This is a genomic window from Streptomyces sp. NPDC018000 (genome assembly GCF_044328025.1).
Taxonomy (GTDB): domain Bacteria; phylum Actinomycetota; class Actinomycetes; order Streptomycetales; family Streptomycetaceae; genus Streptomyces.
On record NZ_JBIRGM010000009.1, the window covers coordinates 113,980 to 170,410 of the forward strand.

Here is a 56,431-nt window from a genome sequence, read left to right on the forward strand (position 1 = left end):
CCTGGGACCGGAAGTAGCGTCGATTCGATCGCAGGCGGCCTCGGGAACCGCTGTCGTATCGATCTGCGTGGGCGCCTTCCTGGTCGCTGAATCCGGGCTGCTCGGCGGGCACGAAGCGACTACGTCCTGGTTGTTCGCGGACAGGTTCGCCGACCGGTACGCCGACGTGCGCCTCCGCCCGGAGAAGCTGGTTGTGACCGATCGGGGGGTGACCACCACAGCGGCCTTCAGCGCCATGTACGACTTCGCGCTGCAGTTCATACGCGAGCACGACGGTCCTCGCGTCGCCCGCAGCACCGCGCGTATCGCGCTTGTCGATGATGCACGTTCCACGCAGGCTTCCTATGTCGACTCGGGGCTCATACCCGCTGTGGGCAGGGAGTTTTCGCTCGGCGTCAAGCGGTGGCTCGACCAGAACCTCAGTGCCCGCTATGACCTGCCCACCCTCGCCCAGGAGTTCCACGTAAGCACGAGAACCATGCTCCGTCGCTTCGGCGACGAAACCGGCGAGACGCCACTCGCGTACCTGCAGACGGTCCGGGTGCGTCGAGCCAAACACTTGCTGGAGACGACCGACAGGACCGTCGCAACCATCGCCGCTGACGTCGGGTACCGCGATTCCGGGACGTTCAGCGGCATCTTTGCCAGACACACGGGCCGGCGTCCGAGGGAGTACCGCGCGATATTCCATCGCTGCTGCGACCACCACGGGTCAACCCGGCGAACGGAGGCGTGAGATCCGCCCGAGACAGCAGGAGACCGCGCCGAAACCGGGCCAGGCGCAGGCCTCCGGGGGGCGACCGAAATCCGATCTGACGCTACGTCAGCAACAGTCTTCACAACTGCTGGGCGCTGCGTTATACATGGGAGTCATCGGCTAGAACGCGTTCTAGAACGAGCGTGACGGCCGGTCCCCGCACGACCTCGGTGCGGCCGACGGTGCGGACGGCCGCACCGAGGTCTTCCCACCATCAAGGAGCAGCTTTCCCATGCCCATTGATGCCGAAAAGGCTGTCGCCGCCGAACCCCGGTCCACCCGGATCAGCTGGGGCCACAAGGACGTCCAGCTCTACCATCTGGGCATCGGCGCGGGCGCCGATCCCGACCGGGCCGACCCGGCCACCGACCCCGGCGAGCTCCGCTACACCCTGGAGTCCCGGCTACAGGTGCTGCCCTCCTTCGCCACCGTCGCGGGAGCCGGCATGGGCGTCGTCGGCGGACTCTCCTCGCCCGGCATCGACATCGACCTTGCCGCCGTCCTGCACGGCGGGCAGAGCGTACGGGTGCACCGGCCGATCCCCGTGAAGGGCAGCGCCGTGCAGACCTCGAAGGTCGCCGCCGTGTACGACAAGGGCAAGGCGGCCGTGCTGGTGCTGCGCACCGAGGCCGCCGACGACGAGGGCCCGCTGTGGACCAACGACGCCCAGATCTTCGTCCGGGGCGAGGGCGGCTTCGGTGGGGAACGCGGCCCCTCCGAGCGGATCGCCTACCCCGCCGACGCCCCCGACCACGTGGTGGAGCGGCCGATCCGCCCGGACCAGGCACTGCTGTACCGCCTCTCCGGGGACTGGAACCCGCTCCACGCCGACCCCGAGTTCGCCCGGCTGGCCGGCTTCGACCGGCCGATCCTGCACGGGCTGTGCACCTATGGCATGACACTCAAGGCCGTCACCGACACGGTGCTCGGCGGCGATGTGACCCGTATCCGCTCCTACCGCACCCGTTTCGTCGGCGTCGTCTTCCCCGGCGAAACCCTCCGTATCCAGATGTGGACCGGCGAGAACCAGGTCCGGGTCGAGGTGCGAGCCGTCGAGCGGGACGACGCCCCGGTCCTCGGCGACACCTTCGTCGAACACTCCTGAAGCAGTGATGTGAATCAACTCCGAGAGGTCCACGGGCCCATGAGGGGAGCCGCACCATGCGCGCAGCCGTTCTGCACGAGATAGGCCAGGACAAACTGGAAGTCCTCGACGACGTCGAGGCGGTGGGCTTCGGCCCCGGCAAGGTCAGGCTCCGCATCCGGGCCACCGGACTGTGCCACTCCGATGTCTCCGCGATGAGCGGCGTGCTGCCGCAGCCCGCCCCCTTCATCCCGGGCCATGAAGGCGCGGGCGAGGTCATCGACATCGGCGACGGCGTCACCGGGCTGAACGCGGGGGACCGGGTGCTGGTCTGCTGGCTGCCCGCATGCGGGGCGTGTCCGTCCTGCAAACGCGGCCAGACCCAGCTCTGCCTGGCAGGCTTCATGAACGCGGGAACGCCCAACTTCAAACGCCCCGGGGGAGATGTCTTCGGCTTCGCGGGCACCGGCACCTTCGCCGAGGAGGTCGTCGTCGGCGCGGGCTGCGCGGTACCGATCCCCGACGACGTACCGTTCGAGATCGCGGCGCTGATCGGCTGCGGGGTGACCACCGGGCTGGGCGCGGCCGTCAACACCGCACAGGTGGAGGCCGGTTCATCGGTCGCCGTGATCGGATGCGGCGGAGTCGGCATCTCCACGATCCAGGGCGCCAGGGTGCAGGGCGCCGCCCAGATCGTGGCTGTGGACCCGGTCGCCTCCCGGCGCGAGGCGGCACTGCGCTTCGGCGCGACCGAGGCGGTGTCCCCGGACGAATTCACCGACGCCAAGCAGCGGATCACCGCGGGTGAGGGCTTCGACTACGTCTTCGAGGTCGTCGGCAAGTCGGCCACCGCCCGTACGGCTTACGAGAACACCCGGCGCGGCGGCACCCTCTGCATCGTCGGCGCGGGTGCGATGGATGACAACTTCCAGGTCAACATGTTCGAGCTGTTCTTCGACGAGAAGCGGATCCTGCCCTCCATGTACGGCGGAGGCGATGTGCTCCGGTCGTACGAACGGGCCATCGCACTCTGGCGGGCCGGCCGGATCGACCTCGAATCGATGATCACCCACCGGGTGCGGCTCGACGGCATCAACGACGCCCTCGACCAGATGAGGACAGGCGAGTCGCTGCGCACCTGCGTCGAACTCTGACCCTCACCCTGCTCCCGCCCTGCTCCCACCTTGCCCCCCCTTGCCCCCACTTGAGAGGACTGCGAGATTCCGATGTCACTTCCCCTGGACGGCATGTCCGCGATCGTCACGGGCGCGGGCCGCGGCCTCGGACGCGCCGAAGCGCTGGAACTGGCGCGGCTCGGCGCCTGCGTTGTCGTCAACGACTACGGGCAGCCGGGCCGCGACGGCTCCGGCGAGGCGTCCGCGACCCCGGCCGAGGAGGTCGCCGAGGAGATCCGGGCGGCGGGCGGCCGGGCGGTCGCCCACCTCGGTGACGTCTCCGACCACGAGCAGGCCCGCGCCCTGGTGGAACTGGCCGTCGACACGTACGGGAAGCTCGACATCCTGGTCAACAACGCGGGCATTCTGCGCGACCGGATGGTCTTCTCGATGACCGAGGACGAGTGGGACTCCGTCATCAGGGTTCACCTCAAGGGCCACTTCAACACCACGCATTTCGCCGCATCCCACTGGCGCACCCGCTCCAAGGAGTCCGGCGGCCCGGTGTACGGCCGGATCGTCAACACCTCGTCGGAGGCGTTCCTGGCCGGTTCGGCGGGCCAGCCGAACTACGCGGCGGCCAAGGGCGGCATCGTCGGCCTCACCACCTCCACGGCCCTGGCCCTGGCCAAGTACGGCGTCACCGCCAACGCCATCTGCCCGCGGGCCCGCACCCGGATGACCGAGGACGTCTTCGCGGGCTTCCAGGAACCGACGGACGGCCGGCTCGACGCGCTTGCTCCCGAGCATGTCTCGCCGCTGGTCGGCTATCTGGCCTCCCCGGCGGCGGCCAAGGTCAACGGGCAGCTGCTCGTCGTGCACGGCGGGATGGTCGCGATCGTCGAACGCCCCAGGGTGGCGGCGAAGTTCGACTCGTCGAAGGAGACGTTCTCCTTCGACGAGCTGGACGAGCTGATCTCCCCGTACTACGAGGGCCGCCCGGCGGGCGAGACCTTCGCCGCGGCGGAGGTGCTCGGTCTGAAGCGCGGCTGACCGCAACGGAAACGGTTGGGCCCCGGCAGCCCGAAGACCGGCAGCCGGGGCCCAACCGTCCCTCGTTGACGTTCCGCGCGGTCAGGCCGCCCGGCTGTCCCCCTCGGAGGGGCGGCGGTGGCGGCCGTGCGGCTGTGCCGCCGTGTCGTCCGTCGACACACCCCCTCGGTGCTTTCCGGCGCCGTCGGCTTCGGCCCGTTCCGCGTCCGCCCCTGCCGGACGTGTCTGGGTCGTATCGGTTCGTGCTTCAGACATGTGGGAAGTCCCCCGTTGTGATCGCTTGCGTGTGTGTCACCAGGGCCGATCACGCCACCGCGACACGGCACGGTCACCGTCGGCGACCGCGCGATGACGGCTGCGCAGCCCAGGCCAGGAAATTTAACCAGGCGCCGTGCGCCGCACGAGAGGCGCCTGCCCCAGTGGAATCGGCTTGCACACAGCAAGAGGCGCAGCGGCAGCGGACGGTTGCATACCGCTTCCCGCAGCCGTTTCCGGACCCGCTTCCGCCGCCGCTCCCGCGCCGTGTTCCCCGTCCACCGGCGCCTCCAGCAGCGCCACCCCGCACGCCACGTTCTCGTTGGCATACGGAAGTCTGAGTACGCCGCCCCGGGTCCACACCCCGCATCCGGCCTGCCACCCCTGGGGGGCGGCGAGTTGATGCAGTCGGCGTCCCGCCGGGCGCCACACCCCGAGCCAGCTGCCCGCCGCCCCGTCGATCCGCAGGGCCACCGCGCAGCTCTCCGGCATCAGCATCTGTCCCGGCTGTACGGCGAACGGCGTCACCGCCACATCGGCCGGGTGCAGGCACTCGGGGAATCGCACCGGCAGGCAGCTGCCCAGCACCCCCCACCCGAGCCGGTCGTGCCCCGGCGCGTTCGAGCGGATCAGCAGCAGTCCGCTGTCCGCGTCGGCGAGCAGCAGCCGGTCGTCGCTCTCCGGCGCGATCTGCAGCAGCGGTGTCACCTCACCGCCCCGCTGTAGATCCACGGCGACCGCCTTGACCGGCCCGCCGCCCGGCATCTCCCGGTCCAGGGCCAGCATCCGCCCCGCCCGGTCCAGCCAGACCCCGCCGAAGCAGCGCCCCGGCACCTGGGCGACCAGTTCGGGGCCGTAGGCGCCGCCCGCCACCAGCCAGATGGCGGTGGAGCGCGCACCGACCGACAGGGCGTACGCGCTCGCACCGTCCGGTGACGGCGGCAGCAGGGTCGGATTCGCGCATCGGACGGCGCCGAGCGGCAGTTCACCGGTGCCGGGGCCGGTCGGATAGAGCAGCGAGAACGCGTGCCGGTCCGCGACCTGGCGCCGGATCAGTACACGTCCGTCGGTCAGCGGCAGCACCTGGGAGTCCGGCTCCTCCGGCTGATCGAGGGGGAGCGGCACGGCGTACGGCTCGTGTCCGTCGAGCGTCCAGCGCTCCACGAACCACGCCTGCGCGGCCTCGCCGGACGCCTCCGCGGCGACGTTGCGGAGGGCGAGCCGGGCGGCGTACGAACCGTCCGCGGCGATCGTGAACGCGGGCGGGGCGAGGGCTGCCTGGGCGGGCACGCCGGGTTCATCCGGCACGCCGGACCGCTCGGGCACGCCGTCCGCTCCGTCCCGGCCGGGCATGTCGAAGCCGGCCGGTTTCCCGGGTGCGTCCGGCTCGTCGTCCTCCAGGACCGCATCCCTGGCGGCCCCGGCCGCCCCCGCGGTCCCGTTCTCGATGGCACAGACAGTCATGAACTGGTCACCTCCGGCAACCGAAGTTAGTTTTCGCACTTCCTGCCGAACGACACGAGGCCCACCACTTCACACATAAGGGTGGTGATGCCTGGATTCACCCGAGGGGGAGGGGGCGCCTGTGCTCGGCGCGAGAGGGGTGAGTAAGGTAAGGCATCCCTAAGTTAAATCTGTGTGATCTTCGACTGGAGCAAGTGATGTCCCTTCGTCGCCGCGGCACTGCCGCAGTCGGCCTGGCAGTGGCTGCCGCCCTTTCCCTTTCGGCCTGCGGGAGCGGAGGCTCGGGCGGCTCGGCCGAGTCCGAAGGGGGCGGTGACAAGAAGGCGGCCGTCGCGACGGGCGGCAAGGACTTCGCCGACGCCGCGAAGAAGACGGCGGAGTACGGGACCGACGCCAAGCCCGGCCAGTTCCCCCGGACCGTCACCCACGCCATGGGCAAGACCGAGATCAAGTCCGCCCCCAAGCGCGTCGTCGTGCTGGATGTCGGCGAGCTCGACAATGTCGTCTCGCTGGGTGTGAAGCCGGTCGGCTATGCCCCTTCCGAGGGCGCCGCGGCCATCCCCTCGTACCTGAAGAAGGAAGCGGGCAACCCGAAGAACATCGGCACGATCAACAGCCTCAACCTTGAGGCGATCGCCGGCCTGAAGCCCGACCTGATCCTCGGCAGCCAGCTGCGCGCCGCCGACAAGTACGACGCGCTCTCCAAGATCGCGCCGACCGTGTTCTCCATCCGCCCGGGCTTCACCTGGAAGGAGAACTACCTCCTCAACGCCGCGGCGCTGGACAAGACCGCCAAGGCCGAGAGCGAGCTCGCCGCCTACGAGGCGAGCGCCAGGAAGCTCGGCGAGGACATCGGCCCGGACAAGCCGACCATCTCCATGGTCCGCTACATGCCGGACCGGATCCGCCTCTACGCCAAGGCGTCCTTCATCGGCACCATCCTGGAGGACGTCGGCCTGCCGCGGCCCAAGAACCAGCAGATCAACGAACTCGCCGTGGAGATCAGCCCGGAGAGGATCGACGAGGCCGACGCCGACTGGATCTTCACCGGTGTCTACGGCGACGTGAAGGCCACCGAGCGCGACACCACCCAGTCCAACCCGCTGTGGAAGAACCTCGATGCGGTCAAGGCCGGCCGGGCCAAGGACGTCTCCGACGAGACCTGGTACCTCGGCCTCGGTGTCACGGCCGCGAACATGGTCCTCGACGACCTCCGCGCCGACCTCGTGAAGTAACCATTCATTTTGCAGGCTGTCGGCCCGTCGGTACGGGTCGACGAAGCCATGGGCAGCGGGGCACACAGGGCAGGTAGCCTTTTCCTTGTGCCCCGTCTGTCTGAAGTCATCGCCGAGCTCGACGCTCTCTGGCCGCCCGAGCGGGCCGAAGGCTGGGACGCGGTCGGCACCGTCTGCGGAGACCCCGCCTCGCAGGTCGACCGCGTGCTCTTCGCCGTCGACCCCGTCCACGAGATCGTCGACGAGGCGCTCGGACTCGGCGCCCAGCTGATCGTCACCCACCACCCGCTCTATCTGCGGGGCACGACGACGGTCGCGGCCGACACCTTCAAGGGCCGGGTCGTGCACACGCTCATCAAGCACGACATCGCGCTGCACGTCGCCCACACCAACGCCGACACCGCCGACCCGGGCGTCTCCGACGCCCTCGCCGGTGCGCTCGACCTGCGCGTCGAGGGACCCCTCGTACCGGATCCGACCGACCCCAAGGGCCGTCGCGGCCTCGGCCGGATCTGTGTGCTCGACCACCCCGAGAGCCTGGCCGACTTCGCCGCCCGCGCCGCCAGCCGGCTGCCGGCCACCGCGCAGGGCATCCGGCTCGCGGGCGACCCGGCGGCGACGGTGCGCACCGTCGCGGTCAGCGGCGGCTCCGGAGACAGCCTCTTCGACGCGGTACGCGCCGCCGGCGTCGACGCCTTCCTCACCGCCGACCTGCGCCACCACCCGGCCTCCGAGGCCATCCAGCACTCCCCGCTCGGCCTGATCGACGCCGCACACTGGGCCACCGAGTGGCCCTGGTGCGAACAGGCCGCGGCGCAGCTCGACGCGATTTCCGACCGCCACGGATGGGACCTTCGGGTCCATGTCTCGAAGCAGGTCACCGACCCCTGGACCACCACCACCCACCACTCTTCTGGAGCCCCCAACTGAACGCCGCGCCCGCCGACCAGATCCGACTCCTCGACGTCCAGGCCCTCGACGTACGTCTGTCGCAGCTTGCGCACCGGCGCAAGTCGTTGCCCGAGCACACCGAGATCGAGTCGCTCACCAGCGACCTCGCGCAACTGCGCGACCTGCTGGTCGCCTCGCAGACCGAGGAGAGCGACACCGCCCGCGAACAGACCAAGGCGGAACAGGATGTCGACCAGGTGCGCCAGCGTGCCGCCCGCGACCAGCAGCGCCTCGACTCCGGTGCGATCACCTCGCCCAAGGACCTGGAGAGCCTCCAGCGCGAGATCGTCTCGCTGGCCAAGCGCCAGGGCGACCTGGAGGACGTCGTCCTCGAAGTGATGGAGCGCCGCGAGTCCGCCCAGGAGCGCGTCACCGAGCTGTCCGACCGGGTCTCCGCCGTCCAGGCCAAGGCCGACGACGCGATCGCCCGCCGTGACGCCGCGACCAAGGAGCTCGACGAGGAGGCCGCGACCGTCACGAAGGAGCGCGAACTCGTCGCCGGCTCCGTACCGGCGGACCTGCTCAAGCTGTACGACAAGCTCTGCGCCCAGTCGGGCGGGGTCGGCGCCGCCCGCCTCTACCAGCGCCGCTGCGAGGGCTGCCGGCTGGAGCTGAACATCACCGAGGTCAACGATGTGAAGGCGGCCTCCCCGGACACCGTCGTACGGTGCGAGAACTGCCGCCGCATCCTGGTCCGTACGGCGGAGTCGGGCCTGTAATGACCCCGCCGCGCCAGTTCGTCATCGAGGCCGACGGCGGTTCCCGGGGCAACCCCGGGCCCGCCGGTTACGGTGCGGTCGTCATCGACCCAATGACGGGGGAGACCCTTGCCGAGGCCGCCGAGTACATCGGCGTCGCGACGAACAACGTCGCCGAGTACAAGGGCCTCATCGCGGGGCTGAAGGCGGCGAAGGCGCTGGTGCCGGACGCCCCGGCGGACGGTGCGCTCCAGGTGCGGGTCCGGATGGACTCCAAGCTGGTCGTGGAACAGATGTCGGGCCGCTGGAAGATCAAGCACCCCGACATGAAGCCGCTCGCGGCGGAGGCCGCCGGGATTCTGCCGGCCGCCGCCGTCACGTACGAGTGGATCCCGCGCGAGAAGAACAAGCACGCGGACCGGCTCGCCAACGAGGCGATGGACGCGGGCAGGCGCGGCAAGCAGTGGGAGCCGTCGTCGTCGACGGCCGCCCTCGACACCCCCCGGCCCTCGACGGCCGCCGGCCTGCCGTCCGTCTCGGGCCCGCCCGGCGACGCGGCAGCGGGCGCGGCCAGGGCCCGCGCGGCCCTGGCCTCCCGGCCGGGAGCCGGAACGGGCACGGCACCGACCGCGGCCACCGCCGTCGCATCCCCGGCCGCACCCCGGGTGGGCTGGGCCGCGGCACCCGATCTCGGGGCGCCCACCACCTTCGTACTGCTCCGGCACGGCGAGACGGCCCTCACCCCCGAGAAACGGTTCTCGGGCAGCGGCGGCAGCGACCCCGAACTCTCGGCCACCGGCCGCCACCAGGCCGAACGCATCGCCCAGTCGCTGGCCGCCCGCGGCACGATCGAGGAGATCGTCAGCTCCCCGCTGCGCCGCTGCCGCGAAACAGCGGCCACGGTGGCGGCCCGGCTCGGCCTGGAGGTCCGGATCGAGGACGGCCTGCGCGAGACGGACTTCGGCGCCTGGGAAGGCCTGACGTTCGCCGAGGTACGTGAGCGTTACGGCCCCGACCTGGACGCCTGGCTCGCCTCGGCGAAGGCGGCCCCCACCGGGGGCGGCGAGAGCTTCGCCGAGGTCGCCCGCCGCGTCGCGGCCACCCGTGACCGCCTCACCGCCCGCTACGCGGGCCGCACGGTCCTCCTGGTCACCCACGTGACGCCGATCAAGACCCTGGTACGGCTGGCGCTGGGCGCCCCGCCGGAAGCCATGTTCCGTATGGAACTCTCGGCGGCCTCGGTGTCCGCGGTGGCGTACTACTCGGACGGGAACGTGTCACTCAGGCTGCTGAACGACACGTCGCATCTGAGGTAAGGGCTGTCCCGTAATCCCTGGGGGATCAGCATCCCTGGTGGATCAGCGCGCAGCGCCGCCGATGCGATGGCTTTCCCGGCTCAGTGAATCTCGGTCACCACGACATCCAGCGACCACGCCCGCCCGGCCCGTGCGGGGGCCTCGGCCTCCACCACGTACCCGAGCTCCCGCAGGGTCTCCACCAGCTCCGCGGGGCCCTTCGGCCGTGCGCCCGTCACCAGCAGATCGCGGACCATCCGCCCCTTCGTCGCCTTGTTGAAGTGGCTGACCACGGAGCGCTTCTCGACCCCGTTCACCATCTGGGAGTGCAGCACCCGCACGCTCGCCGTGCGCTCGGCCACCTCACCCTTAGGCTTCCAGGCCGCGCTGTACGCGGAGGACCGCAGGTCCAGTACGAGCCCGTCCCCGGCCGCCTCCGGCATGACTTCCGCCATCGGGTCACGCCAGTACGCCCCGAGCGCGCCCAGCCCCGGCAGCTTCACGCCCATCGAGCAACGGTACGAAGGAATCCGGTCTCCCACCCGCACGGCGCCCCACAGCCCGGAGAAGACCAGCAGCGACTTTCCGGCCCGCCGCCTGGCCGTCGTGTCCAGGGAAGCCAGATCCAGGGCGTCGTACAGCACCCCCGTGTAGATCTCCCCGGCCGGACGCGTCCCTGCCGTCCGCAGCTCGACGTTCTTCGCGATCTCGCCGCGCAGCCCCTCGCTCAGCCCGAGCACCTCACGGGCCTTCTCCTCGTCCGCCGCACACAGTTCGACCAGCTCGTCGAGGACCGCGGCCCGCGCCGCGGCCAGGCCCGGCAGCGACAGCGACTCCGGCTTCAGGGGTGCCCCGCGCCCCGACGCGGCCTTTCCTTCGGAGGGCGGCAACAGCACGAGCACGGCGGTTCTCCTTCGTACGTACGCACAGGTGAAAGGGCTGAGAAGGCCCTGGCCCCAGAGTACGGGGGCACCAGTACCGCACCGGGGCCCGTCCCGCGGATCAGGACCGGACAGGCCCGGTGCCGGTCGTCGAACCGCCATCCTCCGTGCGACGCCCGGCACGCACGGTCGCCGCCACCCGGGATGCCGCCCGGCCCGCCCCGCCATACGCTCGATCCATGCCCAGCCGCCATCTCCATATGACCGGGCCGGCCGACACCCCGCTGAGGGCGGCCCTGTGCAAGCTGCGCACCGAGCTCGAACTGCCCCACGGCTTCCCGCCCGACGTCCTCGCCGAGGCGGCGCAGGCCGCGGGGGCTCCGGCGGTGTCGGCCCACAAGGACACGACGGACCTGCCGTTCTTCACCATCGACCCCCTCACATCGACCGACCTCGACCAGGCCATGCACCTCGAACGCCGCCGCCACGGCTTCCGCGTGCACTACGCCATCGCCGATGTCGCCGCCTTCGTACGCCCCGGCGGCGCACTCGACACCGAGGCCCACCGCCGGGTGACGACCCTCTACTTCCCCGACGGCAAGGTGCCGCTCCACCCCACCCTGCTCTCCGAGGGCGCCGCCAGCCTCCTTCCCGGACAGACCCGCCCCGCCCTGCTCTGGCAGATCGACCTGGACTCCGAGGGCAGTGCCGTGTCCACCTCGGTACGCCGTGCCCTCGTACGCAGCCGCGCCAAGCTCGACTACGCGGGCGTCCAGCGCCAGATCGACACCGGCACCGCCGAAGAGCCCCTGGCGCTGCTCCGGGACATCGGACGGCTCCGCGAGGAGCAGGAGGTCGCCCGCGGCGGCATCTCCCTCAATGTGCCCGAGCAGGAGATCGTCGAGCACGACGGCGCGTACGGCCTGGAATACCGCGCCCCGCTGCCCGCCGACGGCTGGAACGCCCAGATCTCCCTCCTGACCGGCATGGCCGCCGCCCACCTCATGACGGAGACCGGCACCGGCATTCTGCGGACCCTGCCGGTCGCCCCGGACGGCGCCGTCGCCCGGCTCCGGCGCTCGGCCGAAGCACTGCACATCGACTGGCCGCACCATGTCCCGTACGCCCAGGTCGTCCGCTCCCTCGACCCGAGGAGGACCAACCACGCCGCGTTCCTCCAGGAGTGCACCACCCTGCTGCGAGGCGCCGGCTACACCGTCTTCGACCACGGCGAACTCCCCACCCTCGCCGTCCACGCCGCCGTCGCCGACCTCTACACGCACTGCACCGCCCCGCTGCGCCGCCTTGTCGACCGGTACGCGGCCGAGCTGTGCCTCGCCGCCGTCGCGGAACAGGACCCGCCCGAGTGGGTCCTCGCCGCGCTGCCCGGCCTGCCGAGGGAGATGGCGGACGGAGCCAGGCGCGCCAACACGGTGGAGCGCGAGTGCGTCGACGTCGTCGAGGCAGCGCTGCTCAAGGACCGGGTCGGTGAGGTCTTCGACGCGTATGTGGTCGACGTGAAGGAGCAGGAGCCCACCACGGGCACCGTCCACATCGACGACCCGGCCGTCGTCGCCAGGGTCGAGGGCGGCACGGCGAGGCTCCCGCTGGGGGAGCGGCTGCGGGTCAGACTCGCCCAGGCCGATCCTGGCTCGGCGAAGGTCCTCTTCGCCCCCGCGTGAGCGCGGCCACGGCGGCCCCCGGATCATCCGCGTGGAACCGCACCGTCCGCGCCCACCCGCGCTTCCCGAGCAGCCGCACGAACTCGACCGGACCGACGAGATCCACGGTCACCGTCGTCTGGCCGCCCACGACGAGGTCGAGCACCCCGTCCGCACCCGTCCAGCAGCCGGGCCAGCCGACGCCGCCGCTCCCGGATCTCGTCCTCCTGGCGGGCCAGGTCGGCATCCAACTCGACGATCACGTCGACGAGTTCATGCCCGGAGTCGTCAGCGAGGGCATCCCGTACCTCGTCCAGCCCGAGCCCGAGCTCGGTGAGACGCCGGATCCGGGCCAGCACGACGGCGTCGCGCACGCCGTAGACGCGATAGCCATTGGGCCGGCGCGCGGGCTCGGGAAGCAGTCCGATGTGGTGGTAGTGCCGGATCGCCCGCGAGGTGACCCCGACGAGCGCGGCAATCTCTCCGATACGCATGCGGTCAGTAGAAACGTTGACGCCGCGGCAGGGTCAAGCGTGCACCCACACCCGTCCGTATCTGACGACTCCGCTCCCTCCTGTGCCACGATCGAGGGAAGCACTCCCATCTCACGGACGGCGGATCGATCGATGCCCCAATCTGGCGAGCGACCGAGGAAGGGGCGTGACATGACTGCCATGCCGCACGAACCGCTCACGCAGGCGGACGTCCTGCTGGAGGGCTTCCTGGCGCTGGATACGCCGGAAGGCTTCCGGGCCGAGCTCATCGAGGGGGAGATTGTTGTGACGCCGCCGCCGGACGGGGACCACGAGGACTACATCGGCCTGATCTTGGAGCAAGTCATCACCCACGCCCGCACCAAGATGCAGTTTTCCGGGAACAAGGGGTTGAAGCTGGAAAGCGGCGGACGCTGCCCCAGGAACCACGTCATCCCCGATGGCACCTTCGCCCCCAGCGAGCTGCGTCTGTACCGGGGAGCGGATCCCTGGATGCCGTGCGAGGGGGTGGCCCTCGCCCTCGAGGTCACCTCGACCAAGCCCCGGGCCGACCGTACGGACAAGCGCCACTGCTACGCCCGCGGACCCATCCCGCTCTACCTCCTGGTCGACCGCGAGGAGTCCTCGGTGACGCTGTTCAGCGACCCCGAAGGGGACGACTACCGTCAGCACTGCACGATCCCGTTCGGCAAGTCACTCACCCTTCCGGCCCCCTTCGCCTTCGACCTGGAGACCGAGGCGTTCATCTGAGCCACCCCGTCCGGCGCCCCCGGCCAGGCGGGTAGCATGGTCGGCACGGCAGACGAGCCGGGCGGACGGCCGCGTGGGGATTTTCGGATCTCCCCGAGGAACGTCCGGGCTCCACAGGGCAGGGTGATGGCTAACGGCCACCCGGGGTGACCCGCGGGACAGTGCCACAGAAAACAGACCGCCGGGGATTTCGGTCCTCGGTAAGGGTGAAACGGTGGTGTAAGAGACCACCAGCGCCTGAGGTGACTCAGGCGGCTAGGTAAACCCCACCCGGAGCAAGGTCAAGAGGGGCCGTCGCAAGACGGTCCTGCGCGAATGTTCGAGGGCTGCCCGCCCGAGTTCGCGGGTAGACCGCACGAGGCCGGCAGCAATGCCGGTCCTAGATGGATGGCCGTCTCCCCGGCCGCCGCGAGGCGACCGGGCGACAGAACCCGGCGTACAGCCCGACTCGTCTGCCCCCTGGCTGAGCCTCACGGCGCTCGGCCCACTGTGACAGTGGTTCGTCGTCCATCGTGCTTCCTCCGGGCCCGGGGAGCGACTTTTTCGGAGGGCAGCGGTTCAGGTGAGCCGGTGCTCCCAGCGCAGCAGCGGGCTGCCATCGATCCAGTACAGGTGCGATCTGTTGGTGACGCGAAGCCGCACAGTCTCGATGGCTGGACTGCCTTCGTCCTGCCAAGCGATGAGGGCGCGCTCGATCTCGTCCCAGAGGGCCACGGGGCCGCCCTGGCGGACGGTCCAGGTCTCGCCGTCGGCGAGGAACTCGGCGAACGACTCCCGCTCGGGATCGAAGAGGTATCGCAACTGTGCCCCGTCGTCGCGGGCGGCGCGGACGAACTGCGCACTGGGCGCGGCGAGCTGCGCGAGGAACGCGGGCATCCATTCTTCCGGGGCCAGAGGGGATACCCGTGTGGTCCGCTCGCTGTCCGCGTAGGCAGTGCGGGCGCAGAGGTCTCCGGCCAGGGGCGTCACCGCCTGGGCCCGCGCCTGCATGAAGGAGGAACGTCCGGTGATCGCGCCCTCGGCGGTGCCGTCATTGCCGACAGTGACCCTGGCGAGTCCGCTTCCCCAAGGCCAGGAGCCGACTGTGCTGAGGAGGATGCCGCCAGGTCTCGTCTGCCGGACCCATGTGTATGGGATGCGGCGGACCGCGCAGGTGGCGATGACCCGGTCGTACGGCGCCCGGTGCGGATGGCCGAGAAGCCCGTCTCCCGTCACCGTCCAGGTCGAGTAGCCGACGGATTCCAGGGCGGCATCTGCGCGCGCCGCCACCTGTGGGTCGACCTCGACCGTGGTGACGTTGTCCTCGCCGAGGTAGTGGCACATCAGGGCTGTGGAATAACCAGTGCCCGTGCCGATCTCCAGGACGCGGTGTTCCGCCCCGAGGTCCAGGGCCTCGATCATGCCGACGACGGTGGTCGGGTCGGTCGAAGACGACGTGGGTACGCCCGCGACGGGTTCGCCGGCCTGGTCGGCGGTGAGGCGGCCGTCGAGCTGGGTGGTGAGGGTGTCGACGCTGTAGGCGATCTTCAGCCACTTGTCCGGGCCCGTACCGAGGGCAGTGACGGGCCGCCAGGTCCGCCCCTCGTCGAGGAAGACTCCGGGATGGAGGAAATGCTCGCGCGGCACGGTCTCAACGGCCCCGCGCAGCCAGGGGGACTTCAGGACACCCTTGCTCGTGAGCAGCGCGGCCATGCGGCGCCGCTCGGATGCCGATTCGGTCATCGACGGTCTCCATTCATGAGTAGGTCGGCGAAGGCCGCGGACATCGGGAGGCCGGTCTCCGTCTCCAGCCATCCCCACTGCCCGTTGGGGTTCAGCTCCAGCCACCGGTAGCTCCCCGCCCGGTCCACCGCGAGATCGAAGCTCCCTGATACGAGCTCCAGGCAGTCCAGGTAGGTGTGCAGTGCCTTGTCCACCCGGTCGGGGAGGTGCTCGACGGTGTACGTCAGGGCGCTGTAGTCCTTGCGCCAGTCCAACAGTCCGGAGTCGATGCGCACGGCGAACGTGTACCGGCCCACGATCAGGATGCGGAGGTCGGCGACCTTGTCCACGCACGCCTGGAATAGGTGCGGGGTGACGCGAACGCTGTCGTCGATCTCGTCGGCGGTGACAGGGGCGGCCCAACCGGTCACCGGCACGCCCTCACGCGTGTACGGGGTCCACCGCAGCGTCTTGAAGATCGCGTCACCCTGAGTGCGGATGAACTGGCGTGCCTCGGCGGGGTCGTTGGTGACGAGGGTGGGCGGGACGGCGAAGCCGAGCTGTTGGGCGAGGGAAAGCTGAGCGGGTTTGTAGTCGGCCGCGGCGATGCGCAACGGATGGTTGACCCAAAGCGGGCCGTTCAAGGCGTAGAGCGTTCCCCCAAGGCCGTAGCGAACCTGCGCCGCCGCGAACCGGGAGTCGTCCGGAGACAGGTGGGGAAACGACGGCCACTCCGGGCGGCGCCAGTACACCGATCGGACCCGGGTCAGGTCGGCGGTTCTCGACGGGGTGCGCACCCGCCCGGCCACAGGGGCCGGGCAGGTGCCGAACCGAGCCGAGACCGTGAGGTCCTCGCCGATGTCGGCGGGGTTGAACCGGACCACCGGCACATCGCGCCGGTTGAGTTCGCTGATCACCATGTCGGCGGTGATGTCGTCCGCCTCGGTGGCCACGAGTACTGGCCTCTTCTCGGTCGCGGCCATCAGTCCTGGCTGCTGTCCTGGTCGTGACCCTGGTCGTTCCGGGAGTCCGAGTTCGTCGTCGTGGAGGTCTCGGTGCCGGAGCTGGTGCCGTGCTTGCCCATCTCGACCACCTGACCGGCGCGATCACGGAACACCCCGAGCTGCGTCGTGGGGTCGATGGCGACCGTGGCGTGGGGCCGGCGGACGGTGATCGGGTAGGGCGCGAGTCGGCTCGCACCCCACGGCCGCGTGAGGGTGGGGAGTACAGCGGAGGTGGTCATGGGACTCCTTGCGTTGAGATGGGAATGGTGCAGAAACCGCTCAACCCGGCTCGGGACGTTCCCGCAGGGAAGGGCCTGACCAGGGTGAGCAGGACTCGGAATGCCTGCCCCATGGGAGCAGTCTGTGGTGACGCCTCAGAGGTGAGCGGCCTGGATGTTGTCGGCCGCGGTCGTCCACTCGACGCCACTCTCGGGCCGGATGTGCGCGACCCGGACAGTGCCGTGGCTGTGGAGTTCGTGCGTGACGGCGATGAGAACTCCCTCCCCGCGCGAGGCGACATCGCGGACGTTCATGTTCAGGAGCGGGTGCTGCTCGTAGCCGTCGGGGCCGACCGGGTTCACGTCTTCGTCTCCTGCCGGGTCTCGCTGCGGCGCATGAACTTCTCCCAGCCGATGGCCGCCCGTTTCCGCAGAGCCCGGCTCGGTGCGCCCGGCCGGGGATCCGGCGGCGTGTACGTACGGCCGCTGGCGCCGGGGTTCCTGCGGGGCGGTTCGAAGGTCGTCATGTGGTCGCTCCTCTCGGATGGGGCAGCAATCGGTCGGGCCTCGGACAGGGCAGGGTGCGGTTCGCTGCATCGAGGGAGCCGCCCAAGGGTCCTTCAACCTCCGAGCGGCGTGTGACCAGTGAACGACGATCCGTTACCTTCTCCCAGAGCGGACCCCGCACATCTCCCAGGCGTTTTCCGGGCATCGGGTGGCGCGAGCTGGGAGTGTGCTCTTCGTGAGGGGAGACCAATGGCGTTAAGACGTAGGCGATTTGCCGATCGGCGGGCCTCACAGGGCTACTCTCAGGAGGAGTTCGCCGAAGCACTCGCGGTGGCCACGTCCACCGTGATCCGTTGGGAGGGCAGCCGTGCTACCCCACAGCCTCACCAACGGCCCAAGATTGCCGGCCTGCTAGGAGTCACCCTCTCTGAGCTGGAGGGGCTTCTTGTCGAAGAACAGTCGGCCAAAACTGCCGTGCTCTCTGACCTTCCCCTCCTTCTCCACGGTGATGATGACGATATGAAGCGCCGCGATGTCCTGGGCCTGCTCGCCGTCACGTGTGCGCTGGTCACCTTGCCCGGTTCGGACGAGGCATCCCGAGGACACGCGGCGGCAGCTCTCCTGGAAACAGGGGAGGACCTGCACCGCAGCCTCTGGCAGGTTTACGCTCTCTCGGACTCCAAGCGGACCGTCCTCCCGGCGGTGCGCAAGCAGCTCCAGGCCCTGACGAAGGGCCTGGCCGAGGCGCACACCGCAGCGGAGAGGGCCAGACTGTGCACGATGACGGCTGACGTTTATCAGCTTGCCGGTGAACTCTTCTTTGACGCCAACCGGTACACCGACGCCGCCCAGTGCTACACGCTGGCCGCCCAAGCGGCCCATGCCGGTGGTGACAATGACATCTGGGCCTGCGCCATGACCCGACACGCCTACGTCGAGCTCTACGCGCGCCGCGCGCCCGCTGCCCAGCCTCTGCTGGCGATGGCTTCTCGGATTGCCCGACAGGGCGACAGTGCTCTGTCCACGCGCCACTGGGTCGCCGCCGTCCAGGCCCAGGCGTACGCGGCCATGGGCGACCTCGACGAGTGCACCCGGGCCCTCGACGAAGCCGAGAAGGTGCACTTCCTCGGCGACCGCCCCCACAACGGCGGCCGCCCCCACAACGGCGGCTGGCTCCGCTTCGACGGCTCCCGCCTCCCCGAGGAACGAGGAGCCTGCTACCTCCAGCTCGGCCGCCCCGACCTCGCGGAAGACGCTCTCACCGCAGCCCTCGCCCAGCCTCTGTCGCTGCGCCGCCGCGCTGCCGTACTGAGCGACCTTGCCGTCCTCGGAGTCCACCGGCACGACATCGACCAAGTCGTGCACTGCGCAGAGGCTGCGATCGGCCTGGCCGGCCAGTCGAACTCGGGCTTCATCGGTAAGAAGCTGGACGGACTCCGAGGGCGTCTTGCTCCGCTCATGTCCGATAGCCGAGTCTCGAACCTTGATCACCGAATCGCGGCGCTTTTGCGTACCGCATGACGAGAGGGACACGTGCATGAGCGACGGTCGGATCTTCCGCGAGGCGTGGATCGCCGGTGTGACCAGGCACTACCCAGGTGAACCGAAGCCCGGCTACGTCACGCCGTGGGATGAGACGCCCGAGTGGGAGCGCGAAGCCGCCGCGGCCGTGTACGGACAGGTTCGCGACTTCATCAAGGTCAGCGAAGGACACGCCACACGGCTTACCCGCGAGCAGAAGGGCCACTTTGTCGCGATCTGCTGGACCGCCCAGATGTTCAAGCACTTCGAAGACCCGAAGCCCGGATACGTCGCAGACTGGGCCGACCTTCCGGCCTGGCAGCAGGAGACGGACGCGGACATCTTCGAGCGCATCGAGCAGACCGTCTGAACACTGAGGACGATAAAGTCCCCGTCCGGACCGCTGGAATCCGCCCTCCCGGGCGGGAACATTGGCCCACCCGCGATGACGACCGAGGGGGTTGGTGTGCCGAAGGACCCGCACGGGCTCACGGCGGAAGACGTGAGTGCCCTCATGAGGGCGCATGGCTTCGACGTCTCGCCGGGTCGGGTGAGGGCCGCCGTCTCGGCCCACGGGGTCCACGTCATGGGGTTCCCTGTCCGGCATCCCGACGCCCTCGCCGTGTGGCAGTTGTGGCTTGACCGGCGTCACGTCACCGGCCGGTATCCGGTCGTCACGCGGCGCGACCCGAACGGTCTGGTCCCGGACCCGCCCGGGCGGCTCGGCGCGGGCGGGCGTGAGGCGCTTGCCGCTGCCTTGGCGCGTGACCCCGACGCGGTCGTGGAGGAGGTTGTTATGGCGGCAGTGCGCGACATCCTCGCGATGGCCGACGAGGAGGATGTCGAGGAATGGCTCGACGAGCTCGTTCCCGAGCGGCTCGCGGACGCGTTGAAAGAGGCTGTCGCCACCCCCCAGGAGGCCGATATCTGGGAGGGCATGCCCCTCGGGAACGCACCGGAGCTGTGGCTGTGCCTCGTGGAGGCGAAGCAGGGCCATGAGATCCCGGCTCTGCTCCCCGGGTTCCCGGACGCCCCGAATTGGTGGAGCGAGCCCACCGGTCGGCTGCTGCTGCCCGCCGACCATGTGGCGTTCTTGCGCAGCTGGCACGAGCGCTTCGGCGCCGACCTGTTCTTTCTGGACGGCAGTCGCATGCGACTCGTCGTGCGGAGACCGCCTCTCGCCCCCGCCACTGCCGCCCGTGCGGCGGTGGAGCGTTTCGCGTACTGCAGTGACGGGCTTCCGGACCTGCCGGTGCTCGGCGACGGCGAGGTCCGGTCGACGGCATGGAGATTCTGGTGGGACTGACGAGAAGGAGCGCCCGGATCCTGGTGCCTGTCGTGGCGGTCCTGGTTGTGGGCTATGGCACGGAGCGTGTCACCGGGGACGACGCGGCCCCCGTCCTGGCTACCCCGGAAGCCGGCAACCCTCTGCGCGAACTGCCAGCGACCACTCACCGAGGGGATCGGAGAGGGGTACCGGTATCGGAGGACTCTGACATCATGCGGCCGTGATCACTGCGGACGACAACCTGCTGAACGGCCTGGACGAAGTGGACTGGGCGAACCTGAACCACGCCTACGGGATGGCCGCCGATGTGCCCGGCCAACTGCGCGCCCTGTGCGGAGATGACGAGCAGGCACGACAGCAGGCCGTCAGCAGCCTGTTCGATCATCTCGCGCACCAGGGAACCCGCTGTCAGGCATCTCCGTACGCCGTGCCGTTCCTTGCCCGGATCGCTCTCGCCGGCTCGGATCCGGCGCGTGAGCACGCGTTGGCGCTCCTGACCGGCCTCGCGGTCAACTGGGACGAGGAGCGCGAGATCATCGACGGGGCCGACATCGGCGCTTGGCGCGCGGAGGCCGCCGAGAACTCCTCCGACAAGCTCCTCCCGCTGTACGAGGAGGCGCTGGCCGCCGAGCAGGACGAGCAGCGGCGCCGGAACCTACAAGACATACGGGACTGGGTGGCGGCCGGCAATCCGATCGATGCCCGTGACTCTTCGATGCGTTCGTACAACGCCGTACTTGCCGAAATTCCAGCCCTGCGCGGTCTCTTGGACGATGAGAATCCCCGAGTCCGAACCAGGACTGCCTACCTGCTGACCTGGTTTCCCGAACTGGCGGACACCTCCCTGCCCCTCCTGCTCGGCCTTGCTGCGCATGAGGACGATGCCGTCGCGAAGGCCACCTCGCTTGTGGCTGTAGGCATCCTCGGCACGACGGCTCTCCCGGGGACCCTCACCGCCAGTCTGGACGCCGAGGACGGCCTCGTACGCTGGGCTGCCGCCATAGCCATCGCCCAGACCGCCCGAGGCGCCGCCGCGGAACTCAATGGTCCGTTTCTCGACCGGGCCGTTGCCGAACTCGCTGCCGCAGCCGCGACTCCTGCGCCTGTGCCCGCGACCGACTACAGCCTGGGCGACTTCCACGGCCACACCGCTGACGTTCTGCTCGCCCTTCCGCCTTCCCCCACCTCACGCGCCGCAGTCGCCGCTTGCCTGCCGTCCGTCAACACGCCGCAAAGGGCGTTCAAGGCGAAGGCGGTCCTGCCGGACCTGTTCCCCAGCCCCCTGCCCGATCCCCGCCCCCCGTACGCGAGCCTCCCCCGACCCCAGCAGCAGCTTTTGTATGCCCTCGCCGACCTCAGCGAAGGATGGTGGAACACGGCAGGTGACATCGGCGAGGACCTCACCACCTACGGACTTCCGGCTACTCACGCTGGGCTGCGCGCGTACATCGGGCTTCCCGCGGTCGACTACGGGTGCTGGCCGCCGAAAATCTGAGCGCGCGGACGGAGCGCATACCCGCCGGAGCAGCGGCGACCTCCGCCGAACCGCCACCTGACACCGACGGCCCGGCACCGCTCACTCGCTGGACGATCCCCTGATCCGGTTCCCGCCGCGCGTACTCTTTCCATCGTGGGGAACAAAACCCCTACGGCCTCCGCAGAGCCGCTCCTCGGAGGAGTTCTCCGATGACCACCACGCTCGAGGTCACGCCTTTGGTGCCCGCACATCGCGACCATCTCCTGAGTTCTGCCGAGAACGTGTCGGGTGCAGCGGCCCGCCGTACATGGACGACGCCGCACCGTGAACAGGACACCGCAGCAGCGGAGCCCGAACGCCACACGGCTGCGGGACCGAGAGGTGAATCAGCGGACGGAGACCGAATCGATCAATAGCCGACTCGGGTCTGCTCAGTTTGATCTGTGACAGGCGTCGAGTGCTGGGAACGGAGGCAGTGATGGCACGGGCAGTGGGCATTGACCTGGGAACGACGAACTCTGTGGTGTCTGTGCTCGAGGCCGGTGAGCCGACGGTCATTCCGAACACCGAGGGCGCACGGACCACGCCGTCGGTGGTGGCGTTCGCCAAGACGGGCGAGGTGCTGGTCGGCGAGGTCGCCAAGCGGCAGGCCGTGACAAATGTCGAACGTACCGCGCGGTCGGTCAAGCGGCACATGGGGGATGCTCAGTGGCATTTCCCCGAGTCGGGTGACATCGACGGCAAGCGGTACACCGCGCAGGAGATCTCCGCGCGGGTGCTGCAGAAGCTGAAGCGCGATGCCGAGGCATACCTCGGGGAGGACGTGAAGGACGCGGTGGTCACCGTGCCGGCGTACTTCAACGACTCCCAGCGCACCGCGACCAAGGAGGCGGGGCAGATCGCGGGCCTGAACGTGCTGCGGATCATCAACGAGCCGACGTCCGCGGCGCTGGCCTACGGCCTGGACAAGGAGAACGACCAGACGATCCTCGTCTTCGACCTCGGTGGCGGCACGTTCGACGTATCGCTGCTGGAGATCGGCGAGGGCCTGGTGGAGGTGAAGGCGACCAACGGCGACACACACCTCGGCGGTGACGACTGGGACCAGCAGGTCGTCGACCACCTGGTGAAGCAGTTCAAGAACGGCTACGGCGTGGACCTGTCCAAGGACAAGATGGCGGTGCAGCGTCTGCGCGAGGCCGCGGAGAAGGCGAAGATCGAGCTGTCGTCCGCGACCGAGACGACGATCAATCTGCCCTACATCTCGGCGTCGGCAGAAGGTCCGCTGCACCTGGACGAGAAGCTGACGCGTGCCCAGTTCGAGCAGCTCACGGCGGCTCTGCTGGAGCGCTGCAAGGGCCCCTTCCACAACGCGGTCAAGGACGCCGGAATCAAGGTGTCGGACATCGATCACGTGATCCTGGTGGGCGGTTCGACGCGGATGCCGGCCGTGACCGAACTGGTGAGGGAGCTGACCGGCAAGGATCCGCACAAGGGTGTGAACCCGGACGAGGTCGTCGCCATCGGCGCCTCGCTCCAGGCCGGTGTCCTCAAGGGCGAGGTCAAGGACGTCCTGCTGCTCGACGTCACCCCGCTGTCCCTCGGTATCGAGACCAAGGGCGGCATCATGACGAGGCTCATCGAGCGCAACACCACGATCCCGACCAAGCGCTCCGAGATCTTCACGACGGCCGAGGACAACCAGCCGTCCGTGCAGATCCAGGTCTACCAGGGCGAGCGCGAGATCGCGGCGTACAACAAGAAGCTCGGAATGTTCGAGCTGACCGGCCTGCCGCCGGCCCCGCGCGGCGTCCCGCAGATCGAGGTCGCGTTCGACATCGACGCGAACGGCATCATGCACGTCGCCGCCAAGGACCTCGGCACCGGCAAGGAGCAGAAGATGACCGTCACCGGCGGCTCCTCGCTGCCGAAGGGCGACATCGACCGCATGGTGCGCGAGGCCGAGCAGTACGCGGAGGAGGACCGGCAACGCAAGGAGGCCGCCGAAACCCGCAATCAGGCAGAGACCCTCGTCTACCAGACCGAGAAGTTGCTGCAGGACAACGCGGACAAGGTCCCCGGTGACGTGAAGACGGAGGTGGAGACCGCGCTCACCGAGCTGAAGGAGAAGCTCAAGGGCGACGACACCGCCGAGATCCGTACCGCCACCGAGAAGGCGACCGCGGCCGCGCAGCGGATCGGCACCGCCCTGTACGCGCAGGCTCAGGGCCAAGCCGCCGAAGGCGGCACGGCCGGCGGCACGGCCAGTGGCACAACCGGTGGCCGGGGCACCGGCGAGGAGGACGTCGTCGATGCGGAGATCGTCGATGACGAGCGGCAGGGAGGCACCGGATGAGCAAAGAGCTGCACCCCAAGGATCAGGGTGAGCGGGCCCCCCTGGTGGTGCGCGACCGGCGCGGAAGCGACCCGGTCACCCTCCGGGCCCGACGACGCCCGGACGCGAAAGACCCGGTCACCCTCCGGGCCCGACGACGCCCGGATGCGAAGAAGCCGGTCGGGTCCGGTCCGGCCGGCGTCAGTGAGGCGCGCTCGGAAGCCGGCCGGGCCGACCGGACGGAGGCCGCGCGGCCGCGTGAGCGGATCGCGGAGCTGACCGAGGATCTGCAGCGGGTGAAGGCCGAGTACGACAACTACCGCAAGCGGGTGCGCCGCGACCGCCTGGCCATACGGGAGATCGCGGTGGTCAATGTCCTCACCGGCCTGCTTCCGGTCCTGGACGCCGTGGATGCCGCGCGCCGGCAGGACGACGGCAACGGCGCCGTGGAGGCCGTCTCCGACCTGCTTCAGGAGCGGTTGGCGGCGCTGGGGCTGCGGACCGTCGGTGCAGCGGGTGAGCCCTTCGACCCCGACATCCATGAGGCGATCACCTACCACGCCTCGGGCGCGGCCCGTGAAGCCGTATGCACCGCGGTCCTGCGGCACGGCTACCGGGTCGGCGACCACCTCCTGCGCCCGGCCCAGGTAGCGGTGGCAGGCCCGGCCCCTGCCGCATAGCCCGAGCCGGCGCCGGTCAGCGATGGCCCAGTACTCAGCGATGGCCCAGTACGTTGATCACCCGGCCGCCGGGGTCGCGGACGAAGAAGCGGCGTACGCCCCATTCCTCGTCGTGCAACGGGTACACGATCTCCGCGCCGCCCTGCTGCATGGCGGCGTAGGCCGCGTCCACGTCCTCCACCTCCATGCTCATGTCCGGTGTGACCGGGGCGGTTGCGTCAGCCTCCATGATGCTGATCTGAGCCGAGGGGTGGGAGGGCGAGGCCAGCGTCATGATCCAGCCGTGGTTCATGACCTCCTGGAGGCCCAGCAAGCCGTAGAACTCCGCGTTCCGCTTCATTGCGGCGGCGGTGGCGGTGGCGTCCGATTCGGCCCCGGGGCCCGTGGCGGTCCGAAGGTTGGGGACGATCCTGCGGACGGACATCGGCAACTCCTGTCTCGGGACGGACGCTGTGCCACCAGGCCCCGGCGCGGATCAGATGACCGGTGGCCGTCCCAGTTTCGTCATCCGCCACACCGTGCGCCACCGCATGGGCTGCCGCCGCCCGCACGGCGTACGGACCCCCTCGGCGAAGCCGCGGGCCCAGGCGCGCAGCCCCGGCGCCGACCGGGTGCGGGCCACGGTGAGGAGGGTCCAGGTGCCCAGGTAGGCCGGGACCAGGGGGAGGGGCAGATTACGGCGGGCCAGCCAGACCCGGTTGCGGGCCGTCATCCGGTAGTAGACGGAGTGCCTGGCCGGGGAGGTCTTGGGGTGCTGGAGCAGCAGATCGGGCTCGTACAGGATCTCCCAGCCCGCGTCGAGCGCCCGCCACGACAGGTCCGTCTCCTCGTGCGTGAAGAAGAACTCCGCGGGCCAGGGCCCCGTCTGGGCGAGCATCTTCATGGAGAGGGCGTGGCCGCCGCCCAGGAACGCGGTGACCCGGCCGCGCCGCATCGGGTCGGCGGCGCGCAGGCGCGGGACGTGACGGCGCTGGGTCTCGCCGTGCTCGTCGGCGATCCGGAAGCCGACGATGCCGAGTCGCGGGTCGGCGGCGTACAGCTCCTGGACCTTGCGGAACACCCCGCTGTCGACCAGGAGTCCGTCGTCGTCGAGCTCGATGACGACATCCACGTCGCCGAACTCCGCCAGCTTGCGCAGGGCGACGTTACGGCCACCGGGGCAGCCCAGGTTCTCGTCGAGTTCGATCGTGGTCACACCGCCGGACAGGTCGGACAGACCGGGAAACGCGGTGAAGTCCGGGAGCGGTGAGCCGTTGCCCACGACGACGAGCCGGTCCGGCCGGACGTCCTGTGCGGCCACCGAGGCCAGCAAAGCCTCGACCTGCTGCGGGCGATCGCCCATGGTGACGATGGATACGGCGATGCGTGGTTGGGACACGGTCGGCACTCCTGGTCTCGCTGGGGTGCCCGCGATCGTAGCCGTAGGACATTGTTGTTCGTTGTTCAGCCGCCCGTTGCCGTCGTGCCACGCCTTGTGAGCCTTCGTCAGAGTGGGGTGCCGGGGGCGTGCCGTCAGAAGCCGAGCAGGCCCTCGGTGCGGCCGACCGCAGGTCAACCCTGCCGCGGCCCGGGGCATTTCCGGCCGGTGGGCCGGACGGGTGCCCCGGACCGCGGTCGGTCTCAGTGGCAGTTCTTGACGCCCTTGTCCGACTTGCTCCAGGAGCAGGAGTCCTGGAGCTTGCCGCTCGGCTTGATCAGCCGGGCCTTGTCACCGGTGTTGTTCCAGACGTACGAACCGCGGTTCCAGTAGACGTGGCCCGAGGTGTTCTTGCCCTTGCCCGTGTGGACCTTGACGGTCTTGCCCGCGCCGATGGTGTAGCTGCCGAAGGTGTACGTGTACCCGGTGTTGTCCTTCAGCTTGTAGCCCTTGAGCTGAAGCTTCGACTTGCCGTTGTTGTGGATGTCCACCCACTCGGCGTTGAGGGACCCGTTGGTACGGGTGTCCTTGCCGGGGCTGTCGTACTGGATCTTGCCGAGGTGCAGCCCGCCCTGGTGCGAGGCGGCCGAGGCCGGGGTCGTGACGAGCAGTGAGCCGGCCAGAGCGGTGGTGGCGGCCAGGGCGATCGACGCGGCGGCGCGTATATGCATGCTGTGATCCTTGTATGGAGTTACGGTGAAGAGCTGTGATCATAAGCGCAGCACGCGCCGACTCGCACGGAAGTGCACATTCTGGCCGGGTGTGGTTGTCCGGTGGCAACTGCCCACGGCCGGAGGCAGGTTCGGGCGTCCGGCAAGAATGATCAGGGTCTCGTCACCCAGTCCCGCGACGCCGCCCTCCATGTGCCGGCCGGTGTTATGGGCACTTCGCCCCGTGAGCCCGTTCCTGCCGCATTCCTCATCCGCGCGACGTCCGAGCGACGCGAACACGACGCCCGCTCGATGCGCTGAACCGGGGTACTTAACAAGTACAACACCAGCCAGGGGAGGGACAGATGACGCACTCATCGCACCAGCAGGAGATGCGCGATGCCGTCGGGCATCTCGGACGCCGCCGCTTCCTCACCGTCACCGGTGCCGCTGCCGCGCTCGCATTCTCGGTCAATCTGCCGCCCGCGGGCACCGCGAGCGCCGCCGAGCTGGACGGCCGGAAGATCGGCGAGGACCCGTTCACCCTCGGCGTCGCCTCGGGCGACCCGCAGCCCGGCTCGGCCCTGCTGTGGACGAGACTCGCACCCCGCCCGTACGAGACCGGCGGCGGACTTCCCCGGTCCCGTGTCGAGGTGCGCTGGGAACTCGCCGGCGACGAGCGTTTCTCCCGCATCGTCCGGCGCGGATCGGCCACCGCCCACCCGGAGTTCAACCACAGCGTCCACGTAGAGATCAAGGGCCTCCAAGCTGACCACGTCTTCTACTACCGCTTCCGCACCGGTCGGTGGACCAGCCCCGTCGGCCGCACCCGCACCGCACCCGCCCGCAGCGCCCGCAACAGCACGCTGAGCCTGGCCGCCGTCTCCTGCCAGGCCTACCACGACGGCTACTTCACCGCGTACAAGCACCTCGCCCAGGAGGACGTCGACGTTGTCTTCCACCTCGGCGACTACCTCTACGAGTACGCCGTCAACGAGACCGGCGGAGCCCGTAACTACACCGACCGTAAACTTCCCTCCCACTTCAACCGGGAGACGGTCACTCTGGAGGACTACCGGCTGCGATACAGCCTCTACAAGTCCGACCCCGATCTGCGCGCCGCCCACGCCGCGCACCCCTTCGTCGTCACCTGGGACGACCACGAGACCGAGAACAACTACGCGGGCGACACCCCGGAGAACGACGTACCGCCTCAGGAGTTCCTGCTGCGCCGGGCCGCTGCCTACCGGGCGTTCTGGGAGAACCAGCCGCTGCGCACCCCGCAGCGGCCGGCCGGCCCGGACATGAAGCTCTACCGGCGCCTGCAGTTCGGCCGTCTCGCCCAATTCGACATCCTGGACACCCGCCAGTACCGCAGCGACCAGGCGTACGGCGACGGCTGGCAGAGGCCCGGGCCGGAGTCCGAGGACCCGTCGCGCACCATGACCGGCGCCACCCAGGAGCGCTGGCTGCTCGACGGCTGGCACGCCTCACAGGCCATCTGGAACGTCGTACCGCAGCAGGTCACCTTCGCCCAGCGGCGCAATGTCCCCACCGATGACTTCAAACTGTCGATGGACGCGTGGGACGGCTACCCCGCCTCCCGGGACCGGATCCTGAAGGGGGCCGCGGCCGCGGGGATCGGCAACTTGATGGTGCTGACCGGCGATGTGCACGTCGGCTACGGCTTCGACCTGAAGAAGGACTTCGACGTCCCGGCGTCCCGCACCGTCGGAACGGAGATCGTCGCCACATCCATCACCAGCGGCAAGGACGGCTCGGACAAGCCGGCCAGCTGGGACAACCAGATGCAGGCCAACCCGCACATGAAGTTCTTCAACGGCCGTCGCGGATACACCGTGATCACGCTGGGCACGAAGCGCGCGCGTGCCGACTACCGCACGGTGCCGGTCGTCACCACGCCCGGTGCGCCCATGACGACGGCCGGATCGTTCGTCACGGAGGTGGGGAACCAGGGCCTCACGCCCGCGTAGGGCCGACCCCCATGTCCCGGTCGGCCGAGGCCGTCGGCCGGGCAGCGGACGCCGATGCGGTCACGTACCGCGTCGAGCGTCCGCATCACGGCCAGGGAACCGCCCGCCCTGAACCCCTCGGGCTCGGTCCGCCTCTCGTCGGCACGCCCCAGCGCGCAGCCCCGTTCATGCCTGTCACGCCTGCTCCCCGGAAGCTCTCGACCAGTCCGGCCGAGCTGAGAACATAGAGGCGGATTCGACGACATGGAGATGAGAATGCCGGAGAGCGGCGCAAGCCGGGCCCAGCGGGAACCTACACACATATCGACCACCGGGACCGGGGCCGCGGAGTCCGCGACCACCGGCACACCTCCCGGAAATCCGGCCGTCACCGACGCGGCCCGGCGCACCGGACTCCTCGTCACGCTGGTCCTCGGCGGCCTCACCGCACTGCCGCCGCTCTCCATGGACATGTACCTCCCCGCCCTGCCCGCGGTCACCGAGTCCCTGCACGCCACCGCCGCGACCGTCCAGCTCACCCTCACCGCCTGCCTCACCGGCATGGCGCTCGGACAGGTCGTCGTCGGACCGATGAGCGACCGGTGGGGGAGGCGCCGGCCGCTGCTCCTCGGCATGATCGTCTATGTCGTCGCCACCGCGCTCTGCGTCTTCGCCCCCACCACGGAACTCCTCATCGGCTTCCGCCTCCTGCAGGGCCTGGCCGGTGCGGCGGGGATCGTCATCGCCCGTGCCGTGGTGCGCGACATGTACGACGGCGTGGAGATGGCCAGGTTCTTCTCCACCCTGATGCTGATCTCCGGCGTTGCACCGATCGTCGCGCCGCTGATCGGCGGACAGGTGCTGCGGTTCACCGACTGGCGGGGGATCTTCGCCGTCCTCACCGTCGTCGGCGTGGTGCTCACCCTGGTCGTCTGGAAGTGGCTGCACGAGACCCTGCCGCCGCAGGACCGGCACAACGGCGGCATCGGCGAAGCGCTGCGCACCATGCGCGGGCTGCTCGCCGACCGGGTCTTCACCGGCTACATGATCGCGGGCGGCCTCGCCTTCGCCGCCCTCTTCTCGTACATCAGTGCCTCGCCGTTCGTCATTCAGGAGATCTACGGGGCCTCGCCGCAGACGTTCAGCCTGCTCTTCGGCATCAACTCGGTCGGCCTGATCGTCGTGGGCCAGATCAACGGCAAAATCCTGGTCGGCCGGGTCAGCCCGGACAAGGCGCTCGGCTTCGGACTCTCGGTCATCGTGCTGGCCGCGGCCGCGCTGCTGCTGATGACGTCCGGGGTCTTCGGGGACGTGGGCCTGGTCCCGGTCGCGGTCGGACTCTTCGTGCTGATGTCGGCGATGGGGCTCGCGATGCCCAACACGAACGCGCAGGCCCTGATGCGTACGAAGCACGCCGCCGGGTCCGCCTCCGCGCTGCTCGGCACTTCGTCGTTCCTGATCGGCGCCGTCGCCTCGCCGCTCGTCGGAATCGCGGGCGAGGGGACGGCCGTTCCGATGGCCGTCGTGCAACTGGTGTCCGCGGTGGGTGCGATGGCCTGCTTCCTGGGGCTGTGCCGGCCCTGGCAGCGGGTGTCGTAGCGCGGGGCCCGGCACCGGCGCGCCCGCCTGGGCAGGAACCCCACCCGGCCCAAGGCCGGGATCAACGTGTGTTCGCCGTGTGGCCCGGCCGCCGGGCCGATGGGCCGTGTCTTCTCATCGGGAGATCCGTTAAACGTATGGAGATCCCGAGCAGTGGAGACAAGTGGAGTCGATCGTATGAGTAAACCGGTCTGTGATCCGGTCCCTCATAGTCGGGCCGAAGCCGCCCGTCATCACCGTCGTGGTCATCACGGTGGTGACGGACGGCTTCGATTTCAGGAGCCCTGTTCGGTCCGCCGTCGCGGCTTCAGCAGGCCGCGTGCGCGTGGGCGCGAATGACGTCCCATACCCGGCGGATGCCGGCCTCGTCGGCGTACGGGGAACCCACAGCAGCGCGCAGCGCGGGCCGTCCGTCCACCGTGGCGGGGGTGCACAGCAGACCGGGTTCGTCGGCCAGGCGCGCGGCGAGTTCATTGGTCTGTTCGTCGCTGCTGCGACGGAAGACGACCAGGCCCAGGGCATGGGCGACGAGGTGGAAGCCGGGTTCGTTCCCGACCAGCCCCGCCAGCAGTCCGGCCAGGCGGACATCGTGACGGATCACCGTGCGAAGCCCTTCGAGGCCGTGGGCACGCAGCACGTACCAGAGTTTCAGTGCGCGCATCGGGCGGCCGAGCGGGATCTGCCAGTCCTTGAAGTCGACGACCGTGCCGGAGTCCGTGGCCCGGTTGCGCAGGTACGCAGGCGCGGTGCTCATCGCGTCGGTCAGGGCGTGCCGGTCGGCGACCCACAGGACGTCGCAGGGAGTGCCGGTACGCATCCACTTGTGGGCGTTGACCGCGTACGAATCTGCGTACTCCAGCCCATCGTGGCCGTAGCGGAACTCCGGGCACAGAGCGGCGCTTCCGGCGTAGGCGGCGTCGACATGCAGCCAGATGCCGCGTTCCCGGCAGACCGGGCCGATCTCGTGGACCGGGTCGATGGCGCAGGTGCTCGTGGTGCCGACGGTCGTGACGACGGCAGCGGGTACCAGGCCTGCGGCCCGGTCGGCATCGACGCGCTGTGCGAGGGCGGCCGGGTCCATGGTGAACGTGCCGTGCAGGGTCGGCACCAGGACCGGTTCGCCGACCCCGGCGACATGGGCGGCCTTGGGCACACAGGAGTTGGCCTGGTCGGTGCAGTAGACGCGGTAGCGGCCCTCCGTGCCGTGCTGACGCCAGCGCCCGTCCGAGGCCCGGTTCAACGCGGCGACCAGGGCGACCAGGACGGCCGAGGACGCCGAGTCCTGGATCACACCGCCACCGTGACCCGATGCGTGCGTGAAATGCTCGGGCAGAGCCAGGGCCACGGCGAGCCAGTCGCAGACCCGCTGCTCCAGCTCGGTGGCCGCCGGCGAGGTCGACCACATCATGCCCTGCACGCCCAGCCCGGCCGTGACCAGTTCGGCCAGCACCGAGGCGGGCGAGTTGTTGGTGGGGTAGTAGCCGAGAAAGCCGGGATGCTGCCAGTGCACCAGCTGCGGCACGATCGTGCCCCACGTGTCGTTCAGGACCTCGGTCAGCTCCTCGCCCTGCTCGGGTGCCGTCTCCGGCAGCGCCTTGAGCGTCGTGCCCGGCGCACCGGGCGGGACCACGGGGAGTTCGGCCGCGGCCAGGGCCCGCCAGTACGCGGCCAGCCGCTCGGCTGCTTCGGCGGCGACCGCCGGGAATTCGTCACTGTTCATACGCCGACGCTAAGTACGCGGCCCGCATCTTTTGTGCCTCAGGAGCCATGACCACTCGTACGAGCCCACTGTGGCTGTCCCCGCCCGAACTGCTGCCCGCCGGCTTGGCCGCACTGAGCAGCGCGGCCGCACAGCGGGACCACGCCGACCACGGACCCGCCCAGCCCTTGCCCGATGCCCGGGAAGCCGACTACGACGCCTACTTCGGCATCGCCCGTACACCTCGCGCACCGGCATGCACGCTTGTCCGGGCGCTGTGCTCAGCCGTCGCCGAGGTGCGCACCTGGACACCACCGCCTGCCGAGCCGGCTTTTGGAACGGCACTGCTGGCATGCGGCATCGCCGAACCCCCGCCGCCCGGAGGGAGTTCACACGAAGCACCGCTGGACCGCTGGAAGGCGGGACACCGGCTGTTCCTCGCCCTCACCCAGGCCACCATCGTCGCCCTGCGCGACGCCACCACCAGGGGCACCCAGCACCACCCCACGCCGACCGGCACACAGGCCGCCGCAGTCCTGCTGCGCGCCTGCGCCGCAGCCATGAGCCTGACCGCCTCCTTCACCCCCGACGCCTACGACAGCGTCGTACGTCCGTCGATGGAGCCTCCCGAACACGCGATGGAGGGCTTCTCCGGCCTGTGGTCCGCCGACCACCGCATCCTTGTGGAGCAACTGCGGATCTGGGGCTCCGTACACGCGCGCGCATGTCCCACCGGCTGTGCACCCCACCAGGAACTGAGCGCCGCCCTGGACGAGGTCCATACCGCCCATCACGGGATCTGCGTCCGCTTCGTCGGCCACCGCCCCTCCCTGCTGGGCGGCCACGACGACGCAGCGGTCACCCTCACCCGCCTCGCCGGCGCGCGGCGCCGCCTGCTGTGTCCGCGTGCCACCGCACGGCCGGACATCCCGCCCGTACAGACCGCTCCCCGGGCGTCAGGGCCCCATGCCCTCACGCCTCCCGCACGCGAAAGCCGCTTCCCCATGCACTCCAGCCACCCTGCCCACGCCTCTGTTTCCGCGACCGCTCCGGAAGACACCGCCGCCGAGTCCCCGACCGCCCTGGAGGGCGTGGCCGCCGATCAGGGGCTGGCGCTCCTGCGCGACCTGGTGGGCGAAGTCGCCTTCCTGGACCGGTCCGCGTTCCTGCCCGCTTCCTTCCGGCCCGCCGTCAACTGGCTGCGCCACGTACCGGTCTCCCCGCTTCTCACGGCGCGGCCCACTGTGGCGCGGCAGTCGTCCACGGCTGGTACGGGGCGCCGCATGGCCGTGGCGTTCGCGCCCGAACACGGTGATCACGCCAGGGTGTGGGCGCGGCAACACCGCCACCGACTTCTGGCCGCACCAGCCGGGATCACCGAACGCGCCGCCGACAAGATCGACTCGCTGGCGCTGCTGGCCGAGGCGGGCGTGGCGGTGCCCGACCACGTCCTCATCCCGGCCACGGGCCGCCGGCCGGCCGCCGCCTACTGGCCGACCGGATGGGAGCAGGCGGTGCTCCAGCGGCGGGAGAACAACCTCATCGGCCGCGGCACCGTACGCGTCCCCGGCCCCGGCCGGCTGGCAGCGGCCCTTGACCGCTGGGAGAGCCACGAACTCAAGCTCAGCCGTCTGGTCCCCGGCCCGTCGCTCACGGTCAGCGCATGCGTGGGCGCGGACCGCACGGTGGTCTCCGCCGTCTCCCATCAACTCGTCGGACTGCCCGACCTCACCCCGGGATGGGGCACCCACTGCGGCAACCAGCTCCTCAGCCCGTCCGATCTGCCCGCACCGATGTACACGAGAGCCCGGGAAGCCGCCCGAAAGGTCGGCGAGGTGCTGCGCCGCCACGGCTTCAGAGGGGTGTTCGGCCTGGACCTGCTCATCGACGGCGAACAGCCGCTGGTGGTGGAGATCAACCCGCGCTTCCAGACCGTGCTCTCCCTGGTCCAGGCCGCCGAGGCCGCCGTGGGACTGCTGCCCTCCCTGGGGCTGCACATTCTTGCCTGCCTGCTGCCCGCCCTGCCGCCCGTCCACCGCTCCGCGCATCCGGTCCCGCCCCTCAGCCAGATCATCGTGCACGCACCCCGGTCCGGACACGTCGGCACCCTGCCCCACCCAGGCCGTTACCGCCTGTCCGAGGACGGCGCCCTCGACGGCCCGTCCCCGGACACCGCTCTGTCCGCTCTCGCCGCCGACACAGTCCTGCTCTGGCCGCACGCCGACCCGGGCCCGGTGCAGGCCGGTGACGAACTGGTGCTGGTGCAGGCCCATGAGCGGCTCTGCCCGCTCACGGCGCGCCCCGCCCTGGGCCCCCGGGCCCACGCCTGGACCAAGCACATCCGCACACTCGTAGGTGATCCCGCATGACCCCGCACCTGCCCGGCCCCGATGACGACGCCCCCTACCGCACCGGCGAACTGGCCCTGCCCGTGGCCCGGATGCGGCAGGCCGGCCACCATGCCGTCGACCTGGTCGTCGAACGGCTGCAGAACGTCGCCGACAAGCCGCCGCACGCCGCCGCCGGCCCGGCCGAACTCGAAACGCTGCTGCACGAACCCCTGCCCGAGCAGGGCGGCGACCTCATCTCGCTGCTGGAGCGGCTCGCCCAGGACGTGCTCCCGCTCGGCATCCGATTCGACCATCCCCGATGCTTCGCGTTCGTGCCCACGACCGGCAACTACCCGGCCGCCCTGGCCGATCTGCTGTCCGCCGCCTTCCTGAGCGTGCCCGGGGCCTGGCTGGTGGGTTCCGGCCCCACGCGCATCGAACTGACCACCATCGCCTGGCTGCGCGAACTGCTCGGCCTGCCCGACGGCTGGGGCGGCCTGTTCGTCAGCGGCGGCTCCCTCGCCAACCTCACAGCCCTGGCGGCAGCGAGGGACCACCACCTTGCCGGTGACCTCACCGGGGCCCGCCTGTACTGCTCGACCCAAGCCCATCCCTCGATCGCCCGTGCCGCCCACCTCCTGGGCCTCGACCGCGCTCAGCTCACCGCCCTGGAGCCGGACCGCTCCCAACGGCTCGACCCGCGCGCCCTGACCGCACGCATCGAAGCGGATCGCGCGGCCGGGCTGCGGCCCTTCGCCGTCGTCGCCACCCTCGGCACCACCGGCACCGGCGCGATCGACCCCCTGGCCGAACTCACCGCCATCTGCAGCCGCCAACGAATGTGGCTGCACATCGACGGCGCCCATGGCGCCGCCCTCGCCCTCACCTCCCGAGGCAGCTACCTGCGCGAGGCCCTGGGCCGGGCCGACTCCCTCACCATCGACCCTCACAAATGGCTCTTCCAGCCCTACGAAGCCGGTTGCGTTCTGGTCCGTGCCCCCGAACTCCTCAAGAGCACCTTCGCCATGGCACGCCATCACCTCGACACCGGCTACCTGCACCCGGCCCAGGCGCAAGGCGACGAGATCAACCTCGACGACTACGGGCCGCAGCAGTCCCGTGGCCTGCGCGCCCTGAAACTGTGGCTGTCGCTGAAGACCTTCGGCGCCGCAGCGTTCCGCCGCGCCGTCGACCACGGGCTCCGGCTGGCCGACCACGCCGCCGCCCGGATCACCGACCATCCCGAACTCGTCCTGGTCACCGGGCCCAGTGTCGGCATCCTCACCTTCCGCTACCGACCCCCCGGCGCCGCCACCACCGACCCCCAGGCACTGGACCGTCTGCAGGACACCATCAGCCGAACCGTCTGTGCCACCGGCCAGGCCATGATCCTCACCACCCGGGTCCAAGGGCGCATCGTCCTGCGCATGTGCACCATCAACCCCGCCACCACGCCCACCGACATCGACACCGCCCTCGACCTGGTCCTCCAGGCCGGACGCACCCAACTCCCGGCTGAAGCCCAGGATCTCCGCTAACGCGCGCTCGGGTAGCCGATCAGGTGCGGGCGGTCCTTCTCGTCCGTCCAGCGGAACAGGCCGATTCCGTCCGACGTCACCGCCCCCGGAACCCGTTGGTTCGAGGGCAGGGCGCCCGTCGTGCCGCTCCTGATCGCCACCGCCACGGGGGTGCCGCCGCCGGCCAGTACGTCGGCCGCGTTGCGTGCGTTCGCCGCGCCGTACGCGATGCCCTCGTCGTTCACGGACGCGAGCGTCAGCGGCTTCGTGCCGTCCGTCCCCTCGAAGCAGAACCCCCGCTTCGTCAACAGGTCGAAGACGAGTGGCCCGGCCACCAGGAAGTTGCCCGAGGGGGCGGCGACGAGCTGCGGGTACTGGCCCGGCTTGATCGCAGGCTTGCTGCACTCCACCGAGGCGAGGGGCTTGCCCGTCTCCATGTCGTGCACCGTCCACAGGTCATGGGTGGTGGCACGCTTCGCCCCCTTCGCGAGCTGCCACTTCGCCAGTACCAGGTTCGGGATCACCGATGTCGGGAGTCCGCTGAGCCGGTCGGTTCCCTTGGGGGCGACATTGCGGCTGAACCAGCCGTCCTGCACCCAGAATTCCTTGGCCCCGCTGACCAGCAGGCCCTTCTTCGTCAGCCCGCGTACCTCGGTGAGCTGCTTGCAGGTCGCGCAGCCCTTCGGGTACTTGAGCGCGGCGGCGGGGATCTCCGACACCCGGCCGGTCACCGGGTCGACCACCGCGCTGTTCGCCCGGCCGTCGCTGATGAGGATGCCGGGGCCGGTCGTGGTGACCGTGGGTACGGAGTTCCACGGCACCTCGATGCGCTGCCGGGAGCCGCCCTGCACGTCGTAGACGTCCATCGAGACGATCGTGTCGGCGGGGGTCAGCGCGTTCTCGCCGACCTTCCCGTACGACCACGTCACGAAGTACTCGTGGTCGTCCACGGTGACCTGGAGGAGCCTCGGGAAGTGCTGCGGGGACGGGGGCCGCCAGCTCGCCCCGTGCCAGCCGGCCTCCCCGGTCTTCGAGTCGATGGTCCGCAGCTGGTACTGGGTGTCCGAGACCCGCACGAGGTAGGCGAGGCTGCCCGTCGTCCGGGAGAGCGCGTAGTCGGGCGAGGTACCGATGAGCTCCCAGCCGTGCTCCGTCGCGAACACGGAGGGGACGGTGAGCTGTGTCACCGGGGTCGAGCTCGCCTTGACCTGCTTCTTCGGCTTGCCGGAGCTCTTCTCGCCGCTGCCACAGGTGGCCAGCAGAAGAAGCATGGCAAGCACGAGTATTCCGCCGACCAGAACCAGGCGCACGATCTTCTGTCTCATGGCTTCCCTCGATGGGCGATCCCGACCTCGCGCCGGGCAGCCTAGCAACTGGCACAGGTGTCGCGGCAGTTCGGATGTGCCGCTGTTCACGTCGCGCGCCCGCCAGGGACTACGGGACAGCCCTTAGGGCGCCTTTGCCTACAATTCGTCGGTGAACGCCAACCTCCCCACTGCGGAAGCCCTGCGCGCGGCGCTGGCCGGACTGCTCGACGGGCTGCCGCCCAAGCAGGCCGCCCAGGCCGTCGACCGGCTCATCGCCAACTACCGGGGGACCACCCCCACGGATGCCCCGGTGCTCCGCGACCGTTCCGACGTCGCCGCGTACGCCGCGTACCGGATGCCCGCGACTTTCGAAGCGGTACGGTCCGCGCTCGCCGCGCTTCAGGAGGCCGCACCCGACTGGGCGCCCGGCACGCACACCGACATCGGCGGCGGCACCGGAGCGGCGAGCTGGGCCGTGGCTGGGGCCTGGGAGGGGCAGCGGACGACCGTCCTGGACTGGGCCGAGCCCGCGCTCGCCCTCGGGCGGGAGCTGGCCGCGCTCTCCGGGATCCCCGCCCTGCGCGCCGCCGAGTGGCGCCGGGCCCGGATCGGCGCCGGCCTCGAACTCGCCCCCACGGACCTGATCACCGTCTCCTACGTACTCAAGGAGCTGACGGCGGACGCCCGCGCCGGCCTCGTCGACACCGCGGCTGCCGTCGCACAGGCGGTAGTGGTCGTCGAGCCGGGCACCCCCGACGGCTACGCCCGGATCATCGAGGCCCGCGACCGGTTGATCGCCGCCGGACTGAAGGTCGCCGCGCCCTGCCCGCACAACGACGCCTGCCCCATCGAGCCGGGCACGGACTGGTGCCACTTCTCCGCCCGGGTCAGCCGCTCCTCGCTGCACCGGCAGGTCAAGGGCGGCTCACTGCCGTACGAGGACGAGAAGTTCAGCTATGTCGTGGCGACCCGCTTCGAGACGGAACCCGTCCGGGCACGCGTCACGCGCAAGCCGCAGATCCGCAAGGGGCAGGTGCTGCTGGACCTCTGCACCCGTGACGAGGCCCTGCAGCGCTCCACGGTCACCAAGCGGCACGGCGAGCTGTACCGGGCCGCCCGGGACATCGCGTGGGGCGACGAGTGGCCGCCGCACGGCGCGGATCCGTCCGGCGGCTGAGAGCGCTGCCAGGCCCCCGGCTACCCGCGCAGCTCCTGCGTGCAGCACTTCACGCTGCCGCCGCCCTTCAACAGCTCGCCCAGATCCATCGGAACCGGCTCGAAGCCGCGCGCCCGCAACGGATCGAACAGCCCTGTGGCGGCCTGCGGCAACAGCACGTGGAGCCCGTCGCTCACCGCGTTCAGGCCGAGCGCCGCCGCGTCCGCCTCCTCGGCGATCAATGCGTCGGGGAAGAGCCGCGCCAGCACCGACCGGCTGCCCGGCGAGAAGGCGCCCGGGTAGTACATGATCTCGTCGCCCGCGTCGTCGAGCACGGAAAGAGCCGTGTCCAGGTGGTAGTAGCGCGGGTCGACCAGATCGAGCCCGATCACCGGGCGCCCGAAGAACTCCTGCGCCTCGTCGTGCGAGAGGGGACTGGACCGGAAGCCCTGCCCGGCCAGGATGTACGAAGCGGTGACCGCGAAGTCGCCCTCGCCCTCGTTGACGTGGGCCGGTTCATGGATCTCGGTGAAGCCGTTGTCCCGAAACCACTCGCGATGGGCCCCGGCCTCCTCGTACCGCTCCTGGTACGCGAACCGGGCGCCGAGCACCCGGCCGTCGATGACGGTGGCGCCGTTGGCGGCGAAGACCATGTCGGGCAGCTCGGGGCGGGGAGTGAGCAGTTCCACGGTGTGCCCGAGGGCGCGGTACCGGTCGCGCAGGTCCTCCCACTGGGTCTGGGCCAGGGGGAGATCCACGGGCTTGCTGGGGTCCATCCACGGGTTGATGGAGTACGTCACCCTGAAGTGGGCCGGAGCGCACATCAGGTAACGGCGGGGTGTGGCCTGACGGCCAGGGGTGCGGCGCGGAGTGCCTCGATGAGGGGCGGGGGCCGGGTGACGGGTGGGCAATGAGGGCTCCTCACGAAAGGCAGGGGTTGCCTGCCGGGGAACTTCGCACGGGTGTGTGCGTGAGCCCATGGTCCGCTTTCCGGGGCCCGCGCGCAGTGATCCGATCGGGTGGTTTCGCGCATCGATGAGACGAAACGTATCGACTCGTGTCGCTGCTAGATTTACCGGCATGGTAGAGAAACGGTCACCTGACTCCAGCCGCCGCAGTGAGCGCTCGCGCCGTGCGATCTACGACGCGGCGCTCGGCCTGGTCGGTGAGGTGGGCTACCCCAGAACCACCATCGAGGCCATCGCCGCGCGGGCCGGCGTCGGGAAGCAGACGATCTACCGGTGGTGGCCCTCCAAGGCGGCCGTCCTCCTGGAGGCCTTCGTCGCTCTCGGTGACCGGGCCGCCGAGGAGAGCGGCGCGGGTGACGCACAGGGGCTCCCGGACACCGGTGATCTCGCGGCCGACCTCAAAGTCGTCCTGCGGGCCACCGTCGACGAGTTGACCGATCCCGCCTTCGAGGCGCCGACCAGGGCACTGACCGCCGAGGGGATCGTCGATCCGCAACTCGGCGCCGAATTCGTCCAGAAGCTGCTCGAACCTTCGCTCCAGCTGTACGCCACACGGCTGCGTGCCGCCCAGGAGACGGGCCAGGTGCGCGCCGACATCGACCCGCGGATCGGCCTGGAGCTCCTCGTGGGCCCGCTCACCCACCGTTGGCTGCTGCGCACCCACCCGCTCACCCACGAGTACGCGGACGCGATCGTCGACTACACCCTGCGCGGGCTGACGCGCGCCTGAGACGCACCCCTCATTTCGTGACAAGAAGTGGCGTAGTGCCCAGCTCGCGGCATCGTCCCCCGTACCCCGCTTCGGAACTCTGGCCATCCGAGGCGCAGGATGGTGGGACGATGGGCAGAGGCAACGCTGAGGTAAGGGGATAGATGGGCGCCGATTTCGGCCGTTATCGCGGCTCAGAGAGCAAAATTTCCCAATGGCTTCGCCGCCGACCCAAACCGCAGCAGAGCGAGGTCGACGACACCGCCCGGGAGGCGCTGCTCCTGGCTGTCGCCGAAGCCGGAATGCCGATCGCGCCCGCCGCCCATCCGGTCGGCTACCGATGTTCCTGTGAACGCATCGGCTGCCCCACCCCCGCCCGGCACCCCGTCTCCTTCGCCTGGCAGACGCAGTCCACCACCGACCGCGCCCAGATCGAGCGCTGGGCCCGCAGCCAGCCGCAGGCCAACTTCATCACTGCGACCGGCATGATCCACGACGTTCTCGACGTGCCGCTGTCCGCGGGCAGCCAGGCACTGGAGCGGCTCCTCGCCGCAGGAATCGACGTCGGCCCCGTCGCCCGGTCCGGCGACGACCGGATGCTCTTCTTCACCGCCACCCGCGGTACGCCCGAGGACGAGGACGAGTGGTGGCCGTGCGAGCTGGACTGCCACCCCGAGACCATGGACGAGCATCCCGGAATGCGATGGCACTGCCGCGGCAGCTACGTACTGCTGCCACCGGCCACATTGCCCGGTGAGCTGGATGTGCAATGGGTGCGGGGGCCGGAGAACCCGCTGCCCGATCCGCTGACGCTGCTGGGGACGCTCACCGACGCGTGTGCGCAGTACGCGGACGAGGCGGACCGGAGCGGTATCGACCACGGCTCGGTGGCGTGGCCGCCGAGCCGCTAGGGCGTGTTGGGCGAACCCTGCCGGTCATGACCCCTGAGCTGCCGTCAGGCCCGGCAGCCGGTTCAGCACGACCACCTTGCCGTCCCCGGCGCCCTTCTTCGGGACGAACACCAGCTGGCTGGAGACCCGTTCCTTGGTGAGGGTGGACTTCACCTCACCGGTCAGCAGCGCCTCCACATCCGAGTTGAGCGGCGGACGCAGCCCCTTCGCCGCGGTCTGCCGTTCGAAGTGCTTACTGCTGAAGAAGACCAGCGCCCCGCCGTCGTCCGTCTTCAGGCCGAGCGGGGCGAACGTACCGCTGTCCAGAGGCTGGTCGATGTACTGGTACGAGAAGCCCGCCCGGCGGGTGGTACGGCGCGCCTCCCGCCAGTCCGAAGTGGCGGTGCCGGGGGCGAAGACGTCCGGGGTGCCCTTCTTCAGGTACTCCGTGTACTGGGTGCCCAGGTCCTCCGGTGCCACAGCCAGTTCGGAGCTGTCTGCGGCCACCGGCACGGCCCGGCCGTCGCTGTCCTTCGCATAGCCGGGCAGCCGGGACGGTGCGACGACCGACAGATAGGAGGCCTTCCACCCCGCTCCCGGCCCGGACTTGACGAAGACGAGCAGCCAGCGGGTGTCCAGCTCCCCGCTGTCCTCGTCGCGGTTGGAGTCGGTGTCCGCGAGGAACCACCGCGGCCAGCCGGCCTTCTTCGGGATGAGGTATGTGGCGTCGGTCAGCTCCAACGGCGTGTGGTTCGCGTTGCCGTCCGGATTGTTCTTCTGCCGGGCCGTCAGCCCGGCCTGGTTGATCGCGCCGAGCGGGCCCGTGACCCGGTCCGCGTCCAGAGCCGGGTCATAGGCCTTGTCGGCCGCGTTGTACGCGGTCGTGAAGTCCTTCAGGGCCTGTGCGGCCTCAGACCTGGTTGCTGTCGGCACCACTTCCAGCTCGCCGTGCACCGTCACGCACCCGCTCGCCGTCATGGACAGTACCGTCGCCGTCGCGAGCCCCGTCGCCAGCCGAATCGGCCTCAGGCTTCTCATCCGTTGCTTTCCGCGCCTTCTGATCCGTCGCCCCCACTGACCGTCCGAACCCTACCGGGGCAAGGAACAGTGCGAGGGTGGGGATCAGATACAGCGCCCACACCGTGACCTGAAGAACGGTCGGGTCGGGCTGGAAGTTGATCGTGCCCTTCAGCAGCGTGCCGTACCAGCTGTCCGGCGGAATCGTGGCGCTGATGTCGAACGCCAGGTTGTTGAGACCGGGGAGGAACTCGGCTTCCTGGAGGTCGTGGACGCCGTACGCGAGCACGCCTGCGGCGACGACCACCAGCATGCCGCCGGTCCAGGTGAAGAACTTCGAAAGGTTGATCTTCAGCGCACCGCGGTAGAACAGCCAGCCCAGCACGACGGCGGTCGCGATACCGAGGAACGCACCGATCAGCGGTTGCCAGCCGTCGCCCGCCGCATGCACCGCACGCCACACGAACAGCGAGGTCTCCAGACCCTCGCGGCCCACCGCGAGGAGCGACGTGGCTACCAGTGCGCCGGTGCCCATCGAGAGTGCCGCGTCGAGCTTGCCGTGCAGTTCCGTCTTCAGATGCCGCGCGGTGCGCCGCATCCAGAAGACCATCCAGGTGACCAGGCCGACGGAGACGATCGACAACGTGCCGCCGAGCAGTTCCTGGGCCTTGAACGTCATCTCCTGCGAGCCGAATTCGAGACCGGCACCGAACGCCAGGCTGACGACGACCGCGATACCGACACCGGTCCAGATCGCCACCAGCTTGTTCTTGTTGCCGGTCTTCACCAGGTAGGCGATGAGAATGCAGACGACCAGGCTGGCCTCAAGGCCTTCGCGCAGGCCGATCAGGAAGTTGCTGAACACGTTTCGGTTCTCCTTTTCTGCTTCGAGTCCCCAAGAGAAACCGGCAATCGGGGAGCGGTCCCCCCAATTGCCGGTCCCTCTATGCGAACAGCGCCCGGCCCCACCAGTCGTCCTTGTCGCGGACGCCCGGCGGGACGGCGAAGTGCGCCGAACCCACGTGCTGGATGTACTCGTTGAGTGCGTCGTGCGCCGCGAGGCGGCGCTGCAGCGGGATGAAGCCCTTGCGGGAATCGCGCTGGTAGGCGATGAAGAACAGCCCGGCGTCGAGCCGGCCGAGGCCGTCCGTACCGTCGGTGAAGGAATAGCCGCGGCGCAGGATCGTCGCACCGTCGTTGCTGTCCGGGTGCGCGAGCCGCACATGTGCGGTTGGCAGCATCGCCTTCAGGAACGGCTCGTCGTGCTCCTTGGCCTTGCCGACCGGGGCACCCTCGCCCTTGTCCCGGCCGAAGATGTCCTCCTGCTCCTGGAGCGGGGCGCGGTCCCAGGTTTCGATGTGCATACGGATGCGCCGGGCCACCAGGTACGAACCCCCGGTCATCCAGCCCGCCTTGTCCTTCTCGCCCACCCACACATGCTTGTCCAGGGCGGCGGTGTCGGTGCCGGAGATGTTCCGTGTGCCGTCCTTGAAGCCCATCATGTTGCGCGGGGTCTGGGCATCGGGCGTCGTCGAGGACGTCTTGCCGAAGCCCAGCTGGGACCAGCGGATCGCGGTGCGGCCCATGCCGATCCTGGCGAGGTTGCGGATGGCGTGCACCGCGACCTGCGGGTCGTCCGCACACGCCTGGACGCAGATGTCGCCATCACTGAGGGCCGCGTCGAGGTTGTCACCGGAGAACTTCGGCAGATCGACGAGCGCCTCGGGACGCTTGTGCTCCAGGCCGAACCGGCCCTTGGCGAAGAGCGAGGGGCCGAAGCCGATGGTGAGCGTGAGCCGGGACGGCTTGAGCCCCAGCGCCTCACCCGTGTCGTCCGGCGGGGCCTCGGCGAGACCGCCGTACGCGCCGTCGCCGACCGCGTGACCGGCCGTCATCTGCTCGGCCGCCCGCGTCCACTCCTTGAGGAGCGAGATCAGCTCGGCGCGGTCCTTCGTCGTCACGTCGAACGCGGCGAAGTGCAGCCTGTCCTGTACGGCGGTGGCGATACCGGCCTGGTGCGCACCGCGGAACGGCACGGCCGCGCCGCTGTCCGCGGCCGGCGTCGCCGTGGCCTCGGGCCGCACCGCGGCGACCGCGCCTCCGGCAGCGACCGCGCCGAGCGCCAGCCCTGCACCGCCCCAGCCGAGCAGCGCCCGGCGGGACGGGGCACGGCCGCCGGTCTCCGCGGCAGCCGCCTCGGCGGCGCCGCTCCCGGCAGTGTTCTGCGTCTTCTCGGACATTCCGAAGCCCTCCCGCTCGTTACTTCGTCACCGCGGCGGCGAGCTGGGACAGCGGCTCGGCCAGCGCGTTGACCGCGTCCGACAGCTCCTTGCGGTCCGCCTTGCCGACCTTGTCGTACGAGACGAACTCGTAGGAGTTCTTGTCCGTGCGGTACTTGTCCAGCAGCGTGTTCAGCGCCGCGAACTGCTTGTCCAGGGTCGCGGTCAGCGCCGGGTCGTTCTTCGAGGCGATCGGCTTCAGCAGCTCGTAGGCCTTCTCGGCGCCCTCGACGTTGCCCTTGAAGTCGACGAGGTCGGTGTGGCTGTAGCGCTCTTCCTCACCGGTGACCTTGCCGGTGGCGACCTCGTCGAGGAGCTCCTTGGCGCCGTTGGCCATCGAGGTCGGGGTGATCTCCGCCTTGCCGACCCGCTTCTGCCAGTCGAGCAAGTCCTTGTAGAGGACCGGGGCGAGGGCCTTCTCCTCGGCGCCCAGCTTCTTGTCGTGCCACAGCGCCTTCTCCAGGCGGTGCCAGCCGGTCCACTCCTGGCCGTCCTCCAGGCCGTCCTCACGGAGGTCGACCTTCGGGTCGATGTCACCGAAGGACTCGGCGACCGGCTCGGTGCGCTCCCAGCCGAGCCGGGAGTCGGCGTAGGCCTTCTTGGCAGCCTCGATGTCACCCGCGGCGACGGCGTCCGTGAAGATCTTGGCCTTCGGCAGCGTCTCGTCGGCCTGCGTCTGCACATAGGTGCGGTACTCGGCGACGGCCTTGTCCATCTCGGGGCTGCGCTTGGCCGCGGTGCCGCCGGTGACCTCGACCTTCTGCCGGTAACCGGCGCCCTTCATGCCCGGCTTGCAGACGATGTCGTAGGAGCCGGTCTTGATCTCGGTCGTGATGGTGGCCTTGGTGCCGGGGCCGATGTTCTCGCGTTCGGCGGCGATGCGGCCGTCCGGGAAGAGCAGGTAGACCTCAGTGACCTTGGAGCCCTTGTTCTCGACGGCCAGTTCGACGTGGCCCGCCGGCAGCTTCTTCTTCGACACCTCGCAGGAGTCGTCCTTCGCGACGACCTGTACGGCCCCGTCGCCCTTGCCGTCGCTCTTTTCGGCACAGCCCGTGACAGCGGTCAGGGCGACCACGGTCGCTGCAGCGGTGGCGACGGAGAAACGAACGGCTCGCATGCGGGCTCCACAACATGAAGGAGAAGATCGGCTAAGTTAGGTGAGGTAGACCTAACTTAACCGAGGCTCACCTCACTGATGCCCATTCATGCAGTGATTCAGCTCTCATTGCTGCGAGGTCGTTACCGGGACTCTTGCAGAAGGCCCCGATGTTCACGCCGGGGATGAATGCATCTCAGGGCTGCTCTGACCTGCGCTTCAGAGCGGGTGTTTTTGCTTCTCTATGTACTGGCGGACGATCGTCAGTGGTGCTCCGCCGCAGGATGCCGAGAAGTACGAGGGTGACCACAGGTGCCCGTGCATGGTGGCGCGGTTGATGTGGCCGGTGAATTCCTTGCGTATCCGGCGGGCGGAGACGCCCTTGAGGCTGTTGACCAGTTTGGAAACGGCGACCTTGGGCGGGTAGTTGATCAGGAGGTGGACGTGATCGCGTTCGCCTTTGAACTCCTTCAGTTCCGCCTCGTGTGTTCGGTGAACTGGCCGCAGGAGCGGAATCCCAGGCGGCGGTAGACGGGCTCGCCGTCGGCGGACGCCCGCAGGACCGCGATGCGGTGTCTGGATGTCCAGTCCTGGGGCGGCGGGCAGCGGCAGGATGTCATCCAGCTCGGCCCACATCGCCGTCTCGCGTTCGGATGCCGGCCGGTAGCCGTCAGGCGGGCGGTGAGGTCCGATGGCCTCGAGGCGGGCCCCACCCACCAGGAGAAGCGGCGGCCGGTGCGAGCCAGTGTCCGGGCGGTCTCGGTGATACGTGCCGCAGCGGTGGTGGCGGTGAAACGGGTCGCCCTAACCGGCGGCGGACTCGGAGCGCTGCCGGCGCAGGTAGAACCACGCCATGTTGGACGAGAGCCCGGCCAGCAGCACCCAGACGATCCCGAGCCAGCTGCCCTGGACGAACGAGATCACGGCCGCGACGACGGCCAGGACGCAGACGGCGATGGCGTAGAGAGCGAGGCGGGGCATGGGAGAAGGCTCCTGTCCGGGGTGATGCACGGTCCCGTCCAGTGTCCCCCATCCCCCTTTCCGCTCGCCGCAGGGTGCGCCTGGAACGCATCCGGCTCAGACGTCGGTGGTACGCAGACCCGCGTGCACCTTGTAGCGGCGGTTGACCGAGATCAGGTTGGCGACCAGCGACTCGACCTGGTGTGCGTTGCGCAGCCGCCCGGCGAAGATGCCGCGCATGCCGGGAATCCGGCCCGCCAGCGCCTGTACGAGGTCGGTGTCGGCGCGGGCCTCACCCAGCACCAGCACATCGGTGTCGATCTCCTCGACGGCCTCGTCCTGAAGAAGGACCGCCGAGAGGTGATGGAAGGCGGCGGTGACCCGGGACTCCGGCAGCAGGGCGGCGGCCTGCTCGGCGGCGCTGCCCTCCTCGGGCTTGAGGGCGTAGGCGCCCTTCTTGTCGAAGCCGAGCGGGTTGACGCAGTCGATGACGAGCTTGTTCGCGAGCTCGTCGCGCAGCGCCTCCAGGGTCTTGGCGTGGCCGTCCCACGGCACGGCGACGATCACGACGTCGCTGCGCCGGGCGCACTCCGCGTTGTCCGTGCCCTCGACGCCGTGGCCCAGCTCGTCGGCGGCGGTCTGTGCGCGCTCGGCGACACGGGAACCGATGATCACCTTCTGCCCGGCGCGGGCGAACCGGTAGGCGAGCCCGCGGCCCTGCGGTCCGGTGCCGCCGAGCACGCCGACGGTCAGCCCGGACACATCGGGGAGGTCCCAGGGGTCCTTGGCGGGGGGCTTGGGTGCACTGCCACCGTCATTCGTCGCCATGGCACTGTCATTCGTAGTCATGGCTGCGACATTACGCGGCCGGCCGGCCCGGCCGCCGCGAAAATCTGTTGCAGAGGGCGCCTGCGACGCCGGACCATGACCCCTCATGACCTCAGCTCCCTCCCCGGCCGCCAGGTTCTCCGCTCTGCTGCCCGACCTCTCGCCCCTGCGCTCCTCGCCCGACTTCCGGCTGCTGTGGATCCAGGGCCTGGTGACCTACTTCGGCAGCTTCATGGCGCTGATCGCGCTGCCGCTGCAGATCAAGGAGCTGACGGGTTCACCGCTGGCCGTCGGTGCGATGGGTGCGGTCGAGCTGGTACCGCTGGTCGTCTTCGGTCTGTACGGCGGGGCGCTCGCGGACTCCGCGGACCGCCGCAAGGTGATCCTGGGCACCGAGGCGGGGCTGGGGCTGCTCGCCCTCGTACTCCTGGTGAACGCCGCACTGCCCGACCCGATGCTCTGGCCGCTCTATCTGGTCGCGGGTGGGGTCTCCGCGCTCGCCGGGCTCCAGCGGCCCGCGCTGGACTCGCTGATGGCCCGGATCGTGCCGCACGACCAGCTCACCGCGGCCGCCGCACTGAACTCGCTGCGCTGGCAGTTCGGCGCGATCACCGGTCCGGCGGTGGCAGGACTGGTGGTGGCCTACGCCGGGCACGCCACGGCTTACACAGTCACGGTGGTCACCTTCGCCGTCTCCGTGCTGCTGTGTCTGCGACTGGCGCCCGCGCCGCCCGCCCCGGACAGCCGGAAGCCGTCGCTGCGCGGCATTGCCGAGGGGGCGAGGTACGCCTAGCCGGCCGGTGCTGCTGGGGACGTACGCGGTCGATCTGGCGGCGATGTTCTTCGCCTTCCCGAACACGATCTTCCCGTTCCTCGCGGACGAGCTGGACGCCGAGTGGTCGCTGGGCCTGATGTATGCGGCGGGGTCGGTCGGCTCGCTGGTCCTGGGCCTGACCAGCGGCTGGACGTCACGGGTACGGCGGCACGGGCTGTTCGTGGTGTTCGGGGCGGCGGCCTGGGGGCTGGCGATCGCGGCGGCCGGTTGGTTCGGCCATGTGTGGCTGGTACTGGTCTGCCTGGCGGTGGCGGGTGCGGGCGACATGCTCAGCGGTCTGGGCCGCTCCACGATCTGGAACCAGACCATCCCGGAGGAGCTGCGGGGCCGGCTGGCGGGCATCGAGGTGCTCTCGTACAGCGTCGGCCCACAGCTGGGCCAGGTGCGGGCCGGCGCGATGGCGGGCTGGACGGGGACCCGCTCCGCGATCTGGAGCGGGGGCGTGGCGTGCGTGGCCTCGGTCGCGCTGCTCACCGCAGCGCTGCCGAAGCTGCTGACGTACGACTCCGGGACGGACGAGGACGCGGTACGCAGGCGCGCACAGCGCGATGCGGAGGAGGCCGCGGAATCCAGCCCCTCCGGTGTCTGAGAAGCGGGGCCGGGGGGCGGGACCCCCGGTCAATGCCCCCGGTCACGCCTCCGGGTCGGGCGGCGTTCCCCGGTCGTGCCACCTGGGATCCGTCTCCCACTCGAGATTCCGCTCCTGCGCAGTCTGCATCGCATGCTCCGCCTCCTCGCGGGAGGCATACGGCCCGAAACGGTCCTTGGCCGGGCACTCGGGGCCCTCCTCGACCTTCTGATGCTGCAGGCAGTAGTACCACTCGCCCGGCTTGCCGACCGTGCGCTTCTTGAACAGGGCCATCATCGGCTCCTTCCCTCGGTGCCATGCTGCCCCAAGCACGCTGGTTAGACTCGCTGACATGTCTGGCCAGTCGCTGCTCGTACCCGGGGAGATCACTCCCATCCGTTCCGTACCCGGAAACATCCGGCGCCCCGAGTACGTGGGCAAGCCGGCCCCCACCCCGTACACCGGACCGGAGATCCAGGACGCCGACACCATCGAGCGCATGCGCATCGCGGGGCGGATCGCCGCGCAGGCGATGGCGGAGGCCGCGAAGCACATCGCCCCGGGTGTCACGACGGACGAACTCGACCGGGTCGCCCATGAGTTCATGTGCGACCACGGCGCCTATCCGTCGACGCTCGGCTACCGCGGATTCCCCAAGTCGCTCTGTTCCTCGCTCAACGAGGTGATCTGCCACGGCATCCCGGACTCCACGGTGCTGCGCGACGGCGACATCGTGAACCTCGACGTCACGGCGTACATCAACGGTGTGCACGGCGACAACAACGCCACGTACCTCTGCGGCGACGTGGACGAGGAGTCCCGGCTGCTCGTGGAGCGCACCGAGGAGTCGCTGAACCGGGCCATCAAGGCGGTCCGGCCGGGACGGCAGGTCAATGTGATCGGGCGGGTCATCGAGTCGTACGCGAAGCGCTTCGGGTACGGGGTGGTGCGGGACTTCACCGGGCACGGGATCAATTCCTCGTTCCACTCCGGTCTGATCATTCCGCACTACGACAGCCCGCACGCGACCACCGTGATGAAGCCCGGAATGACGTTCACCATCGAGCCGATGCTGACGCTGGGCAGCCATGACTACGACATGTGGGACGACGGCTGGACCGTGGTGACGAAGGACCGCAAGCGCACCGCTCAGTTCGAGCACACGCTGGTGGTGACGGAGACGGGCGCCGAGATCCTGACGCTCCCTTGACGTGCTCCCTGGCCTAAAGTCCAGGGATTCCGGCCTGGGTCGTGTGACCCTTCCGGGGGCTTCCTGCTTCAACGCGCTGTGCCGGGACTTTCGTCCCGGTCTTACCGGCGCTCTGCGAGGCGTTTAGCGTCTCCGCCCGTCCGGCGGCGACGATACGGCGTCCCTCGAACAGGACGTTGCGGGCTGCGTTGTGGTCGCGGTCGTGCACGGTGCCGCACGCGCCGCACGTCCACTCCCTGACGTGCAGGGGCTTGGGACCGTCCCGAAATCCGCAGGCCGAACAGACCTGGGAGGACGGGAAAGCACGGCCCACCTTGACGAAGGTACGGCCGTGCTTGACCGCCTTGTACTCCAGCATGCCCACGAACGCGGACCACCCCGCGTCATGCACGGACTTGGCGAGCCGGGTACGGCCGAGACCGGACACCGCAAGGTCTTCCACATACACCGCTTGGCTGTCGCGAATGATCTGTGTGGAAACCTTGTGGTGCCAGTCCCGGCGCCGGTCCACGACCTTGGCGTGCTGGCGTGCGACCTTGATACGGGCCTTGGCCCGGTTCTTCGACCCCTTGGCCTTGCGGGACAGCTCCCGCTGAAGACGCCTGAGTTTCTTCTCCGCCCTGCGCAGGAAGCGCGGACTGTCGATCTTCTCGCCATTGGACAGGACCGCGAAGGCGGACAGACCGAGGTCGATACCCGACTCCGCCTCCACCTCGGGAAGGATGTCCGGCTCGGTGTCCACCACGAAGCTGAGGAAGTACCGCCCCGAGCTGTCCTTGGTGACGGTCAGGGACGTAGGCGCGGCCGGAAGCCGACGCGACCATTTCACCTTGAGATCGCCGACCTTGGCCACATACACCGTGCCGTTCTCCTTCAGGGAGAAGGCGTTGGTGTTGAGGCGGATCGACTGCCGGGTGTCCTTCTTCGACTTGTACCGGGGCGGCCCGACCTTACGGCCCTGCCGCTTGCCCTTGAGACTGTCGAAGAAGTTCTTGTAGGCGGTGTCGAGGTCCCGAAGGGACTGCTGCAGAACGACCGCCGACACATCGGCAAGCCAAGCCCGTTCCTCGGTGCGCTTGGCCTCGGTGATACGAAGCCGGGACAACTGGGCTGACGTCACATACGGCAGCCCCGCCGCGTGCGCTTCCTTCCGGTCGCGCAAGCAGTCGTTCCACACCACCCGGGCGCACCCGAACGCCCGGTCCAGCGCACGGCGCTGGGCCGCATCCGGATAAGCCCGATAGTTGTAGCGAAGCTGCACAACCAAGACCCTAGTGTGATTGGTCTCATGAATCAGGAGAACGACTAAAGGCGCCGAAGACACGTGGTTTTATCCACTTGGTCTTCGTGACAAGGTACCGGCGCGGAGTCTTCAACGACGAGATGCTGACACGCTGCGAAAAGATCATGCGCAAGGTGTGCGCCGGCAGCGCTCCGAGTCCGCCGCCGGTTAGGGCGACCCGTTTCACCGCCACCACCGCTGCGGCACGTATCACCGAGACCGCCCGGACACTGGCTCGCACCGGCCGCCGCTTCTCCTGGTGGGTGGGGCCCGCATCGAGGCCACCGGACCTCACCCCCCGCCTGACGGCTACCGGCCGGCATCCGAACGCGAGACGGCGATGTGGGCCGAGCTGGATGACATCCTGCCGCTGCCCGCCGCCCCAGGACTGGACATCCAGACACCGCATCGCGGTCCTGCAGGCGTCCGCCGACGGCGAGCCCGTCTACCGCCGCCTGGGATTCCGCTCCTGCGGCCAGTTCACCGAACACACCGTCAACCTCTGAACATCCCGAACTCCACAAGCCGCAACAGCCCGACGCAGCCACGAACAACGTTCATGGCAGATGGCCGGCCGGAAGGTGGACGAGGCGGCGGTCGGCGGGAGCGACCGTACGGGCGACACGTCACAAACCTCTCGCGTCGGGCGGTGGTTGGGTGAAGGGTGGGGGCATGACGAGCGATCCCGGAACACAGCGAACACGGGTACGGCCGCACGTGTGTCCACTTCCCGGTCCCGGTCGCGGAGAATAGGCGCGTGCGCTACTGCATCCTCGGGACCACCCAGGTACTCCGCGACGACGGCACGGCCGTCGCCATCGGCGGGGCGCGGCTGCGTGCCCTGCTCACCGTCCTCGCGCTGCGTCCCGGCCGCGCCGTCCCGGCCGCCGTGCTCGTCGACGAGGTGTGGGACGGCGACCCGCCGGCCGACGCGGTGGGTGCCCTGCAGGCACTCGTCGGCCGGCTCCGGCGGGCCCTCGGCCATGCCGCGATCACCTCCGCGGAGAGCGGCTACCGGCTCGCCGCCGAGCCGGACGCCGTCGACCTGTACCGCTTCGAGCGGCTCGCGGGGGAGGGGGTGCGGGCGCTGGAGGAGGGCGAAGCCGCGAAGGCCCAGGCCGTGCTCGACGACGCGCTCGCCCTGTGGCGCGGACCGGCCCTGGCCGATCTGCCCGACCGCGGCGCCGTCGCGGCCCGCTGGGCGGCCCGGTGCCTGGACGCCCGCCGCAGCAGACTCGCCGCCGCCCTCGCGCTCGGCCGCGCGGACGAGGTCCTGCCCGAACTGGTCGCGCTCTGTGCCGAACGCCCGATCGACGAACCTCTCCAGGCGCTGCGGCTGCGGGCCCTGCGCGATGCCGGGCGTACGGCACAGGCGCTGGCCGCGTACGACGAGGTGCGCACCGTACTCGCCGACCGCCTCGGCGCCGACCCCGGACCCGAACTGCGCGCCCTGCATGCCGAGTTGCTCCATCAGGACTCGACGCAACCGGTCACTGCGGCAGTGGTGGCCGAGCCGCACCGGCCCTCCCGTGCCCCAACCCCCAGCGCCCCGCAGGGAAACCTCCGGGCCAGGCTCACCAGCTTCGTCGGGCGCGAGGACGACATGGACGCCCTGCGCGAGGACCTCTCGCACGCCCGGCTCGTCACCCTCCTGGGCCCCGGCGGTGCGGGCAAGACCCGGCTCTCCCAGGAGGCCGCCGAATCCGTCGGCCCCGGCTGGCCGGACGGCGTCTGGCTGGCCGAACTCGCCCCCGTCGAAGACCCCGAGGCCGTACCGGAGGCCGTGCTGGGCGCGCTCGGCGCCCGTGAGACCGTGCTGCGCGGAGCGGGCGCCGAGGAACTCCGGGCCGCCGAGGGGAACGCGGGCGACCCGCTCGTACGCCTCACCGAGCACTGCTCCCGGCGCCGCATGCTGTTGCTCCTGGACAACTGCGAGCACCTCGTCGGGGCCGTCGCCGCCCTTGCCGACCATCTGCTCGCCCACTGCCCGGGCGTCACCGTGCTCGCGACCAGCCGTGAACCCCTCGGGGTACCGGGCGAGTTCATCCGCCCGGTCGACCCGCTGCCCGACCCGATGGCGCTGCGGCTGCTCGCCGACCGCGGCGCCGCCGCGAAGCCCGGCTTCCGGACCGACGCGGACGAGGAGACCGAGGCCGCCACCGCCGAGATCTGCCGCCGCCTCGACGGACTGCCGCTCGCCATCGAACTCGCCGCAGCCCGGCTGCGGATGCTCACCCCGCGCCAGATCGCCGACCGGCTCGACGACCGGTTCCGCCTGCTCACCAGCGGGGCCCGTACCGTGCTGCCCCGTCAGCAGACGCTGCGTGCCGTCGTCGACTGGTCCTGGGACCTCCTCGACGCCTCCGAACACGCCGTCCTGCGCCGGCTGTCCGTCTTCGCGGGCGGCTGCAACCTGGCCGCGGCCGAGGCGGTCTGCGCGGACCGGCCGCAGGACGCGCGCGAGGTCGCCGGACTGCTGGGCTCGCTCGTCGACAAGTCCCTCGTCGTCGCCGCGCCCGCCGGCGACGGCGAGATGCGCTACCGGCTGCTCGAAACCGTCGGCGAGTACGCCGCCGAACGGCTCGGCGAGGCCGGGGAGCGGGCCGCCGTGGAGCGGCACCACCTGGTGTATTTCCGGGAGCTGGCCCGTACCACCGACCCCGAACTCCGGGGCGCCGGGCAGCGGCCCGCGATCGAACTCCTCCAGCGCGAGTACGAGAACCTCCGCACCGCCCTGCGCCGCGCCGTCGCCGCCCGCGACGAGCAGGAGGCACTCTGCATGGTGCTCTCGCTGTGCTGGTACTGGCAGATGCGCGATCTGCGCACCGACGCCCTGCAATGGGCCGACGCGGCCGCCGCACTGGGCCCCGACCCCTTCGCCCTGCCCGTCGAGCCCGCGCCCTCCCTCCATGAACGCTGCACCGACGCCCCGCCGCCCATGGGCCCCGAGCTGCTCCAGGAGGCCCGGCGCCAGGTGGCCCTGATCCAGCTCGCCAGCATGGACCACGCCAAGGACGAGTGGACCGACGAGATGAGCACGGCCCGGCTGCGCGTCATCGCGGGCACCTACCGGCCGGGCCAGCCGCAGACCTGCCGCACCCCGGCCTCGCTCTGGTTCTTCGCGGTCATGCTGACCGGCGGGGTCGGCGACCTGCGCGAGCTGCTGGACGAAACGGTCCGCGCCAGCCGGGAGTTCGGCTACGAGTGGGAACTGGCCGGCGCGCTCCAGATGCGGGCCAACGTGCTGGCCAACCGCCCCGACTGGGCGGGCGATGCGCAGACGGACGCCGACGAGAGCCTGGAGATCTTCAGCCGGCTCGGCGACGACTGGGGCGCGGCCGAGGCCCTCTCCTCCCGGGGCGAGGCCAACGAGAAGCGGGGCGAGTACGCACGCGCGGCCGAGGACTTCCAGGCCGCCATCGGCTACGCGCGGAAGCTCGGCGCCCAGTCCCAGGTGTCGGTCCTGCGCACCCGGTACGCCTCCGTGCTCACTGAACTGGGCCGCGGCGCGGAGGGCGAGGCGATCCTGCGGGAGGTGCTCGCCGAGGGGCGTCAGGCGGGGCACGAGGCGATGCCCGCCGCCCGGATCTACCTCGCCCTGTGGCTGGGCCGCACCGGACGTACCGGCGAGGCGCGCGAGCAACTGGCCGTGCTGCGCGAGGAGTTCCGTTCCGAGACGATGGCGGTCTTCGAAGGGTTCGTGCTGGGCGCACTGGCCTGGCTGGACAACCAGGACAGGCTGTACGCCGACGCCCTGACCCGGGGCGTGGAGGCGCTGACGCGGTCCTGTGCCCCGCTGTCGCAGATGGTGGTGCCCCAGATGTACGTCATCCATCTCGTCACCCTCGCACGGGCATTGGGCGGACTCGGCGGCGAGCGCCGGGCCACGCTCGCGGCCCGGCTGCTGGGGGCCGGCAAGGGGCTGCTGCCCGAGGGACATGTGCCGACGTCGATGGAGCGGCACGACTACGCCCAGGCGGAGGAAACCGCCGTCGCGGTCCTCGGCCGGGCCGCCTACGACGCCGCGTACGCCGAGGGCGGTGGCCTCTCCCTGGCGGAGGCCACCGCCCTCGTCGACGCGTACCGGGACTGAGACGCGTACCGGGACTGATACCGGCCGGACCCCGGCCGGACCCCGGCCGCCCCGGCCGGACCGCCGGTCAGGACTTCTTGCGGAACTTGGCGACCGCGAGCGGAGCCGTCAACGCGGTGATCACCGCGGCCCAGCCGAGCGTCACCCACACCGAGTGGGCGACCGGTCCGCCCATCATCAGTCCGCGCGCCGCGTCCGCCAGATTGGAGAGCGGGTTGTAATCGGTGAACGTCTGGAGCCAGCCGGGCATCGTCTGGGTCGGGGCGAAGATCGAGGACCCGAACTGGAGCGGCATGAGCACGAGCATCCCCATTCCCTGAACCGCCTGGGCCGTCTTCATGGCCAGCCCGAGCAGGATGAAGATCCACATGATGGCGGCACTGAACACCGCCGACAGGGCGACCGCCCCGATCAGCCCGACAACCGAGGTCTGCAGCTCCATGCCGAGCGCGAAGCCCATACCCAGCAGGATCAGGGTGGCGACCATCAGTCGGCCGAGCTCGACCACGATCTTCGCGATGAGTACCGAGGAGCGGGCGATCGGCATCGTCCGGAACCGGTCCATGACGCCCTTGCGGAAGTCGTCGTTGACACCGGTGCCGACCGCCATGGCGATGTTCACGCCCATCATCGCCATCAGGCCGGGGACCAGGTAGTTCAGATACTCCTGTCGGCCGCCGCCCATGCTGCCGCCGACCGAACCGCCGAATACGTACACGAACAGCAGCGTGAAGATGATCGGCATCAGCAGCACATCGAACATCGACTCCGGATCCTTTTTGATCTGGAGCAGATTGCGCCGCATCAGCGCCCCGATGTGCCGCAGGTTGCCGCGCAGCCCGATCCGTCCCTCGCCGTCGGTCGCCCTCGGCCGGAGGGAGGCGGTCTCGGCGGGGGCAGGCTTCAGAGTCGTCGTGCTCATGCAGCGACCTCCTCGGGAATCGTGTCGGTGACGGAGGAGCTCTTCTCGCCGGTGATGGCCAGGAAGACCTCGTCCAGGCTGGGCAGCGCGGTGGCGACATGCGCCAGCGAGAAGCCCCGGGTGCCGAGCAGGCCGATGACGGCCGTCAGCTGCTCGTCGCTGAGAATCGGTACGTACAGCAGTCCTTCGTCCGGGACGGCCTGCGCGCCCGCGACCCCGTCGAGGCCGGCCTCCCTGATCGCCTGCGCCATCGCGGGCAGCTGTGCCGGGTCCGAGGGCCGGATCTGCAGGGTGCGGCCGCCGACCTTCGCCTTGAGCTCGTTCACCCCGCCACGGGCGATGATCTTGCCCTTGTCGATGACGGTGAGCTCATTGGCGAGCTGCTCGGCCTCTTCCATGTACTGGGTGGTGAGCAGGACGGTCGCCCCCTCCGCGACCATCCGCTGCACCTCGTCCCAGACCTCGTTACGGGTCCGGGGGTCGAGCCCCGTCGTCGGCTCGTCCAGATAGAGGACGGCCGGGCTGCCGATCATCGAGGCGGCCAGGTCGAGCCGGCGCCGCATGCCGCCGGAGTAGTCCATCGCGGCACGCTTGGCCGCGTCGGTGAGGGAGAACCGCTCCAGAAGCTCATCGGCCCGGGACCGGGCGGCCTTGCGCGGCAGATCGAGCAGCCGCCCGATCATGTAGAGGTTCTCCCAGCCG

General features: G+C 70.0%; 49 protein-coding genes, 1 other RNA gene and 7 pseudogenes (2 of these 57 running past the window's edge). 30 read left to right on the forward strand and 27 right to left on the reverse strand.

Annotated features, from left to right (window positions below; translation table 11 throughout):
* The 4 genes from ACH4EW_RS20410 to ACH4EW_RS20425 all read left to right on the forward strand — a co-directional run.
* A protein-coding gene (locus tag ACH4EW_RS20410) for a GlxA family transcriptional regulator (protein ID WP_398258741.1) crosses the window boundary here: on the forward strand, positions 1–736 show its 3' portion. 221 nt of this gene lie to the left of the window's left edge; 736 of the gene's 957 nt are visible here — the last part of the coding sequence; its start codon lies beyond the left edge, outside the window; its stop codon occupies positions 734–736.
* A gap of 253 nt (positions 737–989) precedes the next feature.
* Entirely contained in the window at positions 990–1,862 is an 873-nt protein-coding gene (locus ACH4EW_RS20415; protein WP_398258743.1) for a MaoC/PaaZ C-terminal domain-containing protein, read from the forward strand.
* A 56-nt stretch (positions 1,863–1,918) separates the two neighbouring features.
* Entirely contained in the window at positions 1,919–2,995 is a 1,077-nt protein-coding gene (locus ACH4EW_RS20420) for a Zn-dependent alcohol dehydrogenase (RefSeq protein ID WP_398258745.1), read from the forward strand.
* 72 nt (positions 2,996–3,067) lie between these two features.
* A complete protein-coding gene (locus tag ACH4EW_RS20425) occupies positions 3,068–4,009 on the forward strand; it encodes a 3-oxoacyl-ACP reductase (RefSeq protein WP_398258747.1) in 942 nt (313 codons plus the stop codon).
* A gap of 81 nt (positions 4,010–4,090) precedes the next feature.
* Here the strand turns inward: ACH4EW_RS20425 and ACH4EW_RS20430 are convergent, their stop codons facing one another.
* Together ACH4EW_RS20430 and ACH4EW_RS20435 are read right to left on the reverse strand one after the other, a co-directional pair.
* The gene (locus ACH4EW_RS20430; protein ID WP_398258749.1) at positions 4,091–4,264 is read right to left on the reverse strand and encodes a hypothetical protein; all 174 of its coding nucleotides are present in this window, start codon (positions 4,262–4,264) and stop codon (positions 4,091–4,093) included.
* A gap of 123 nt (positions 4,265–4,387) precedes the next feature.
* A complete protein-coding gene (locus ACH4EW_RS20435; protein ID WP_398258751.1) occupies positions 4,388–5,728 on the reverse strand; it encodes a hypothetical protein in 1,341 nt (446 codons plus the stop codon).
* 197 nt (positions 5,729–5,925) lie between these two features.
* On the opposite strand from ACH4EW_RS20435, the gene ACH4EW_RS20440 reads away from it, so the two are divergent.
* From ACH4EW_RS20440 to ACH4EW_RS20455, 4 genes are all read left to right on the forward strand, one after another.
* Positions 5,926–6,963, forward strand: a complete 1,038-nt coding sequence (locus ACH4EW_RS20440) for an ABC transporter substrate-binding protein (RefSeq protein ID WP_398258753.1) — start codon at positions 5,926–5,928, stop codon at positions 6,961–6,963.
* Between the two features lie 87 nt (positions 6,964–7,050).
* Positions 7,051–7,893, forward strand: a complete 843-nt coding sequence (locus tag ACH4EW_RS20445; RefSeq protein ID WP_398258755.1) for a Nif3-like dinuclear metal center hexameric protein — start codon at positions 7,051–7,053, stop codon at positions 7,891–7,893.
* Complete coding sequence (locus tag ACH4EW_RS20450; RefSeq protein WP_398258896.1) at positions 7,890–8,633, forward strand: zinc ribbon domain-containing protein; 744 nt, start codon at positions 7,890–7,892, stop codon at positions 8,631–8,633. The genes ACH4EW_RS20445 and ACH4EW_RS20450 overlap by 4 nt, the downstream gene beginning before the upstream one ends.
* Positions 8,633–9,928 (forward strand): bifunctional RNase H/acid phosphatase, encoded by a 1,296-nt coding sequence (locus ACH4EW_RS20455; RefSeq protein ID WP_398258757.1) that lies wholly within the window; start codon positions 8,633–8,635, stop codon positions 9,926–9,928. Before ACH4EW_RS20450 ends, ACH4EW_RS20455 begins: the two co-directional genes overlap by 1 nt.
* Positions 9,929–10,008: 80 nt before the next feature.
* Here ACH4EW_RS20455 and yaaA read toward each other — a convergent pair whose 3' ends face one another.
* Complete coding sequence (gene yaaA / locus ACH4EW_RS20460; protein WP_398258759.1) at positions 10,009–10,809, reverse strand: peroxide stress protein YaaA; 801 nt, start codon at positions 10,807–10,809, stop codon at positions 10,009–10,011.
* A 218-nt stretch (positions 10,810–11,027) separates the two neighbouring features.
* Between yaaA and ACH4EW_RS20465 the strand changes: the two genes are divergently transcribed.
* The gene (locus ACH4EW_RS20465) at positions 11,028–12,470 is read left to right on the forward strand and encodes an RNB domain-containing ribonuclease (protein WP_398258761.1); all 1,443 of its coding nucleotides are present in this window, start codon (positions 11,028–11,030) and stop codon (positions 12,468–12,470) included.
* Positions 12,471–12,631: 161 nt separating this feature from the next.
* Here ACH4EW_RS20465 and ACH4EW_RS20470 read toward each other — a convergent pair.
* Positions 12,632–12,943: pseudogene (locus ACH4EW_RS20470) on the reverse strand (MerR family transcriptional regulator); the annotation flags it as partial.
* A gap of 180 nt (positions 12,944–13,123) precedes the next feature.
* On the opposite strand from ACH4EW_RS20470, the gene ACH4EW_RS20475 reads away from it, so the two are divergent.
* Both ACH4EW_RS20475 and rnpB read left to right on the forward strand, forming a co-directional pair.
* Positions 13,124–13,693, forward strand: a complete 570-nt coding sequence (locus ACH4EW_RS20475) for a Uma2 family endonuclease (RefSeq protein ID WP_398258898.1) — start codon at positions 13,124–13,126, stop codon at positions 13,691–13,693.
* A gap of 53 nt (positions 13,694–13,746) precedes the next feature.
* An RNA gene (rnpB, locus tag ACH4EW_RS20480) (RNase P RNA component class A) lies at positions 13,747–14,148 on the forward strand.
* A 103-nt stretch (positions 14,149–14,251) separates the two neighbouring features.
* Here rnpB and tgmC read toward each other — a convergent pair.
* The 5 genes from tgmC to ACH4EW_RS20505 form a co-directional block, all read right to left on the reverse strand.
* Positions 14,252–15,415 (reverse strand): ATP-grasp peptide maturase system methyltransferase, encoded by a 1,164-nt coding sequence (tgmC, locus tag ACH4EW_RS20485; RefSeq protein WP_398258763.1) that lies wholly within the window; start codon positions 15,413–15,415, stop codon positions 14,252–14,254.
* Complete coding sequence (gene tgmB, locus ACH4EW_RS20490) at positions 15,412–16,377, reverse strand: ATP-grasp ribosomal peptide maturase (protein ID WP_398258765.1); 966 nt, start codon at positions 16,375–16,377, stop codon at positions 15,412–15,414. Before tgmB ends, tgmC begins: the two co-directional genes overlap by 4 nt.
* Positions 16,377–16,637 carry a putative ATP-grasp-modified RiPP gene (tgmA, locus tag ACH4EW_RS20495; protein ID WP_398258767.1) on the reverse strand — a complete coding sequence of 87 codons (261 nt, stop codon included), beginning with the start codon at positions 16,635–16,637 and terminating at the stop codon, positions 16,377–16,379. The genes tgmB and tgmA overlap by 1 nt, the downstream gene beginning before the upstream one ends.
* 135 nt (positions 16,638–16,772) lie before the next feature.
* A complete protein-coding gene (locus ACH4EW_RS20500) occupies positions 16,773–16,979 on the reverse strand; it encodes a hypothetical protein (RefSeq protein WP_398258769.1) in 207 nt (68 codons plus the stop codon).
* Positions 16,976–17,143 (reverse strand): hypothetical protein, encoded by a 168-nt coding sequence (locus tag ACH4EW_RS20505; protein WP_398258771.1) that lies wholly within the window; start codon positions 17,141–17,143, stop codon positions 16,976–16,978. The genes ACH4EW_RS20500 and ACH4EW_RS20505 overlap by 4 nt, the downstream gene beginning before the upstream one ends.
* Positions 17,144–17,372: 229 nt before the next feature.
* On the opposite strand from ACH4EW_RS20505, the pseudogene ACH4EW_RS20510 reads away from it, so the two are divergent.
* The 7 genes and pseudogenes from ACH4EW_RS20510 to grpE form a co-directional block, all read left to right on the forward strand.
* Positions 17,373–17,546 (forward strand): annotated as a pseudogene (locus tag ACH4EW_RS20510) (helix-turn-helix transcriptional regulator); the annotation flags it as partial.
* A gap of 96 nt (positions 17,547–17,642) precedes the next feature.
* Positions 17,643–18,644 (forward strand): transcriptional regulator, encoded by a 1,002-nt coding sequence (locus tag ACH4EW_RS20515; RefSeq protein WP_398258900.1) that lies wholly within the window; start codon positions 17,643–17,645, stop codon positions 18,642–18,644.
* A gap of 16 nt (positions 18,645–18,660) precedes the next feature.
* Positions 18,661–19,014: a hypothetical protein gene (locus ACH4EW_RS20520; RefSeq protein ID WP_398258773.1), complete on the forward strand. Its 354-nt coding sequence runs from the start codon at positions 18,661–18,663 to the stop codon at positions 19,012–19,014.
* A 216-nt stretch (positions 19,015–19,230) separates the two neighbouring features.
* Entirely contained in the window at positions 19,231–19,950 is a 720-nt protein-coding gene (locus ACH4EW_RS20525) for a DUF4253 domain-containing protein (protein WP_398258775.1), read from the forward strand.
* Between the two features lie 202 nt (positions 19,951–20,152).
* The gene (locus ACH4EW_RS20530) at positions 20,153–21,427 is read left to right on the forward strand and encodes a hypothetical protein (RefSeq protein ID WP_398258777.1); all 1,275 of its coding nucleotides are present in this window, start codon (positions 20,153–20,155) and stop codon (positions 21,425–21,427) included.
* A 460-nt stretch (positions 21,428–21,887) separates the two neighbouring features.
* A complete protein-coding gene (gene dnaK / locus ACH4EW_RS20535; RefSeq protein WP_398258778.1) occupies positions 21,888–23,765 on the forward strand; it encodes a molecular chaperone DnaK in 1,878 nt (625 codons plus the stop codon).
* Positions 23,762–24,424 (forward strand): nucleotide exchange factor GrpE, encoded by a 663-nt coding sequence (grpE, locus tag ACH4EW_RS20540; RefSeq protein WP_398258780.1) that lies wholly within the window; start codon positions 23,762–23,764, stop codon positions 24,422–24,424. Before dnaK ends, grpE begins: the two co-directional genes overlap by 4 nt.
* A 34-nt stretch (positions 24,425–24,458) precedes the next feature.
* On the opposite strand, the gene ACH4EW_RS20545 is transcribed toward grpE, so the two are convergent.
* The 3 genes from ACH4EW_RS20545 to ACH4EW_RS20555 all read right to left on the reverse strand — a co-directional run bounded on the left by ACH4EW_RS20545 (position 24,459) and on the right by ACH4EW_RS20555 (position 26,512).
* Complete coding sequence (locus tag ACH4EW_RS20545; protein WP_398258782.1) at positions 24,459–24,848, reverse strand: VOC family protein; 390 nt, start codon at positions 24,846–24,848, stop codon at positions 24,459–24,461.
* A gap of 51 nt (positions 24,849–24,899) precedes the next feature.
* Positions 24,900–25,802, reverse strand: a complete 903-nt coding sequence (locus ACH4EW_RS20550) for a glycosyltransferase family 2 protein (RefSeq protein WP_398258784.1) — start codon at positions 25,800–25,802, stop codon at positions 24,900–24,902.
* Between the two features lie 242 nt (positions 25,803–26,044).
* Positions 26,045–26,512 carry a lamin tail domain-containing protein gene (locus ACH4EW_RS20555; RefSeq protein WP_398258786.1) on the reverse strand — a complete coding sequence of 156 codons (468 nt, stop codon included), beginning with the start codon at positions 26,510–26,512 and terminating at the stop codon, positions 26,045–26,047.
* A 344-nt stretch (positions 26,513–26,856) separates the two neighbouring features.
* Between ACH4EW_RS20555 and ACH4EW_RS20560 the strand changes: the two genes are divergently transcribed.
* Positions 26,857–28,485, forward strand: a complete 1,629-nt coding sequence (locus ACH4EW_RS20560) for an alkaline phosphatase D family protein (protein ID WP_398258788.1) — start codon at positions 26,857–26,859, stop codon at positions 28,483–28,485.
* 255 nt (positions 28,486–28,740) lie between these two features.
* Entirely contained in the window at positions 28,741–30,063 is a 1,323-nt protein-coding gene (locus ACH4EW_RS20565; protein WP_398258789.1) for a multidrug effflux MFS transporter, read from the forward strand.
* A gap of 307 nt (positions 30,064–30,370) precedes the next feature.
* Here ACH4EW_RS20565 and ACH4EW_RS20570 read toward each other — a convergent pair whose 3' ends face one another.
* Positions 30,371–31,783, reverse strand: a complete 1,413-nt coding sequence (locus ACH4EW_RS20570) for a pyridoxal-dependent decarboxylase (protein ID WP_398258791.1) — start codon at positions 31,781–31,783, stop codon at positions 30,371–30,373.
* Between the two features lie 47 nt (positions 31,784–31,830).
* Between ACH4EW_RS20570 and ACH4EW_RS20575 the strand changes: the two genes are divergently transcribed.
* Both ACH4EW_RS20575 and ACH4EW_RS20580 read left to right on the forward strand, forming a co-directional pair.
* Positions 31,831–34,131: an ATP-grasp domain-containing protein gene (locus ACH4EW_RS20575; RefSeq protein WP_398258793.1), complete on the forward strand. Its 2,301-nt coding sequence runs from the start codon at positions 31,831–31,833 to the stop codon at positions 34,129–34,131.
* Positions 34,128–35,630: a pyridoxal phosphate-dependent decarboxylase family protein gene (locus ACH4EW_RS20580; protein ID WP_398258795.1), complete on the forward strand. Its 1,503-nt coding sequence runs from the start codon at positions 34,128–34,130 to the stop codon at positions 35,628–35,630. The genes ACH4EW_RS20575 and ACH4EW_RS20580 overlap by 4 nt, the downstream gene beginning before the upstream one ends.
* Here the strand turns inward: ACH4EW_RS20580 and ACH4EW_RS20585 are convergent.
* Positions 35,627–36,934: a hypothetical protein gene (locus tag ACH4EW_RS20585; RefSeq protein WP_398258797.1), complete on the reverse strand. Its 1,308-nt coding sequence runs from the start codon at positions 36,932–36,934 to the stop codon at positions 35,627–35,629. The genes ACH4EW_RS20580 and ACH4EW_RS20585 overlap by 4 nt on opposite strands.
* 151 nt (positions 36,935–37,085) lie before the next feature.
* Here ACH4EW_RS20585 and ACH4EW_RS20590 point away from each other — a divergent pair, with 151 nt between their 5' ends.
* Positions 37,086–38,093 carry a small ribosomal subunit Rsm22 family protein gene (locus tag ACH4EW_RS20590; protein ID WP_398258799.1) on the forward strand — a complete coding sequence of 336 codons (1,008 nt, stop codon included), beginning with the start codon at positions 37,086–37,088 and terminating at the stop codon, positions 38,091–38,093.
* 20 nt (positions 38,094–38,113) lie between these two features.
* Here ACH4EW_RS20590 and ddaH read toward each other — a convergent pair whose 3' ends face one another.
* Positions 38,114–38,983, reverse strand: coding sequence for a dimethylargininase (gene ddaH, locus ACH4EW_RS20595; protein WP_398258801.1), 870 nt, complete (start codon positions 38,981–38,983; stop codon positions 38,114–38,116).
* Positions 38,984–39,152: 169 nt separating this feature from the next.
* Between ddaH and ACH4EW_RS20600 the strand changes: the two genes are divergently transcribed.
* Positions 39,153–39,770, forward strand: a complete 618-nt coding sequence (locus ACH4EW_RS20600; protein ID WP_398258803.1) for a TetR/AcrR family transcriptional regulator — start codon at positions 39,153–39,155, stop codon at positions 39,768–39,770.
* Between the two features lie 143 nt (positions 39,771–39,913).
* A complete protein-coding gene (locus ACH4EW_RS20605; RefSeq protein WP_398258805.1) occupies positions 39,914–40,660 on the forward strand; it encodes a bifunctional DNA primase/polymerase in 747 nt (248 codons plus the stop codon).
* Between the two features lie 24 nt (positions 40,661–40,684).
* On the opposite strand, the gene ACH4EW_RS20610 is transcribed toward ACH4EW_RS20605, so the two are convergent.
* From ACH4EW_RS20610 to npdG, 8 genes and pseudogenes are all read right to left on the reverse strand, one after another.
* Positions 40,685–41,617: a hypothetical protein gene (locus tag ACH4EW_RS20610; protein WP_398258807.1), complete on the reverse strand. Its 933-nt coding sequence runs from the start codon at positions 41,615–41,617 to the stop codon at positions 40,685–40,687.
* A complete protein-coding gene (efeU, locus tag ACH4EW_RS20615) occupies positions 41,550–42,521 on the reverse strand; it encodes an iron uptake transporter permease EfeU (protein WP_398258809.1) in 972 nt (323 codons plus the stop codon). Before efeU ends, ACH4EW_RS20610 begins: the two co-directional genes overlap by 68 nt.
* 79 nt (positions 42,522–42,600) lie before the next feature.
* Positions 42,601–43,896: an iron uptake transporter deferrochelatase/peroxidase subunit gene (gene efeB, locus ACH4EW_RS20620; RefSeq protein WP_398258811.1), complete on the reverse strand. Its 1,296-nt coding sequence runs from the start codon at positions 43,894–43,896 to the stop codon at positions 42,601–42,603.
* A 19-nt stretch (positions 43,897–43,915) separates the two neighbouring features.
* Positions 43,916–45,052, reverse strand: coding sequence for an iron uptake system protein EfeO (gene efeO / locus ACH4EW_RS20625; RefSeq protein ID WP_398258813.1), 1,137 nt, complete (start codon positions 45,050–45,052; stop codon positions 43,916–43,918).
* A gap of 198 nt (positions 45,053–45,250) precedes the next feature.
* Positions 45,251–45,514, reverse strand: a pseudogene (tnpA, locus tag ACH4EW_RS20630) (IS200/IS605 family transposase); the annotation flags it as partial.
* Positions 45,502–45,840 (reverse strand): annotated as a pseudogene (locus ACH4EW_RS20635) (hypothetical protein); the annotation flags it as partial. The pseudogenes tnpA and ACH4EW_RS20635, both read right to left, overlap by 13 nt.
* Positions 45,836–46,012 (reverse strand): hypothetical protein, encoded by a 177-nt coding sequence (locus tag ACH4EW_RS20640; protein ID WP_398258815.1) that lies wholly within the window; start codon positions 46,010–46,012, stop codon positions 45,836–45,838. The pseudogene ACH4EW_RS20635 and the gene ACH4EW_RS20640, both read right to left, overlap by 5 nt.
* 96 nt (positions 46,013–46,108) lie before the next feature.
* Positions 46,109–46,819, reverse strand: a complete 711-nt coding sequence (gene npdG / locus ACH4EW_RS20645) for an NADPH-dependent F420 reductase (RefSeq protein WP_398258902.1) — start codon at positions 46,817–46,819, stop codon at positions 46,109–46,111.
* Positions 46,820–46,925: 106 nt separating this feature from the next.
* Here npdG and ACH4EW_RS20650 point away from each other — a divergent pair.
* Positions 46,926–48,243: pseudogene (locus ACH4EW_RS20650) on the forward strand (MFS transporter).
* A gap of 42 nt (positions 48,244–48,285) precedes the next feature.
* On the opposite strand, the gene ACH4EW_RS20655 reads toward ACH4EW_RS20650, so the two are convergent.
* Positions 48,286–48,516 (reverse strand): hypothetical protein, encoded by a 231-nt coding sequence (locus ACH4EW_RS20655; RefSeq protein WP_398258816.1) that lies wholly within the window; start codon positions 48,514–48,516, stop codon positions 48,286–48,288.
* Positions 48,517–48,574: 58 nt separating this feature from the next.
* Here ACH4EW_RS20655 and map point away from each other — a divergent pair, with 58 nt between their 5' ends.
* Positions 48,575–49,432 carry a type I methionyl aminopeptidase gene (gene map / locus ACH4EW_RS20660; RefSeq protein ID WP_398258818.1) on the forward strand — a complete coding sequence of 286 codons (858 nt, stop codon included), beginning with the start codon at positions 48,575–48,577 and terminating at the stop codon, positions 49,430–49,432.
* A gap of 13 nt (positions 49,433–49,445) precedes the next feature.
* On the opposite strand, the gene ACH4EW_RS20665 is transcribed toward map, so the two are convergent.
* A complete protein-coding gene (locus ACH4EW_RS20665; RefSeq protein WP_398258904.1) occupies positions 49,446–50,693 on the reverse strand; it encodes an RNA-guided endonuclease InsQ/TnpB family protein in 1,248 nt (415 codons plus the stop codon).
* Positions 50,694–50,764: 71 nt separating this feature from the next.
* On the opposite strand from ACH4EW_RS20665, the pseudogene ACH4EW_RS20670 reads away from it, so the two are divergent.
* The 3 genes and pseudogenes from ACH4EW_RS20670 to ACH4EW_RS20680 form a co-directional block, all read left to right on the forward strand.
* Positions 50,765–50,854: pseudogene (locus ACH4EW_RS20670) on the forward strand (transposase); the annotation flags it as partial.
* Positions 50,840–51,220 (forward strand): annotated as a pseudogene (locus ACH4EW_RS20675) (hypothetical protein). The pseudogenes ACH4EW_RS20670 and ACH4EW_RS20675, both read left to right, overlap by 15 nt.
* 251 nt (positions 51,221–51,471) lie before the next feature.
* Entirely contained in the window at positions 51,472–54,807 is a 3,336-nt protein-coding gene (locus tag ACH4EW_RS20680; protein ID WP_398258820.1) for a BTAD domain-containing putative transcriptional regulator, read from the forward strand.
* Positions 54,808–54,874: 67 nt separating this feature from the next.
* On the opposite strand, the gene ACH4EW_RS20685 is transcribed toward ACH4EW_RS20680, so the two are convergent.
* Both ACH4EW_RS20685 and ACH4EW_RS20690 read right to left on the reverse strand, forming a co-directional pair.
* Complete coding sequence (locus ACH4EW_RS20685; RefSeq protein WP_398258822.1) at positions 54,875–55,729, reverse strand: ABC transporter permease; 855 nt, start codon at positions 55,727–55,729, stop codon at positions 54,875–54,877.
* On the reverse strand, positions 55,726–56,431 hold the 3' portion of the coding sequence (locus tag ACH4EW_RS20690; protein WP_398258824.1) for an ATP-binding cassette domain-containing protein. It continues 308 nt past the right edge of the window; 706 of the gene's 1,014 nt are visible here — the last part of the coding sequence; its start codon lies beyond the right edge, outside the window; its stop codon occupies positions 55,726–55,728. The genes ACH4EW_RS20685 and ACH4EW_RS20690 overlap by 4 nt, the downstream gene beginning before the upstream one ends.

Bases quoted from the DNA above. Each gene is read 5' to 3' on its own strand.
- efeB (WP_398258811.1), bottom strand. From the start codon at position 43,896: ATGTCCGAGAAGACGCAGAACACTGCCGGGAGCGGCGCCGCCGAGGCG.
- ACH4EW_RS20570 (WP_398258791.1), bottom strand. From the start codon at position 31,783: ATGAACAGTGACGAATTCCCGGCGGTCGCCGCCGAAGCAGCCGAGCGG.
- ACH4EW_RS20640 (WP_398258815.1), bottom strand. From the start codon at position 46,012: ATGCCCCGCCTCGCTCTCTACGCCATCGCCGTCTGCGTCCTGGCCGTC.
- grpE (WP_398258780.1), top strand. From the start codon at position 23,762: ATGAGCAAAGAGCTGCACCCCAAGGATCAGGGTGAGCGGGCCCCCCTG.
- ACH4EW_RS20560 (WP_398258788.1), top strand. From the start codon at position 26,857: ATGACGCACTCATCGCACCAGCAGGAGATGCGCGATGCCGTCGGGCAT.
- ACH4EW_RS20655 (WP_398258816.1), bottom strand. From the start codon at position 48,516: ATGGCCCTGTTCAAGAAGCGCACGGTCGGCAAGCCGGGCGAGTGGTAC.
- ACH4EW_RS20435 (WP_398258751.1), bottom strand. From the start codon at position 5,728: ATGACTGTCTGTGCCATCGAGAACGGGACCGCGGGGGCGGCCGGGGCC.
- npdG (WP_398258902.1), bottom strand. From the start codon at position 46,819: ATGGCGACGAATGACGGTGGCAGTGCACCCAAGCCCCCCGCCAAGGAC.
- ACH4EW_RS20505 (WP_398258771.1), bottom strand. From the start codon at position 17,143: ATGACGACCTTCGAACCGCCCCGCAGGAACCCCGGCGCCAGCGGCCGT.
- ACH4EW_RS20440 (WP_398258753.1), top strand. From the start codon at position 5,926: ATGTCCCTTCGTCGCCGCGGCACTGCCGCAGTCGGCCTGGCAGTGGCT.
- dnaK (WP_398258778.1), top strand. From the start codon at position 21,888: ATGGCACGGGCAGTGGGCATTGACCTGGGAACGACGAACTCTGTGGTG.
- ACH4EW_RS20415 (WP_398258743.1), top strand. From the start codon at position 990: ATGCCCATTGATGCCGAAAAGGCTGTCGCCGCCGAACCCCGGTCCACC.
- ACH4EW_RS20600 (WP_398258803.1), top strand. From the start codon at position 39,153: ATGGTAGAGAAACGGTCACCTGACTCCAGCCGCCGCAGTGAGCGCTCG.
- tgmB (WP_398258765.1), bottom strand. From the start codon at position 16,377: ATGGCCGCGACCGAGAAGAGGCCAGTACTCGTGGCCACCGAGGCGGAC.
- ACH4EW_RS20575 (WP_398258793.1), top strand. From the start codon at position 31,831: ATGACCACTCGTACGAGCCCACTGTGGCTGTCCCCGCCCGAACTGCTG.
- ACH4EW_RS20525 (WP_398258775.1), top strand. From the start codon at position 19,231: ATGGGGTTCCCTGTCCGGCATCCCGACGCCCTCGCCGTGTGGCAGTTG.
- ACH4EW_RS20520 (WP_398258773.1), top strand. From the start codon at position 18,661: ATGAGCGACGGTCGGATCTTCCGCGAGGCGTGGATCGCCGGTGTGACC.
- tgmC (WP_398258763.1), bottom strand. From the start codon at position 15,415: ATGACCGAATCGGCATCCGAGCGGCGCCGCATGGCCGCGCTGCTCACG.
- ACH4EW_RS20565 (WP_398258789.1), top strand. From the start codon at position 28,741: ATGCCGGAGAGCGGCGCAAGCCGGGCCCAGCGGGAACCTACACACATA.
- ACH4EW_RS20430 (WP_398258749.1), bottom strand. From the start codon at position 4,264: ATGTCTGAAGCACGAACCGATACGACCCAGACACGTCCGGCAGGGGCG.
- ACH4EW_RS20515 (WP_398258900.1), top strand. From the start codon at position 17,643: ATGAAGCGCCGCGATGTCCTGGGCCTGCTCGCCGTCACGTGTGCGCTG.
- map (WP_398258818.1), top strand. From the start codon at position 48,575: ATGTCTGGCCAGTCGCTGCTCGTACCCGGGGAGATCACTCCCATCCGT.
- ACH4EW_RS20585 (WP_398258797.1), bottom strand. From the start codon at position 36,934: ATGAGACAGAAGATCGTGCGCCTGGTTCTGGTCGGCGGAATACTCGTG.
- ACH4EW_RS20425 (WP_398258747.1), top strand. From the start codon at position 3,068: ATGTCACTTCCCCTGGACGGCATGTCCGCGATCGTCACGGGCGCGGGC.
- ACH4EW_RS20475 (WP_398258898.1), top strand. From the start codon at position 13,124: ATGCCGCACGAACCGCTCACGCAGGCGGACGTCCTGCTGGAGGGCTTC.
- ACH4EW_RS20685 (WP_398258822.1), bottom strand. From the start codon at position 55,729: ATGAGCACGACGACTCTGAAGCCTGCCCCCGCCGAGACCGCCTCCCTC.
- ACH4EW_RS20455 (WP_398258757.1), top strand. From the start codon at position 8,633: ATGACCCCGCCGCGCCAGTTCGTCATCGAGGCCGACGGCGGTTCCCGG.
- ACH4EW_RS20610 (WP_398258807.1), bottom strand. From the start codon at position 41,617: ATGACGGCGAGCGGGTGCGTGACGGTGCACGGCGAGCTGGAAGTGGTG.
- ACH4EW_RS20605 (WP_398258805.1), top strand. From the start codon at position 39,914: ATGGGCGCCGATTTCGGCCGTTATCGCGGCTCAGAGAGCAAAATTTCC.
- ACH4EW_RS20555 (WP_398258786.1), bottom strand. From the start codon at position 26,512: ATGCATATACGCGCCGCCGCGTCGATCGCCCTGGCCGCCACCACCGCT.
- efeO (WP_398258813.1), bottom strand. From the start codon at position 45,052: ATGCGAGCCGTTCGTTTCTCCGTCGCCACCGCTGCAGCGACCGTGGTC.
- ACH4EW_RS20545 (WP_398258782.1), bottom strand. From the start codon at position 24,848: ATGTCCGTCCGCAGGATCGTCCCCAACCTTCGGACCGCCACGGGCCCC.
- tgmA (WP_398258767.1), bottom strand. From the start codon at position 16,637: ATGACCACCTCCGCTGTACTCCCCACCCTCACGCGGCCGTGGGGTGCG.
- ACH4EW_RS20580 (WP_398258795.1), top strand. From the start codon at position 34,128: ATGACCCCGCACCTGCCCGGCCCCGATGACGACGCCCCCTACCGCACC.
- ACH4EW_RS20465 (WP_398258761.1), top strand. From the start codon at position 11,028: ATGCCCAGCCGCCATCTCCATATGACCGGGCCGGCCGACACCCCGCTG.
- ACH4EW_RS20420 (WP_398258745.1), top strand. From the start codon at position 1,919: ATGCGCGCAGCCGTTCTGCACGAGATAGGCCAGGACAAACTGGAAGTC.